55 protein-coding genes (2 of these 55 running past the window's edge) are annotated in these 55,180 nt (G+C 71.1%); 27 read left to right on the top strand and 28 right to left on the bottom strand.

Annotated elements, in window-relative coordinates:
* Positions 1-42, bottom strand: the 5' end (the start) of a protein-coding gene (locus ACGFU7_RS06000) for a citrate synthase 2 (protein ID WP_393692693.1). It extends 1,068 nt beyond the left edge of the window; the window shows 42 of its 1,110 coding nt (coding positions 1-42); the start codon lies at positions 40-42; the stop codon falls past the left edge of the window.
* 227 nt (positions 43-269) lie between these two features.
* On the opposite strand from ACGFU7_RS06000, the gene pdxH reads away from it, so the two are divergent.
* Positions 270-896, top strand: coding sequence for a pyridoxamine 5'-phosphate oxidase (gene pdxH, locus ACGFU7_RS05995; RefSeq protein ID WP_393692900.1), 627 nt, complete (start codon positions 270-272; stop codon positions 894-896).
* A 262-nt stretch (positions 897-1,158) separates the two neighbouring features.
* Here pdxH and iscB read toward each other — a convergent pair whose 3' ends face one another.
* The gene (iscB, locus tag ACGFU7_RS05990; RefSeq protein WP_393692898.1) at positions 1,159-2,490 is read right to left on the bottom strand and encodes an RNA-guided endonuclease IscB; all 1,332 of its coding nucleotides are present in this window, start codon (positions 2,488-2,490) and stop codon (positions 1,159-1,161) included.
* A gap of 619 nt (positions 2,491-3,109) precedes the next feature.
* Here iscB and ACGFU7_RS05985 point away from each other — a divergent pair.
* Complete coding sequence (locus tag ACGFU7_RS05985; protein WP_393692691.1) at positions 3,110-4,465, top strand: PAS domain-containing protein; 1,356 nt, start codon at positions 3,110-3,112, stop codon at positions 4,463-4,465.
* Between the two features lie 73 nt (positions 4,466-4,538).
* Here the strand turns inward: ACGFU7_RS05985 and ACGFU7_RS05980 are convergent, their stop codons facing one another.
* Genes ACGFU7_RS05980 through ACGFU7_RS05965 form a run of 4 tightly spaced genes read right to left on the bottom strand, consistent with a single transcriptional unit; the run spans position 4,539 to position 8,141 of the window.
* The gene (locus ACGFU7_RS05980; RefSeq protein WP_393692689.1) at positions 4,539-5,774 is read right to left on the bottom strand and encodes an ABC transporter permease; all 1,236 of its coding nucleotides are present in this window, start codon (positions 5,772-5,774) and stop codon (positions 4,539-4,541) included.
* Positions 5,771-6,553 (bottom strand): ABC transporter ATP-binding protein, encoded by a 783-nt coding sequence (locus ACGFU7_RS05975; protein ID WP_393692687.1) that lies wholly within the window; start codon positions 6,551-6,553, stop codon positions 5,771-5,773. Before ACGFU7_RS05975 ends, ACGFU7_RS05980 begins: the two co-directional genes overlap by 4 nt.
* Positions 6,550-7,626: an efflux RND transporter periplasmic adaptor subunit gene (locus ACGFU7_RS05970; RefSeq protein ID WP_393692685.1), complete on the bottom strand. Its 1,077-nt coding sequence runs from the start codon at positions 7,624-7,626 to the stop codon at positions 6,550-6,552. Before ACGFU7_RS05970 ends, ACGFU7_RS05975 begins: the two co-directional genes overlap by 4 nt.
* Positions 7,605-8,141, bottom strand: a complete 537-nt coding sequence (locus ACGFU7_RS05965) for a hypothetical protein (protein WP_393692684.1) — start codon at positions 8,139-8,141, stop codon at positions 7,605-7,607. The genes ACGFU7_RS05970 and ACGFU7_RS05965 overlap by 22 nt, the downstream gene beginning before the upstream one ends.
* Before the next feature lie 127 nt (positions 8,142-8,268).
* Here ACGFU7_RS05965 and ACGFU7_RS05960 point away from each other — a divergent pair, with 127 nt between their 5' ends.
* Both ACGFU7_RS05960 and ACGFU7_RS05955 read left to right on the top strand, forming a co-directional pair.
* Entirely contained in the window at positions 8,269-9,057 is a 789-nt protein-coding gene (locus ACGFU7_RS05960) for a response regulator transcription factor (RefSeq protein ID WP_393692682.1), read from the top strand.
* On the top strand, positions 9,054-10,238 hold the full coding sequence (locus tag ACGFU7_RS05955) for a sensor histidine kinase (RefSeq protein WP_393692680.1): 1,185 nt from the start codon (positions 9,054-9,056) through the stop codon (positions 10,236-10,238). The genes ACGFU7_RS05960 and ACGFU7_RS05955 overlap by 4 nt, the downstream gene beginning before the upstream one ends.
* A gap of 25 nt (positions 10,239-10,263) precedes the next feature.
* Here the strand turns inward: ACGFU7_RS05955 and ACGFU7_RS05950 are convergent, their stop codons facing one another.
* Complete coding sequence (locus ACGFU7_RS05950; RefSeq protein WP_393692678.1) at positions 10,264-11,019, bottom strand: SIS domain-containing protein; 756 nt, start codon at positions 11,017-11,019, stop codon at positions 10,264-10,266.
* Positions 11,020-11,228: 209 nt separating this feature from the next.
* On the opposite strand from ACGFU7_RS05950, the gene ACGFU7_RS05945 reads away from it, so the two are divergent.
* Positions 11,229-11,921: a metal-dependent transcriptional regulator gene (locus tag ACGFU7_RS05945; RefSeq protein ID WP_093899867.1), complete on the top strand. Its 693-nt coding sequence runs from the start codon at positions 11,229-11,231 to the stop codon at positions 11,919-11,921.
* A 685-nt stretch (positions 11,922-12,606) separates the two neighbouring features.
* A complete protein-coding gene (locus ACGFU7_RS05940) occupies positions 12,607-13,500 on the top strand; it encodes an alpha/beta fold hydrolase (protein ID WP_393692676.1) in 894 nt (297 codons plus the stop codon).
* 71 nt (positions 13,501-13,571) lie between these two features.
* On the opposite strand, the gene ACGFU7_RS05935 is transcribed toward ACGFU7_RS05940, so the two are convergent.
* The 3 genes from ACGFU7_RS05935 to ACGFU7_RS05925 are packed head-to-tail and all read right to left on the bottom strand — an operon-like array spanning position 13,572 to position 16,764.
* Positions 13,572-15,224: a transporter gene (locus ACGFU7_RS05935; RefSeq protein ID WP_393692674.1), complete on the bottom strand. Its 1,653-nt coding sequence runs from the start codon at positions 15,222-15,224 to the stop codon at positions 13,572-13,574.
* Positions 15,221-16,051 (bottom strand): ABC transporter ATP-binding protein, encoded by an 831-nt coding sequence (locus ACGFU7_RS05930; protein ID WP_393692672.1) that lies wholly within the window; start codon positions 16,049-16,051, stop codon positions 15,221-15,223. The genes ACGFU7_RS05935 and ACGFU7_RS05930 overlap by 4 nt, the downstream gene beginning before the upstream one ends.
* Positions 16,052-16,107: 56 nt before the next feature.
* The gene (locus ACGFU7_RS05925; protein ID WP_393692897.1) at positions 16,108-16,764 is read right to left on the bottom strand and encodes a bifunctional DNA primase/polymerase; all 657 of its coding nucleotides are present in this window, start codon (positions 16,762-16,764) and stop codon (positions 16,108-16,110) included.
* Between the two features lie 331 nt (positions 16,765-17,095).
* On the opposite strand from ACGFU7_RS05925, the gene ACGFU7_RS05920 reads away from it, so the two are divergent.
* Positions 17,096-18,478, top strand: coding sequence for a transcriptional regulator (locus tag ACGFU7_RS05920; protein ID WP_393692670.1), 1,383 nt, complete (start codon positions 17,096-17,098; stop codon positions 18,476-18,478).
* Positions 18,479-18,652: 174 nt separating this feature from the next.
* A complete protein-coding gene (locus ACGFU7_RS05915) occupies positions 18,653-20,113 on the top strand; it encodes a hypothetical protein (RefSeq protein ID WP_393692668.1) in 1,461 nt (486 codons plus the stop codon).
* Between the two features lie 202 nt (positions 20,114-20,315).
* Here the strand turns inward: ACGFU7_RS05915 and ACGFU7_RS05910 are convergent, their stop codons facing one another.
* Complete coding sequence (locus ACGFU7_RS05910; protein ID WP_393692666.1) at positions 20,316-21,605, bottom strand: ABC transporter substrate-binding protein; 1,290 nt, start codon at positions 21,603-21,605, stop codon at positions 20,316-20,318.
* A 174-nt stretch (positions 21,606-21,779) separates the two neighbouring features.
* Here ACGFU7_RS05910 and ACGFU7_RS05905 point away from each other — a divergent pair, with 174 nt between their 5' ends.
* Together ACGFU7_RS05905 and purU are read left to right on the top strand one after the other, a co-directional pair.
* The gene (locus ACGFU7_RS05905; RefSeq protein WP_393692895.1) at positions 21,780-22,226 is read left to right on the top strand and encodes a hypothetical protein; all 447 of its coding nucleotides are present in this window, start codon (positions 21,780-21,782) and stop codon (positions 22,224-22,226) included.
* 28 nt (positions 22,227-22,254) lie between these two features.
* Positions 22,255-23,133, top strand: coding sequence for a formyltetrahydrofolate deformylase (gene purU / locus ACGFU7_RS05900; RefSeq protein WP_393692664.1), 879 nt, complete (start codon positions 22,255-22,257; stop codon positions 23,131-23,133).
* A 57-nt stretch (positions 23,134-23,190) separates the two neighbouring features.
* On the opposite strand, the gene ACGFU7_RS05895 is transcribed toward purU, so the two are convergent.
* Both ACGFU7_RS05895 and ACGFU7_RS05890 read right to left on the bottom strand, forming a co-directional pair.
* Complete coding sequence (locus ACGFU7_RS05895; RefSeq protein ID WP_393692662.1) at positions 23,191-24,558, bottom strand: zf-HC2 domain-containing protein; 1,368 nt, start codon at positions 24,556-24,558, stop codon at positions 23,191-23,193.
* Complete coding sequence (locus ACGFU7_RS05890; RefSeq protein ID WP_393692660.1) at positions 24,555-25,148, bottom strand: RNA polymerase sigma factor; 594 nt, start codon at positions 25,146-25,148, stop codon at positions 24,555-24,557. Before ACGFU7_RS05890 ends, ACGFU7_RS05895 begins: the two co-directional genes overlap by 4 nt.
* A 334-nt stretch (positions 25,149-25,482) precedes the next feature.
* Here ACGFU7_RS05890 and ACGFU7_RS05885 point away from each other — a divergent pair, with 334 nt between their 5' ends.
* A complete protein-coding gene (locus ACGFU7_RS05885; RefSeq protein ID WP_393692893.1) occupies positions 25,483-25,851 on the top strand; it encodes an STAS domain-containing protein in 369 nt (122 codons plus the stop codon).
* An 80-nt stretch (positions 25,852-25,931) separates the two neighbouring features.
* Positions 25,932-26,453 carry an EF-hand domain-containing protein gene (locus ACGFU7_RS05880; RefSeq protein WP_393692658.1) on the top strand — a complete coding sequence of 174 codons (522 nt, stop codon included), beginning with the start codon at positions 25,932-25,934 and terminating at the stop codon, positions 26,451-26,453.
* Positions 26,454-26,514: 61 nt separating this feature from the next.
* On the opposite strand, the gene ACGFU7_RS05875 is transcribed toward ACGFU7_RS05880, so the two are convergent.
* On the bottom strand, positions 26,515-28,098 hold the full coding sequence (locus tag ACGFU7_RS05875) for a class I adenylate-forming enzyme family protein (RefSeq protein WP_393692656.1): 1,584 nt from the start codon (positions 28,096-28,098) through the stop codon (positions 26,515-26,517).
* Positions 28,099-28,242: 144 nt separating this feature from the next.
* Between ACGFU7_RS05875 and ACGFU7_RS05870 the strand changes: the two genes are divergently transcribed.
* The 4 genes from ACGFU7_RS05870 to ACGFU7_RS05855 all read left to right on the top strand — a co-directional run bounded on the left by ACGFU7_RS05870 (position 28,243) and on the right by ACGFU7_RS05855 (position 32,616).
* Positions 28,243-29,436 carry an amidohydrolase family protein gene (locus tag ACGFU7_RS05870; protein WP_393692654.1) on the top strand — a complete coding sequence of 398 codons (1,194 nt, stop codon included), beginning with the start codon at positions 28,243-28,245 and terminating at the stop codon, positions 29,434-29,436.
* A gap of 7 nt (positions 29,437-29,443) precedes the next feature.
* A complete protein-coding gene (locus ACGFU7_RS05865; RefSeq protein WP_393692652.1) occupies positions 29,444-30,598 on the top strand; it encodes an acyl-CoA dehydrogenase in 1,155 nt (384 codons plus the stop codon).
* Positions 30,599-30,605: 7 nt separating this feature from the next.
* Positions 30,606-31,553, top strand: coding sequence for an acyl-CoA dehydrogenase family protein (locus ACGFU7_RS05860; protein WP_393692650.1), 948 nt, complete (start codon positions 30,606-30,608; stop codon positions 31,551-31,553).
* A 517-nt stretch (positions 31,554-32,070) separates the two neighbouring features.
* Positions 32,071-32,616, top strand: coding sequence for an ATP-binding protein (locus ACGFU7_RS05855; RefSeq protein ID WP_393692648.1), 546 nt, complete (start codon positions 32,071-32,073; stop codon positions 32,614-32,616).
* A gap of 85 nt (positions 32,617-32,701) precedes the next feature.
* On the opposite strand, the gene ACGFU7_RS05850 is transcribed toward ACGFU7_RS05855, so the two are convergent.
* Positions 32,702-33,628 carry a cyclase family protein gene (locus tag ACGFU7_RS05850; protein ID WP_393692646.1) on the bottom strand — a complete coding sequence of 309 codons (927 nt, stop codon included), beginning with the start codon at positions 33,626-33,628 and terminating at the stop codon, positions 32,702-32,704.
* 83 nt (positions 33,629-33,711) lie between these two features.
* On the opposite strand from ACGFU7_RS05850, the gene ACGFU7_RS05845 reads away from it, so the two are divergent.
* The 3 genes from ACGFU7_RS05845 to ACGFU7_RS05835 all read left to right on the top strand — a co-directional run bounded on the left by ACGFU7_RS05845 (position 33,712) and on the right by ACGFU7_RS05835 (position 37,040).
* Positions 33,712-34,626: an SDR family oxidoreductase gene (locus ACGFU7_RS05845; RefSeq protein WP_393692644.1), complete on the top strand. Its 915-nt coding sequence runs from the start codon at positions 33,712-33,714 to the stop codon at positions 34,624-34,626.
* Positions 34,627-34,797: 171 nt separating this feature from the next.
* Positions 34,798-35,994: an acyl-CoA dehydrogenase family protein gene (locus tag ACGFU7_RS05840; RefSeq protein WP_393692642.1), complete on the top strand. Its 1,197-nt coding sequence runs from the start codon at positions 34,798-34,800 to the stop codon at positions 35,992-35,994.
* Entirely contained in the window at positions 35,991-37,040 is a 1,050-nt protein-coding gene (locus ACGFU7_RS05835) for a Zn-dependent alcohol dehydrogenase (protein ID WP_393692640.1), read from the top strand. The genes ACGFU7_RS05840 and ACGFU7_RS05835 overlap by 4 nt, the downstream gene beginning before the upstream one ends.
* A gap of 11 nt (positions 37,041-37,051) precedes the next feature.
* On the opposite strand, the gene ACGFU7_RS05830 is transcribed toward ACGFU7_RS05835, so the two are convergent.
* Entirely contained in the window at positions 37,052-38,035 is a 984-nt protein-coding gene (locus tag ACGFU7_RS05830; protein ID WP_393692638.1) for a GlxA family transcriptional regulator, read from the bottom strand.
* Between the two features lie 118 nt (positions 38,036-38,153).
* Between ACGFU7_RS05830 and ACGFU7_RS05825 the strand changes: the two genes are divergently transcribed.
* Positions 38,154-38,591, top strand: a complete 438-nt coding sequence (locus ACGFU7_RS05825; RefSeq protein WP_393692891.1) for a DUF2809 domain-containing protein — start codon at positions 38,154-38,156, stop codon at positions 38,589-38,591.
* Here the strand turns inward: ACGFU7_RS05825 and ACGFU7_RS05820 are convergent.
* Complete coding sequence (locus ACGFU7_RS05820) at positions 38,539-38,877, bottom strand: hypothetical protein (RefSeq protein ID WP_393692636.1); 339 nt, start codon at positions 38,875-38,877, stop codon at positions 38,539-38,541. The genes ACGFU7_RS05825 and ACGFU7_RS05820 overlap by 53 nt on opposite strands.
* A 189-nt stretch (positions 38,878-39,066) precedes the next feature.
* Here ACGFU7_RS05820 and ACGFU7_RS05815 point away from each other — a divergent pair, with 189 nt between their 5' ends.
* Positions 39,067-40,398 (top strand): MFS transporter, encoded by a 1,332-nt coding sequence (locus ACGFU7_RS05815; RefSeq protein ID WP_393692634.1) that lies wholly within the window; start codon positions 39,067-39,069, stop codon positions 40,396-40,398.
* Positions 40,399-40,445: 47 nt separating this feature from the next.
* Here the strand turns inward: ACGFU7_RS05815 and ACGFU7_RS05810 are convergent, their stop codons facing one another.
* Together ACGFU7_RS05810 and ACGFU7_RS05805 are read right to left on the bottom strand one after the other, a co-directional pair.
* Positions 40,446-41,174: a DUF6585 family protein gene (locus tag ACGFU7_RS05810; protein ID WP_393692633.1), complete on the bottom strand. Its 729-nt coding sequence runs from the start codon at positions 41,172-41,174 to the stop codon at positions 40,446-40,448.
* 44 nt (positions 41,175-41,218) lie between these two features.
* Positions 41,219-42,313 carry a M20 family metallopeptidase gene (locus ACGFU7_RS05805; RefSeq protein WP_393692889.1) on the bottom strand — a complete coding sequence of 365 codons (1,095 nt, stop codon included), beginning with the start codon at positions 42,311-42,313 and terminating at the stop codon, positions 41,219-41,221.
* 206 nt (positions 42,314-42,519) lie between these two features.
* On the opposite strand from ACGFU7_RS05805, the gene ACGFU7_RS05800 reads away from it, so the two are divergent.
* Entirely contained in the window at positions 42,520-43,419 is a 900-nt protein-coding gene (locus ACGFU7_RS05800; RefSeq protein WP_393692631.1) for a LysR family transcriptional regulator, read from the top strand.
* Between the two features lie 113 nt (positions 43,420-43,532).
* Here ACGFU7_RS05800 and ACGFU7_RS05795 read toward each other — a convergent pair whose 3' ends face one another.
* Entirely contained in the window at positions 43,533-44,147 is a 615-nt protein-coding gene (locus ACGFU7_RS05795; RefSeq protein ID WP_393692888.1) for a flavin reductase family protein, read from the bottom strand.
* A 91-nt stretch (positions 44,148-44,238) separates the two neighbouring features.
* On the opposite strand from ACGFU7_RS05795, the gene ACGFU7_RS05790 reads away from it, so the two are divergent.
* On the top strand, positions 44,239-44,379 hold the full coding sequence (locus tag ACGFU7_RS05790; protein WP_393692629.1) for a hypothetical protein: 141 nt from the start codon (positions 44,239-44,241) through the stop codon (positions 44,377-44,379).
* Positions 44,380-44,432: 53 nt separating this feature from the next.
* Here the strand turns inward: ACGFU7_RS05790 and ACGFU7_RS05785 are convergent, their stop codons facing one another.
* Complete coding sequence (locus ACGFU7_RS05785; protein ID WP_393692627.1) at positions 44,433-44,642, bottom strand: DUF397 domain-containing protein; 210 nt, start codon at positions 44,640-44,642, stop codon at positions 44,433-44,435.
* Positions 44,639-45,517, bottom strand: a complete 879-nt coding sequence (locus ACGFU7_RS05780) for a helix-turn-helix domain-containing protein (protein WP_393692625.1) — start codon at positions 45,515-45,517, stop codon at positions 44,639-44,641. Before ACGFU7_RS05780 ends, ACGFU7_RS05785 begins: the two co-directional genes overlap by 4 nt.
* Before the next feature lie 155 nt (positions 45,518-45,672).
* Here ACGFU7_RS05780 and ACGFU7_RS05775 point away from each other — a divergent pair, with 155 nt between their 5' ends.
* The 3 genes from ACGFU7_RS05775 to ACGFU7_RS05765 all read left to right on the top strand — a co-directional run bounded on the left by ACGFU7_RS05775 (position 45,673) and on the right by ACGFU7_RS05765 (position 47,435).
* Positions 45,673-46,110, top strand: a complete 438-nt coding sequence (locus ACGFU7_RS05775; protein ID WP_393692623.1) for an ATP-binding protein — start codon at positions 45,673-45,675, stop codon at positions 46,108-46,110.
* 644 nt (positions 46,111-46,754) lie between these two features.
* Positions 46,755-47,102 (top strand): hypothetical protein, encoded by a 348-nt coding sequence (locus tag ACGFU7_RS05770; RefSeq protein WP_393692621.1) that lies wholly within the window; start codon positions 46,755-46,757, stop codon positions 47,100-47,102.
* Between the two features lie 81 nt (positions 47,103-47,183).
* On the top strand, positions 47,184-47,435 hold the full coding sequence (locus tag ACGFU7_RS05765; protein WP_393692619.1) for a hypothetical protein: 252 nt from the start codon (positions 47,184-47,186) through the stop codon (positions 47,433-47,435).
* A 114-nt stretch (positions 47,436-47,549) separates the two neighbouring features.
* Here the strand turns inward: ACGFU7_RS05765 and ACGFU7_RS05760 are convergent, their stop codons facing one another.
* From ACGFU7_RS05760 to ACGFU7_RS05735, 6 genes are all read right to left on the bottom strand, one after another.
* Positions 47,550-48,380, bottom strand: a complete 831-nt coding sequence (locus ACGFU7_RS05760; RefSeq protein ID WP_393692617.1) for an enoyl-CoA hydratase/isomerase family protein — start codon at positions 48,378-48,380, stop codon at positions 47,550-47,552.
* Between the two features lie 70 nt (positions 48,381-48,450).
* Entirely contained in the window at positions 48,451-50,679 is a 2,229-nt protein-coding gene (locus ACGFU7_RS05755; RefSeq protein ID WP_393692615.1) for an acetate--CoA ligase family protein, read from the bottom strand.
* Between the two features lie 178 nt (positions 50,680-50,857).
* Positions 50,858-52,045 carry a flavin-containing monooxygenase gene (locus ACGFU7_RS05750; protein ID WP_393692613.1) on the bottom strand — a complete coding sequence of 396 codons (1,188 nt, stop codon included), beginning with the start codon at positions 52,043-52,045 and terminating at the stop codon, positions 50,858-50,860.
* Positions 52,046-52,305: 260 nt separating this feature from the next.
* Complete coding sequence (locus ACGFU7_RS05745) at positions 52,306-52,800, bottom strand: hypothetical protein (RefSeq protein WP_393692611.1); 495 nt, start codon at positions 52,798-52,800, stop codon at positions 52,306-52,308.
* Positions 52,797-54,317 (bottom strand): ATP-binding protein, encoded by a 1,521-nt coding sequence (locus ACGFU7_RS05740; RefSeq protein WP_393692609.1) that lies wholly within the window; start codon positions 54,315-54,317, stop codon positions 52,797-52,799. The genes ACGFU7_RS05745 and ACGFU7_RS05740 overlap by 4 nt, the downstream gene beginning before the upstream one ends.
* Positions 54,314-55,009, bottom strand: a complete 696-nt coding sequence (locus tag ACGFU7_RS05735) for a response regulator transcription factor (RefSeq protein WP_393692607.1) — start codon at positions 55,007-55,009, stop codon at positions 54,314-54,316. Before ACGFU7_RS05735 ends, ACGFU7_RS05740 begins: the two co-directional genes overlap by 4 nt.
* Positions 55,010-55,143: 134 nt before the next feature.
* Here ACGFU7_RS05735 and ACGFU7_RS05730 point away from each other — a divergent pair, with 134 nt between their 5' ends.
* Positions 55,144-55,180 carry the 5' end (the start) of a hypothetical protein gene (locus tag ACGFU7_RS05730; RefSeq protein ID WP_393692605.1) on the top strand. The gene runs 617 nt beyond the window's last position, so only the first 37 of its 654 coding nucleotides appear in the window; its start codon is at positions 55,144-55,146; the stop codon falls past the right edge of the window.

Below are 55,180 nucleotides of genomic sequence, written 5' to 3'. Positions count from 1 at the left end.
GAACGCGACGACTCCCTCTAGTCCCGGTACGAAGTCGGACATGGCGGCTCCCTCGGTCAGCGGCTCTGGCTCTACGGAGGCCACAGTGGCCTGCCCCAAGATATTGGCGGGTTCCCACGGCGCGGGGAAGCGTGACATCCGGCACAGCTGCCCGAATCGCCGGTTACGGGTTGACGCCCCTCGTTGACGGGCACACTCGGCCACTGCGGCAGGATGGCCCCGTGCCCACCGCAGATTCCCCCTCCGATTCCACCATCGATCCGGCCGCGATGCGCGAGCAGTACCGCTCCGAGGGCTTCACCGAGGACACGCTGGCCGCCGACCCGATGCAGCAGTTCGCCCACTGGTTCCGGCAGGTCGCCGTGGGCGGGGTGCTCCATGAGCCCAACGCCGTGGTGGTCTCCACCGCCACCCCCGAGGGCCGGCCGTCATCGCGCACGGTGCTGCTGAAGAAGTACGACGATCGTGGCTTCGTCTTCTTCACCAACTACGAATCCCGCAAGGGCCGCGAACTGGCCGCCAACCCGTACGTCTCGTTGCTCTTCCCCTGGCACCCCATGTCCCGCCAGGTCATCGTCACCGGCACGGCGGCCCGCGTCGGCCGCGACGAAACGGTCGCCTACTTCCGCTCCCGCCCGCACGGCTCCCAGCTCGGCGCCTGGGCGAGCGCCCAGTCGACGGTGATCGCCTCCCGCGACGAGCTGATCGAACGCTACGAGGAACTGGCGGCCCGCTACCCCGAGGGCGAACGCATCCCCGCGCCCCCGCACTGGGGCGGCTTCCGCGTAGTCCCCGACACGATCGAGTTCTGGCAGGGCCACGAGAACCGGCTGCACGACCGGCTGAGGTACGTACGCGAAGGCGAGAACTGGCGCGTCGAGCGCCTGTGCCCGTAACCCGCCCCATTCCCCTCCGGACATGCAGAAACCCGCAGGCTCTGGTTCCTCCGTGCACGAAGGAGCCGGCCGGACTTACCGGCGAGCCTGCGGGTCGGTGACTGCTTGGGATTGGCCGATGACCGGCCTGCACTACAAAGAGCGCGACAACGGGCGTCAGCCCGCAGTCACCTCACGAGTCCGAGAAGAAATCACTTCCGGAACACCTCCTTTCCTTCGCTGGCAGCAGCCTAAGGAACCCTCGGCGAATGTCTCAACCCATTTATTCGGTGACTTCCTGCCGGTAGCTGTACGCGTATCCGTCGGCACGCTGCAGTAGCCGAAGATTCCTGTGGGACACGGTGCAGCGGCCCACCGGCGTGGGGAGGCTGTGTTTCCCGGAGGCGCGGACGGAGATGCGTCCGGTCCGTACTCCTGCCCACTTGCCCTTGGAAATGGAGGCGCGGACCAGGTCGCCGGTGGCGAACCCGTGATGGCGCTTCTGGCGCGCGCGGGCGAGCCGGGGGAATCCGTACCGGTCGGGGGTGGTGCGGGCGTAGCTTCCGCGCCCCGTTGCCGTGACGACGTGGACCTGCTGGGGCACGCGGACGACCGCAGCCCCCGCCTCGTGGTCGAGCTGCCCGACGCAGAGGGCGTCGAGTGTGTGCGTCTTGGGCAGGCCCATCGCGGTGCGGTTCCACTTCGTACGACCTCCCGACCAGGTCTGCACCGGTTTTCCGAGGGTCGCGAGGGTGTCTGTGAGCAGCTGTCGGGTCGCGTTCATGACGGCGGCGTCGCGGAGTGGTGCCTTGATCTGCGCGCGGATGGCCGCGAGGCGGGCGGGGCGGTGGGCCAGGAATTCTTCGACGCGGGTGGAGCCCTTGGCCTGGTTGCAGCTGATGCAGGCGAGGGTGAGGTTGGAGATGCGGCTGGAGCCGCCGTGGCTGAGGGGCTGGATGTGGTCGATGTTCAGAGGTACGCCGGAGGCTCCGCAGTAGGCGCAGGTGCGTCCCCATGTGGCGAGCAGGTATGCGCGGATCTCGGTTCCCGCGAGGGTGCCGTTGCGGTACTCGGCGGCGGTGAGGTCGCGGCCGGCGGTCATGGCGTGGGTGTCGAAGGCGACCTGTTCGATGTGGATCTCGGTGACCGGTGCGTATCGGGCGAGGCGGTGGGCGGTCGCCAGTGTGGTGTCGACCCGGTGCTGCACCGAGGGCGGTAGCCAGCCTTTCGGGCGGGTGCGGTTGTGTGATCTACGGGCGCGGTAGCGGCAGTTCGCTGAGCGTCGTCGGTGGCGGTATCCGGCTCGTTGTCCCATGGCTCGGTGGATCTGCTGGCCCCGATGTCGTAGTTCGATTGAGACGAGGCCGCGTCGAACGGTCACGGGTGTCCCGGCCGGGGTGGATTCCTGCTTCGTATCGGTGAGCGCGATCCCGGTTCCCTTGGAGCCGGGATCGATGCGCAGTTGTACGCCTTCGACGGCGGATTCGGCGTCTGTGCGGTCTTTGAGGCGGATGGTGAAGGGGGTGTGTCGTGCGACGACGGCACGGCTGTTGGTGAGCAGTTCGCGTGCGCGGGCGGGATGGCAGGGCATGAGCGGCTCTCCGCCCTTTGCCAGGACGAAGACTCTGCCTGCACCTGTTCCGCCGCTGTAGGTGTTGTTCGGTGGGGGGACGTCACCGTCCCTGTTCGCTGCCTTTTCGGCGTGACGCCGACGGGGCCCGGTGCCGCGTCCGTCGGTCTCCCCTCGCCCATGTTCCCTGCCGGTGCCCCGCGCTGGGGCGGGGTGTCCGTGAGCCGTTTCGTCCCTGCTCCCAGGGGTGTCTGCTCTCGCGGATTCCAGTGCGGGCTGCTGAGGAAGCACAGCTCGGTGGGTCTGCTCGCCTGCGGGAAACGTAGTCATCAAGGGCACCTGCCTTTGATCGATGATCGTGATGACTGGGGTGCTCACTCGGCTCGCCCTGTGAGAGGGAGCGGGAGCGAGTGATCTCCTTTCGACGTGTTGGTCAAGGACGCTAGCTGTGCCTGTGTCGGGTGTGGCCCGGCGGACCGGTATCACCGCACATATGCGTGATCTTTTGTCGAAGATCGAATGTGTGATCGTTCGGCGTGTTAGTCGGCCGGATTCTGCACCGGGTGGGGAGCGGATTTCCGAGAAGTCGGTGTGCGCTGGGTCACGTTCGAGTTCAATGGTCTGACGTGCGGCAATGCCGGATACGTCCTGCGGGGGGTACGGGATGAGTGCGTCCACAAGCAGTGGAACGACCGACGCGCTCGAGCCCGAAGAGGGTCCGAAGGCAGGGCCCGGGGCCGAGCTGCTCGCGGCGCTGCTCGACGGGATGGACGCGGCGCTCTGTGCGTTCGACGCGGACGGCACCATCACCCACTGGAACCGTGAGGCCGAGCGGATTCTCGGCTGGTCCGCCGAGGAGGCCGTGGGGCGGCCCGGGTTTGCCGGGTGGGCGGTGCGGCGGGCGGACGCGGGGGAGGTGCAGGGGCGGCTGATGGCGGCCATGGACGGTGCCGGTCGCCGGGTCCATGAGTTCGCGTTGCTGCGCAAGGACGGTGGGCGGGTGCTCGTGCGGACGCAGTCGGCGGGGGTCCGGGGTGCGGACGGGAAGCCGGCCGGGGTGTACTGCGCGTTCGGCGAGGTGCATGCGCAGATCGATCTGGAGCGGTCGATCGCGTTGAGCGAGGCGTTGTTCGAGGACGCGTCGTGGGGTGTGGTGCTCGTCGACGCCGATCTGCGGCCGACGGTCGTCAACGCGCATGCGGCACGGGCGCTGGGCGGCGGTCGTACGACGCTGCTGGGGCGCCCGCTGGGGGAGTTGATCGTGCAGGGCGTCGAGGATCTGGAGGGCGCGCTGCAGCACGTACTCGCCGAGGGCGCACCACCGGCGCCCGCCGAGCTGTGGGTGACGTTGCGGACGGCGGAGGGGGACGGGCGGCGCTGCTGGCGCAGTGGCTTTCTGCGGCTGGCGTCGCCGCTCGCGGAGGAGCCGGTTCCGTTGGGGGTCGGCTGGTTGTTCCAGGACGTGACGGCGGAGAAGCTGGCGGCGCAGGAGGTGGACCGGGTGCGCTTCCGTTCGAACCAGCTGCACCGGGCTTCGCGGTCGGCGTCCGAGTGCGAGGACCCGATGGAGGCGGCGATGTCCTATCTGGACTATGCGCTCGCGGGCTTCGCCGACCATGCGCTGGTCGACCTGGTGGCGGGGGAGCGGCTGGTGCGGGTGGCGGCGACCCCGTCCGGTGAGCCGGGCCCGTGCCTGCCGGTGGCCGGCGGTGGCATTCCGCTGCGGTACGCGGCGGGGCACCCGGCCCTTCAGGCGGTGGATCGTACGGGTTCGGTACGGGCCAGCGCGGGGGCAGTGCCCGGGGCCGGGGTGTGGGCGGCGGAACGGCAGTGGCCGGGGGATTCGGTGCACGCGCTGTGCGCGGTGCTGCGGAGCAGGGGGCGCACGTTGGGCGTGGTGACGTTTCTTCGCTCCGCCCACCGCACGGCCTTCGAACGCCCCGACGCGGCGTACGCGGAGAGCGTGGCGGCCCGGGTCGCGGGGGCGGTCGACCTGGCACAGGTGACGAAGCGGCCGTAGGCGGCGCGGTCCGGCCAGGGGTGTGCCGGGCCCCGTCGCGGAGCCCGGCACCGCCCCCGGCCGGGGCCCGTCCTCACGCCGCGTGCAGCGCCAGCGTCGGTGAGAGACGGGACGCCCGCACCGCCGGGTAGAGGCCCGCGATCGTGCCGATCACCAGCGTCGCGCCGAAGCCGCCGCCGACCGCCCACGGCGGCACCACCCAGGGCAGCCCGCCGGAGTACGCGTACACCCCGGTCGCCGCCGCGCCGAGCGCCACGCCCGCCAGGCCGCCCAGGCCGGAGAGCATCAGCGACTCCGTGACGAACTGGATGCGGATCTGGCCCCGGGTCGCGCCGAGCGAGCGGCGCAGCCCGATCTCGTACCGCCGCTCCAGCACCGAGATGATCATGGTGTTGGCGACCCCGACGCCGCCGACGAGCAGCGCGATGCCGCCCAGGCCCAGCAGCAGGCTGCTGAACGCCCCCTCGGTCGCCGCCTTCGCCCGGAGTGCCGACGACGGGTCGGTGACCTTCACGTTCTGCGGGTTCTGCGGGTCGACCGTCGCCGCCATGACCTTGCGCACGTCCTGCACCGCCGCGTCGGCCGAGCGCTCGTACACCGACGTCGGGTGGCCCTCGAAGCCCAGCAGGCGCTTCGCACCCTCCCAGCCGACCAGTGCGGAGCGTTCGATCTCCGGGGCGAGCGGCAGCGGGGCGAGGATGCCGACCACGGTGAAGTACCGGTCGCCGATCCACACCTGCCGGCCCGGAGCGGTGATGCCGAGGCGCTCCGCGGAGACATGGCCGAGTACGACGGAGGGGTAGCGTCCGGTCGCGTTGTTGAGCCAGCCGCCGCTGCGGACCTCGCCGCGCAGCACCCGCAGCAGGTCGCCGGTGGTCGCCTTGACGGTGATCCCGCCCGTATCGTCCTTGTCGATCTTCTCGTTGCGGCGTGCGGTTGTGTCGAGGTCGGCGGTCGCGCCCACCTCCTGGACGCCCTTGATGCGGCCCACCATCCCGACCGCGTCCTCGGGCAGCTCGACGTCCTGCCCGGCGAACATCGAATCGCCGGGGGAGGCCACGAGCAGGTTGGTGCCCAGCTTGTCGAGCTCCCGGAGCAGCTGGGCCTGGCTGGAGGCGGAGATGCCCACCACCGAGATCATCGTCGCGATACCGATGGCGATGCCCAGGGCGGAGAGCACGACCCGCATCGGCCGGCTGCGCAGCCCCGCCGAGCCGACGTGCAGCACGTCCCGGGGGCCGAGCCGGGCCGCTTTCAGCCGCCCCCGGCCCCGGCCGTCGGCGTCGCGGTCCGCGCGCCGCGCCCTCACTGGTCCGCTCCCGTAGCGGCGGGGGAGCGGCCGTTCCCGGATCCATCGCGCACATCCACAGATGGATCGCGCATGCCCGTGGACGGATCGCGTACGTCCGTGGACGGATTGCGTACGTCCGCGACCACCTGGCCGTCCCGGATGCGCACCTCGCGCGGCAGGTCCCGGGCGATCTCGGTGTCGTGCGTGATGACCGCGATGGTGGCGCCCTCCCGGTTGAGGTCGCGCAGCAGCTTCATCACCGCTTCCCCGGACGCCGAGTCGAGCGCCCCGGTCGGTTCGTCGGCCAGCAGCAGCGCGGGTTCCCCCACGACGGCCCGCGCGATGGCGACCCGCTGTTTCTGTCCGCCGGAGAGCTGGTGCGGCTTGTGGTCGAGGCGGTCGGCGAGCCCCACCCGCTCCAGCGCGTCGGCGGCCCTGCGGCGGCGTACGGCACGGGACAGGCCCGAGTACAGCAGGCCCTCCGCGACGTTGTCGCGGGCGCTGACGCCCGGCACCAGGTGGAACGCCTGGAAGACGAAGCCGACGTGCTGGGCACGCAGCGCGGAGAGCCTGCGGTCGGAGAGCGCCGCCACGTCGTGCCCCGCGATGTGGACGGACCCGGCGGTGGGGCGGTCCAGGGTGCCGATGATGTGCAGCAGCGTGGACTTGCCGGAGCCGGACGGGCCGACGATGCCGAGGAGTTCGCCCTCCTCGACGGTGAGGTCCACCCCGCGCAGGGCGGCGACCGGGCCCGGGTACTCCTTGGTGACGCCCCTGAGGCCGACGACCGTGCTCATATCTTCGGCACCCCGACCTTCATGCCCTCGCGCAGCCCGCCGCCGGACACCTCGACCCGGCCCTCGGCGAACATGCCGAGCTCGACCTTCACGTCGCGGACCGTGCCGTCCTGGACGACCTGGAGGCCGAAGCCGCCGCCGGGCAGCGCGAGCAGCGCGTTCACCGGGACGCTGAGGACATCCTTGCGCAGCTCGCCGGTCAGGTTCACCGTGACCGGCGACTGGTCGAACCCGCCGACCTCGTCCGGCTTGTCGAAGGAGACGGTCAGGGTGACCTTGGGGCTGTTGTCCTGCGGGTCGTCGCCGGGCTTCGCCGTCGGGCCGACCGAGGAGACCGCCCCGGCCGCGCTGCTGCCGTCCGGCAGATCGACGGTGACCTTGGTGCCCGCCTTGGCGAGCTCGCTCTCGGTGACGTCGAGCTCGAACGTCACGATGCGCTCGGAGCCGGTCGTGGTGAGGACCGGAGCGCCGGGCTGGGCCAGTTCGCCGACGGCCGCCTCGACGCTCTTGATCCGGACCTTCCCCGGGGCGAAGGCGATGTCCTGCGGCCCCACCGTTCCGGTCCGCTTGCTGTCGTGGGACTTCTGCCAGCGCTTGACGGCGGCCGCGGTCAGGTCGGTGTACTCGTCGTCCGGGGTGAAGCCGGTGTAGCCGAGCTCCGTGAGATTGCGCTCCAGCTGTTCCACGTCCCGGCCCCGGTCGCCCGGCTTCAGCGTCCGGTACATCGGCCCCGAGCCGTACATCAGCCGCACCGCCCGGCCGTCGACCTCGTACAGCTGCTCGTTCCGCTTGACGGTCGAGCCGGTGCGCGGGGTCCAGGTCATGGTGCCCGCCGCGCCCGCGTTGACCTTGCGCTGCTTGTCGTAGCCGAGCGTCCCGTCCGCCTGGGCGCTGTCGCGCAGGTCGCCGCGCTCGACCGCGGCGGTGGCCGGGGGCAGCCCGGTGTTCTCCGGGCCGCCCGTCTCCTCGGCGGAGCCGAACCGGGTGAGGGCCAGTGACCCGGCCGCCACGGCGAGCACCGCCGCAGCGGCCACCATGGCCCGTCCGCGCCTCACCGCCCGACGCTTTCGCATGCCGCGTTGGCCTTCTCGAACTTCTTCATGTCCTTCGGCTTCATCGCGGGCGCCGCCTGCATCGCCCCGCCGTCGAACTTCGGGTCGGGCATGTCGAAGCCGTTCTTGCGCATGCACCGGGCGAAGGCGACCGCCTTGTCCTTCTCGGCCTGGGTGAGCTCCTTGGGCCCGCCGCCGACCGCCTTGTCCTGGCAGGCCTTGAACGCCTTCTCCATCTCCTTCTTGCTCTTGCCGCCGCCGTTGATGGTTATTCCGTGGCTGTTCTCGCCCGGCTTCGGCTCCGGGATGTCCAGACCCTGCTCCCGCAGGCACTTGCGGTGCTCCAGGGCCTGGTCCTCCTCCGTCTTCCTGTCGTCCGAAGCAGATCCGCCGCTCTTGGTTCCGCTTCCGTTTCCGCCGCCGTCGCCCGAGCAGGCGGTGGCCGACAGGACGACGGCGGTGGCGATCAGGCAGGCGGCGGCGACGCCGCGACTTCGTGCGCGGGAGGTGGTCCGGCGGGAAATGGTCGGGTTCATGAGGGCTCCTCGTCCGTTGCTGACAGGCCGGGTGCGTACGGCCCGAGCGTGTGCGAGGACGCGGTTTCGTTTCTCTCAGCCCGGATGCTTACACCGGCGAAACATCGCTTTCGGTTAAACAGAACCCATGCGTGTGCTGGTGGTGGAGGACGAGGAATTCCTGGCCGGGATGATCGCCGAGGGGCTGCGCCGCGACGCCGTCGCGGTGGACATCGCCCCCGACGGCTTGGCGGCGCTGGACCGGCTTCGGTTCGGCGCGTACGACGTGATGATCCTCGACCGCGATCTGCCGGGGCTGCACGGCGACGAGGTGTGCCGGCGGGTCGTCGGCATGCGCCTGCTGACCCGGATCCTGATGCTCACCGCGTCCGGGACGGTACGGGACCGGGTGGCCGGCCTCGGGCTCGGCGCCGACGACTACCTGACCAAGCCGTTCGCGTACGACGAACTCCTCGCCCGGGTCCTGGCGCTCGGCCGCCGTGCCCGCCCCGCTCTCCCGCCGGTCCTGGAACGGGCCGGGCTGACGCTGGACACCGCCCGCCGCCAGGTCTGCCGCGACGGCCGCTACCTCTCGCTCTCCCGCAAGGAGTTCGCCGTGCTGGAGACCCTGCTGCGGGCCGAGGGCGCGGTCGTCAGCGGCGACGATCTGATCGAGGAGGTGTGGGAGGAGGACACCAGCTACCGCACCAACGCGGTCCGGGTCACCCTGTCCAAGCTCCGCGCCAAACTGGGCGCGCCCCCGGTGATCGAGACGGTCCCGGGGGCCGGCTACCGCATCGGGGACGGCCTCGCGGACAGGCCGGGGGACCACGGCCCCGCGAGCGGACCGGTGGGCGGCGACGCGACCGGACCGGTCCACGGGCCGGCGGACCAGCCGGACGACGGCCCCGCGGACCGGCCGGGGGAGGGCCGGTGAGCAGCGAGCGCGCCCGGCTCACCGCGCTGTACGGCGGACTGCTGGTGCTGGCCGGCGCACTGCTGGTGGGGCTGGTCTACCTGCTGGTCAGCGAGGGCCTCTACGCCAGTGTGCTGACCGCGGTGGCCCCGGCGGTCCCCGCAGGGGCCACCGATGTCGCCGTCCGGTCGGGCGCGACCCTCGCGCCCGCGCTGCCGTCGTCGGACTGGGCGCAGACCGCGGTCGCCCAACCCGGGCAGTACGCGGTGGCGCAGCGGGTCAGCACCGCCGCCGGGGACGCCGCGCTCAGCCAGCTGCTGACGGTCTCCGGGGTCTCCCTCGCCGTCTACTCGGCGCTCTCCGTCGCGCTTGCCTGGTGGATGGCGGGCCGGGTGCTGCGGCCGGTCGGCGTCATCACCGCCCGCGCCCGCCGGCTCTCCGGCAGCAACCTGCACGAACGCCTCGCGCTGAAGGCCCCGCCCGGCGAGCTCAAGGAACTGGCCGACACCTTCGACGGGATGCTCGACCGGATCGAGGAGCTGGTCGCCGCCCGGCAGCGGTTCGCCGCCAACGCCGCTCACGAGCTGCGCACCCCGCTCGCTGTGCAGCGGGCCGCAGCCGAGATCGGCCTCGCCGACGACCCGCCGCCCGAGAAGGTCGCCTGGATCCGGGACAAGCTCATCGACACCGCCGCCGACAGCGAGCAGCTCATCGAGGGACTGCTGCTCCTCGCGGTCTCCGACGAGGGCCTGCGGCGGCGCGAACGGGTCGACCTGGACGCGACCGCGGCCACGGTGACCGAGGCGCTGGAGGCGGAGGCGAAGCAACGGTCCATCACCGTCGAGGCGGAGGCCCGGCCGGTGTCGGTCGAGGGCGACCCGGTCCTGCTGGACCACCTCGTGCACAACCTGGTCGCCAACGCGCTGCGCCACAACCACCCCGGCGGGACGGTACGGGTCCGGGTGGGGCCGGGCGTTCTGGAGGTCGTCAACACCGGGCCGGTGGTGGACCCGGCGACCGTGCCGCTGCTGTTCGAGCCGTTCCGCCGGGCGCAGGCCCGCCGTCACGCTCCCGGTGAGGGGGCCGGTCTGGGGCTCTCCATCGTGGCGTCGATCGCGAGGGCGCACGGCGGCAAGGCGAGTGCGACGGCGAACCCGGGCGGCGGACTGACGGTCCGGGTCGTGCTGCCGACGTGCCCGTAGCGGGGCGGCCGGCGGCCCGGCGCGATCAGTGGCGGTAGAAGATCCGGTCCCGGTACTCCCTCATGATGCGCCCGTTCCACTCGTGACCGCCGTCGACGTTCCCCGACCGCAGCATCGGCGGTTCGACCCCCCGCTCCACGAGTTGCTCCACCGCGGCGGCCATCATCGCCTGCATCACCGCACTGGTGACGACCGTCGACGCGGGTGCGAACGGCGCCTCGACCCCCTCGGTGGTCAGCTCCGCGTCGCCGATGGAGATCTTGCTGTCGAGCACGATGTCGCAGTGGTCCCGCAGGAAGCCGCCCGAGCTGTGCCGGGACCGGGTGCCGTCCGCGTACGCCACCGAGGTGACGCCGATGACCTTCAGGCCGAGTGCCTGTGCGTTCATCGCCATCTCTACCGGAAGCGAGTTGCGCCCGGAGAGCGAGATGATCACGAGGACGTCGCCCGCCTTCGCGGGGCTGGAGTCGAGCACCGCGCCCGCAAGCCCGTCGACCCGCTCCAGTGCCGAGCCGAGGGTCGCCGGCATGACGTCGACGCCGACGCTCCCGGGCACGGCCAGCAGGTTCATCAGGGCGAGTCCGCCCGCCCGGTAGACGACGTCCTGCGCGGCGAGCGAGGAGTGCCCGGCGCCGAAGGCGAAGAGCCTGCCGCCCGCGGCGACCGTGTCGGCGATCGCGGCACCGGCGGCCGCGATGTTGCCGGACTCCTCGTCGCGTACCCGCTCCAGCAGGCCGATCGCTGCATCGAAGAACTGACCGGCCAGTTTGCTGTCGCTCATCGAGGAGGCCCTTTCCGGCGGGGGTGAGTGTCCAAGGGGTGTCCGTGCCGCGATCACGTTGCGGTCTGGACCAGTGACATGTCAATACCGCCCACGCCGCTCCGCTGCACGGTGTTCGGTCGGCACGGCACGGTTGTCGGCGGTATGCGTCAGAATTGGGTCAGGGCCAGCGCACGACGTTTTTCATGTCACAGCATCGAGGGGCACGAATGTCCGGACTGATCGACACCACGGAGATGTATCTCCGCACCATCCTCGAACTCGAAGAGGAAGGCGTGGTCCCCATGCGCGCCCGGATTGCGGAACGGCTGGACCAGAGCGGTCCGACGGTCAGCCAGACGGTGGCGCGCATGGAGCGCGACGGCCTGGTACAGGTCGCGGGCGACCGCCACCTGGAGCTGACCGACGAGGGGCGCCGCCTCGCGACCCGCGTCATGCGCAAGCACCGGCTCGCCGAGTGCCTGCTCGTCGACGTGATCGGCCTGGAGTGGGAGCAGGTCCATGCCGAGGCATGTCGCTGGGAGCATGTGATGAGTGAGGCCGTGGAGCGGCGGGTGCTGGAGCTGCTGCGCCACCCGACGGAGTCCCCGTACGGGAATCCGATCCCGGGCCTGGAGGAGCTGGGCGAGAAGGCCGAGGCCGACCCGTTCCTCGACGAGGGCATGGTGAGTCTGTCGGAGCTCGACCCGGGCGCCGAGGGCAAGACGGTGGTGGTGCGCCGGATCGGTGAGCCGATCCAGACGGACGCCCAGCTGATGTACACGCTGCGGCGGGCGGGTGTGCAGCCCGGCTCCGTGGTCAGCGTGACCCAGTCGCCCGGCGGGGTGCTGGTCGGCAGCAGTGGCGAGGCGGCGGAGCTGGACGCCGAGATCGCCTCGCATGTGTTCGTGGCCAAGCGCTGACGGGCGCCGTTGACAGACGTCGCTGACAGGCGCCGTCGGCCGAGTGCCGGCGGGGCGCTGAAGCGCAACGTCCGCTTTCCGTTTTTCCGCCCGGAATTGCAGCGCCCGGGCGGATCGCATGCCAGGCTGTGGCTGAGGCATACCTGAGAGTGTCGACCACCTGGTCGTGCGGTCGGGGAGGGAGCAGGCGCATGCGCCCGTCGTACTGGCATGTCCGGCATGTCTGGCACGCACATCGAAAGGTCGCTGCAGCGGTCCCGGCGGTCCCGGCCGCCCGCGATCCGCGCCCGGCCGCCCATGAAGCCCATGCTGCCGCCCACGTATCACGTGCCGCCGCCCGCGAAGGCGTTCCGGCGGCGACCGCTCCCCGAACGACCGCTCCCCGAACGGCAGAGGGCCCCGGCGCCTTGCGGCGCCGGGGCCTGTCCTCCCCTGTTTCGACCTGGAGCCCCGAGCTCTCAAGGTCGATCCCCACGGGCCCTCATCCCCGAGTGGCCCGCCTCCTGGAGAAGATCTCCCCTCCGCGGCCGCCGTCAATCCTTGGAGCCGGTCACTCGAACGAGGGGTGTTGGATGCCGGAACCCGGTATTCGAATAAAGGTTCGATAGTCTGGCGTGACGCGACCACACGGTGATCGAGCGGTGATCAAGCGGTGATCGAGGACCAGAAGGGGGTGCCAGAACATATGGTGCGACGCATCGATGTGGCCGGGACCGACGGCGTACGCCTCGCGGCCTGGGAGTTCGCCGACCCGCCCAAAGGGCGCACGGAGGGCGAACGCGCCCCCGGGGTCTTATTGCTCCACGGTTTGATGGGCCGGGCCTCGCACTGGGCCTCGACCACCCGCTGGCTCGCCGAGCGGCACCGCGCCGTCGGCCTCGACCAGCGCGGGCACGGCCGCAGTGAGAAGCCGGCCGAAGGCCCGTACACCCGTGAGGCGTACGTCGCCGACGCCGAGGCGGCGATCGAACAGCTCGGCCTCGCCCCCGTCACCCTCGTCGGGCATTCGATGGGAGCGCTCACCGCCTGGCAGCTCGCCGCGAAGCGCCCCGATCTCGTCCGGGCGCTGGTCATCTGCGACATGCGCGCCTCCGCGCTCGGCGCGGCCTCGCAGCGGGAGTGGGAGGACTGGTTCAAGTCCTGGCCGGTGCCGTTCGCGACGCTCTCCGACGTACGGAAGTGGTTCGGCGAGGACGACCCCTGGGTGGAGCGGCCCAACCCCGCCCGCGGCGAGTTCTTCGCCGAGGTGATGGCCGAGCGGGCCGACGGCTGGCGCCCCGTCTTCTCCCGCCGCCAGATGCTTCAGTCCCGCGCGACCTGGGTGTTCGACGCGCACTGGGAGGAGCTGGCACAGGTCCGGTGCCCGACCCTGGTGCTCCGCGGCCTCGACGGCGAGCTGGGCCGGGCGGAGGCCCAGGAGATGGTCCGCGTACTGCCGCGCGGGCAGTACGCGGAGGTGGCCGACGCCGGCCATCTCGTCCACTACGACCAGCCGGAGGGCTGGCGCGCGGCGGTCGAACCCTTCCTGGAGCAGTTCGCCGAGGACCACCGGGACGACCGCGAGCCCGTATCCCCGTAGGAAGAGGGCCTGTCTCCCCGCGAGAGAGACAGGCCCTGCAGAAGAGACAGGCCCTGAAGAGGCGACGGCTCTCAGCCCTTGCTGACCGCCGCCAGGATCTCCGGGAGCCGGTTCGCCGTGCGGGGAGCGGCGAGCCGTAGCCCCGCCCAGGCGATCAGCGCCCCGTACACGGCCCCCGCGGGCAGCAGCAGCCACAGCCGCTGCTCCATGTCGGCGACATGCAGCCAGATCGTCACCGCGATCACAGGTGCGCAGAGCAGCGCCGCCGAGATCATGCCGCCGAAGATCGAGATCCAGGCGAGCCCGGCCTGCCCCGGCACCACGTTCTTGAACGCCCCGTCCTGCGGGATCGAGTAGGGGAAGCTCGCCGACGCCACCGCACCCGTCGCCAGCATCGCGCCCAGCAGGGCGAACGAAAGACCCATGACCCCCGGCAGTGCACCCCAGTCGCCGAGCACCGCAGCTGTCACCACCGTCACCAGAATCGTGTACGGCAGTGTGATCAGCAGCAACGCCATTGCCCGCGCCCGCAGTTCGAGGTACGCGTCCCGGGTGGAGGAGATCGTCAGCGCCACCATCCAGAACGCGGAGGTGTCCTGCCCGAACTGGTTGTACATCTGCATGCCGAGCATCCCGGCGGCGAAGCACGCGAAGTAGAGCGAGCCGGTGCCCTGCACCGCGTTGAGCAGCGGCACGATCAGGCCGATCGCAAGCGCCGAAACCCAGGCGGCCTTGGTCTTCGGGTCACGTGCGACGTACCGCAGACCGCGCTCCATCACCGGGCCCGTGCGTCCCTGGGGCAGCAGCGCGGAGAGCCGGGAGCCGTCCCTGCGGGCCTTCTTGCGGGTCGGCTCGGCGGCGGCCAGGGTGGAACCGTCCGGGGCCGTCATCAGCTTCACCAGGCTCCGCTGCCACAGCCACAACAGCGCGAACAGCGCCACCACGGACAGCAGCAGCTGTACGGCGGCCTGCCCGTACGAGCCCTGCGACGCCGAGTCCACCGCTCCGACCGCCGAGGCGGGCGGCAGCCAGCGCACCACGTCCGCGACCGGGTCGAGCGCGGAGAGCCCGCCCGCCCGGCCGAGCCGCTGAGCGCCGAAGTTGACGAACTGGAAGCCCACTGCGATCACGAGTCCGCTGAGCACCGCGAGATCGCGGCCCTTGCGTGAGGTCAGCAGCCGGGTGTTGGCCGTGGCCACGGCCCGCGTCAGCGCCACGCACACCAGCAGCGTGAGCGGTACGGCCACCACGGCGAACACCGCACCGGCCACCCCCTGCGCCACCGCGAACACCGAGCCGGCTGCCAGACAGAGCGTGAACAGCGGACCGATCCCGACCAGTGACGCCATCAGCAGCGCGGCGATCAGCGGGCGCGGCCGCAACGGCAGCATCACCAGACGGCTCGGGTCGAGGGTTTCGTCACCGCTGGGGAAGAGCAGCGGCATCACGGTCCAGCCGACCGCCAGCACCCCGGCCAGCAGGACGACGAAGGAGCCGGCGTGGGCGTGCCCGCGCAGCGCGATCAGACCGATCAGCTGGCCCGCGGCGATCAGGAGGGTGAAGACGATGGAGGTGATGTACGCGGCCCGCCGGCCGGCCGACTGCCGCAGCCCGTTGCGCAGCAGGGTCAGCTTGAGCCGTACGAAGACGGGGACGAGCCCCTCGCGCCCGCTCGTGCTGTCCCGGCCGGGGGCGGCCCCCACGGGGGTGCCGAGCACGCTCATCGGTCGCCGCCCAGCCAGTCCAGGGACTCGCCGGTGGTCCGGGAGCCCGCGCCGACGAGTTCGAGGAAGGCGTTCTGCAGCGAGGTCGCATCGCCGCGCACCTGGGCAAGGGTGCCCTGGGCCCGGATCGTGCCGGCGGCCATGACGGCCACCCAGTCGCACAGGGACTCCACGAGCTCCATCACATGGCTGGAGAAGACAACGGTCGCCCCCGAGCGGGTGTACCGCTCCAGGACCTCGCGGATGGTCTGCGCCGAGACCGGGTCGACGCCCTCGAACGGCTCGTCCAGGAAGAGCACTTCGGGGTTGTGCAGCAGCGCGGCCGCGAGCCCGATCTTCTTCCGCATGCCGGTCGAGTAGTCGACGACCAGCTTGTGCTGGGAGCCCGCCAGATCGAGCACATCGAGGAGCTGGGTGGCCCGCTTGTCGACCTCGGCGCCCGGCAGCCCGCGCAATCTGCCGGTGTACGCGAGGAGTTCGCGCCCCGAGAGGCGTTCGAAGAGCCGCAGCCCCTCCGGGAGCACACCGATCCTGGACTTCACCTCGACCGGGTCGTGCCACACGTCATGGCCGCCGACCTCGATCAGCCCGTGGTCGGGGCGGAGCAGTCCGGTGATCATCGACAGCGTGGTGGTCTTGCCCGCGCCGTTGGGCCCCACCAGGCCGACGAACTTGCCTGCGGGCAGCTCCAGATCGATCCCGGCGACCGCGGTCTGCTCCCCGAACCGCTTCCACAGCCCCTGAACGCGAACGGCGGGCGGCGCTCCGCCCGCCTCTCCCGTTTCCCCCGCCCGTACTGCTCTGTCGGTCTCTGTCCGGTCCTGCATGATGTGTACTGCCTTTCGGTGTCCCCGTGTATGGGGACCACCCTATGAAAGGGCTCCTACGAAAGGCGTTCTCGTGCGTCGGCTGCTTCCCTTGCGCAGGCGTAGGCGAGCGGGCTGATGAGCTCCTCCGCGTCCGGCAGCCACCGGTTGGCGGGGGTGGGGCGGCGGGCCCACTGCACCGCCCCGCGTCCGCCGACCCGGGTCGGCGGCCCGGTCACGTAGTGGCCGTCGCCGCGGCCGACGAGGTCGATCGCGGCGGCCACCCAGTCCAACTTCCGTACCAGCTCGTCCACTTTGGCCGCCGCGCCCGGCAGGACGAAGAAGAACATCCGCCGGTCGGGGGTGCGGGTGACGGGCCCGAGCGGTACGTCCAGCCGCTCGATCCGGGCCAGCGCCAGGAAGCCGGCGGACTCCGGTACGTCGATCGCGTCGAAGGTGCGGCCGGTGGGCAACAGGATCGACGCCCTGGGGTGTTCGGACCACATCCGGTGGGCCGTGGCACCGCTGCCGCTCGCCTGGCCCGCCCAGTCGGGTCCGGTGGGGTGGGCGCCGGGGGAGGCGCATCCGGCGTCACCGCACGAGCACCGCTCGGCCCCCTCCGCCGCCTCCAGCCAGGTGCCGGGGCATACGTCCCAGTGCCGCTCCTCCGCGTACCGCACCGCGGCGTCGAGCAGTTGCTCGCCCCGCTGTCGGGGGATCTTCGCGGCTTCCATGACTCCGATGGGCTCTTCGGCTCCGATGGGCTCTTCCACGAACAGCACAACTACCGCCACCACCCGGGGTTACGGGCGTGGCGGGCGTGGTCACGGCTCGTCGATCCGGCATGCGGGGCGCATGGATGCATGGGTGGGGGCGCGCGTGAGGCGGTGCCCGATCGGGCGGGTAGCCATATACGGGCAACCCCGGAACGGTCGGCCTCTGTCATATGCCGACATGAATGGCAAGGAACACGACGGACGTGACGAACACGATGTATGTGTGCATTTTCCGTGTATTTGCCGGGCAGTGATCCGCTCATCGATCACTGCGGCCTCAGGGGGAAACATGGCAGCCAGGCCTCTCGTCGCCCGCCAGCCGAACGAACGGCTCCAGGCGCTCATTCAGGAAGCCGGATGCTCCAACGCCGGCCTCGCCCGCCGCGTCAACATGGTCGGCGTGGAGCGCGGGCTCGATCTGCGTTACGACAAGACCTCCGTGGCCCGTTGGCTGCGTGGACAGCAACCACGCGGCAGGGCACCGGGAATCATCGCCGAGGCGCTCGGCCGCAAGCTCGGCCGTACGGTCACGATCGACGAGATCGGCATGGCCAACGGCAAGAATCTGGCGTCCGGTGTGGGCCTGCAGTTCGCCCCGACCGTGATCGGGGCGATCGAGCAGGTCTGTGAGCTGTGGCGCAGCGATGTCGGCCGCCGCGACTTCCTGTCCGGTTCGTCGATCGCATCGTCGGCGCTGGTCGAGCCCAGCCGCGACTGGCTGATCACCGGCGCCGACCCGCAGGTGGCCCGGGCCGCCGGAGCGCGCGTCGGGATGTCGGACGTGGCGGCGGTACGGGCGATGACGGCCGCGCTCGTCGACCTCGACCACCGGTTCGGCAGCGGACATGTGCGACCGGTCCTGGTGCACTACCTGAACAGCGTGGTCTCCGGGCTGCTCTCGGGGGCGTACCGCGAATCGGTCGGGCGGCAGCTGTTCGCGGCGGTCGCGCGGCTCACCGAACTCGCCGGGTACATGGCGATCGACACGGGCCAGCCGGGGCTCGCCCAGCGCTACTACATCCAGGCGTTACGCCTGGCGCAGGCGGCGGGCGACCGGGCGTACGGGGGTTACGTACTGGCCGCGTCGATGAGCCATCTCGCCGCGCAGCTCGGCAATCCGCGGGAGATCGCCCAACTGGCACGGGCCGCGCAGGAGGGCGCGCGCGGGCGGGTCACCCCGAGGGCGGAGGCGATGTTCTACGCGGCGGAGGCGCGCGGACACGCCCTGCTCGGCGACGCCCGTACCTGTCAGGCGGTGACGAGCCGGGCACTGACGGCCATGGAACACGCCGAACCGGGCACCGGGGACGACCCCGACTGGATCGCCCACTTCGACCACGCCTATCTCGCCGACGAGCTGGCGCACTGCCACCGCGACCTCGGCCAGGCGGAGGCGGCCGCACGCCGGGCGAAGGAGTCCCTGGACGGCCACCCGGAGTCCCGGACCCGCCGCCGCGGCATCGGCCTGGTGCTCCTCGCCACGGCCCAGGTCCAGCTGCGCGAGGTGGAGAAGGCCTGCCACACAGGCACGCGGGCGATGGAGCTGCTGGGGTCGGTGCGCTCCAGCCGGGGAGCGGAGTATCTGGACGATCTGCAGCAGCGGCTGATGCCGTACGGGGACGAGCCGGCGGTGCGGGAGTTCGGGGCGCGGCTGGAGCTCCAGGCGGCGTGAGCGGAGGCCCGATCGGCGGAGTGTGTCCGAGCGGCCCCTTAACTGCGTCTTAAGAGCGCTGGGTGTTACAGCGCTTGTGAAGGGGTGGTGAGTGGCAACACGCGCTTGGCGAACGGCGGCAACCACCCGATAGCGTGGGCCGACGATTCCGTAGGTTTACACGTAGGAGTCCCGGTGACGCAGAGCGGACAGGGTGACGAGCAGCAGCTCCCTGCTGTACGGCCCGCGCACGAAGGTGTCGTGCTGCCCGCGGGTGGCGGCGAGCCCTGGATACCAGGGGGGCCGGCGGATCAGGGCGCCCCGGCGGGCGGCCAGCCGTGGGGGCAGCCCTGGGGGCCGCAGGCGGCGCACCAGGACGCCCTGCCGCAGCCACAGGCACATGCTCAGGGGCAGGGGCAGGGGCCGTACGGGCAGGGTCAGTACGAGCAGGGTCAGTACGGTCAAGGGCAGTACGGTCAGGCCCAGCCGGTGCAGGCGTACGGACAGCCGCAGGCCCAGCCGCTGCCTCCCGTACAGCCTCAGCAGCCCCAGCAGTCGTACGCGCAGCCGTTGCCGCCCGAGGCCGTGCCCGGCATGGGCATGGGCGGGGACGCGGATGCCACGCAGTACATCGCGCCGGTGCCCGCCGGGCCCTCGCCGGGAGGGCTGCCGCCGGAGAGCCCCGCGGAGGCCACCCAGTTCCTCGGCCACGGAGCGCCGCAGCCGCAGGCGTACCAGCAGCCCCAGGCGCCCGCGCACGGCGGCGACGCCGAAGCGACCCAGTTCATCCCGCCGGTCCCCGGTGGTGCCCCGTACGGCATCAGGCCCGGGACCCCCGGCGACCGGCAGCCGCCCGCCGAGTTCGACAACCTGTTCCGCAACGACGGGCCCGCGGGCGCCACCCAGCAGATGCCCAGGTTCGACCCCGCACAGCAGCGCCAGGGTGCCTATCAGCCCCCGCAGGCCCCGCAGCCCCAGTACGAGCCCGTGGACGAGGGACCGCAGGGGCAGACCGGGCCGCGCAAGAAGCGGGCGCACGTCACGCTCATCGCGGCGGTCGTCGTCGGCTGTGCCGTCGTCGGCCTCGGCGCGGGTGCGCTGATGAGCGGCGGCGACGACAAGGGCGCGGACAACAAGCAGCCGGTGGCCGCCGCGAGTTCACCCGCCGGGCAGCCCTCCACGCAGGCCGCGGCCGATCCGGCGAAGCCGCAGGCCGAGGCGCTCGACAAGCTGCTGGCGGACAGCAACAACAGCCGTGCCGCAGTCATCGGGGCCGTCGAGAAGACCAAGAACTGCACGGATCTGGACCAGGCCGTGACCGATCTGAAGGGCGCCGCCCAGCAGCGCCGCGATCTGGTGACCCGGCTCAAGGGGCTGACCGTCGACAAGCTGCCGAACCATGCCCAGCTGACGACCTCCCTCACCAAGGCATGGCAGGCGTCCGCCGCCGCCGACGAGCACTACGCCGCGTGGGCGGGCCAGGCCAAGGACGGCAAGAAGGTCTGCAAGCACGGCAAGGCCCGTACGACCTCCGAGACGCAGCAGGCCACCGTGCAGAGCGGTGAGGCGAGCAAGGCGAAGCGGCAGGCGTCGGGGCTGTGGAACTCGATCGCGTCGAAGTACGGGCTGACCCGGCGAACGGCGACCGAGCTCTGAGATCAAGCCCCTCCGGCGGGCGTTCCCGGGGGCACTGCCCCCGGATTCCCGCTCCTCAACCGGAGGGGCTTGATTGGGCCGGGTGAGGCGTGAATTTCAGCCTCGCCGGCGTTTGAGGCGCGGGGGCGGGGGCCGAGCCCCGGTTCGGGAAGGGGCGGGCAGGGGAACAAGCACGCCGCAGGCCCCCCGTCCCCCGGCCCCCTCACCCCTTCGCGCTCGCATCCGACAGTGTCTGCGTGACGTCCACGAACCCCTTCTTGTCCGCGATGAGCCGACCGTCACGCACCACCTGAAACGTCACCCTGGTGTTCACGATGCGGGGATACGCGGACGAGCCGAGCATGTCCTTGAAGCGCCAGCGCAGCACCGGCGTGAGGCCGCCGGTGTCGACGGGGGTGCCGTGGTTGAGGGCGGAGACGAGTTTCCCGGCGGTGATCTGCGGGGCGTCGATCGACTTCACGATTTCGTTCAGCGCGGTGTACGCGATCCACGTGGTCTGCACGCCCGTGTCGTCCGGGTCGATCCGGTTGTCGCCGAAGGCATGCTTACGGATCACCTCCCGCATCCGGTCCCAGCGGGTGTCGCCCGAGTCCGGGTACCAGCCGGTGATGTAGGCCCCCTCGAACGGGCTGTTCCGGCCGCCGGTGCTGTCGATCAGCGGCTGCCCGACACTGCCGAGGACGGACGAGATCCGTACGTTCCCGTACGACGGTTCGAGCCGGCGGAAGGAGTCGAAGAACGTCGCCGTACGGTCCCCGAGCACGGCCGTCACGCAGCCGCCGCTCGTTCCCGCCGCCCGGAGCGCCCGCCCGGCGTCCTCGTCGTACGAAGTGGCCGACTCCGCCGCCCGGATGTCGGCGGGCTCGGGCCGACGGGCCTCGGTGAGGCCGGTTCTGAGGAGCCAGGCCTGGCCGTCGCCGCCCAGAGTGTCGGGCCGCACCACGGACACCCGCTCGCAACTGCGGGCGAGCTGCCGGGCGTTGCCTGCGAGCAACGCCGGCTGGCCGCCATTGATGGGGTAGGAGTTGTAGCTGTTGAACTCCTCGTCGGAGGCCCCGTAACCGCCGATGTAGGGGATTCCGGCGGTCTCCAGCGGCGCCATGAACGACGACCCGTGCCGGCTGTACGAGCCGACGACCGCCACCGCCTTCTCCTTGACGGCCAGCCGGGCGCAGTTTGCCGCGCCGATCGAGGTGTCCGACTCGTCGCAGGTGACGACGCGCAGCTTGTGTCCGTCGAGCCCGCCGTTGTTGTTGGCCCAGCGGGCGTACGTGCGCGCCATGGCGGTCATGCCCGCCATGTTCACCGTGTCCACCTTGTCCGGTCCCGCGGCTCCGCCGGGGGCCCACGTCACGACGGTGAGGGGCTCCCTGGAGTCCCCCGAGGCCCCAGGGAGCACACCGCAGCCGGTGACCAGCAACGCCCCGACCGCCGCCGTACTTGTGAGGAGCTTGTAGGGGCGGGGGGAGGTGGGGCGTCGCCGTCCGGTCATGGGCATGAACATTTCCGCCTGCGGGGTAACGCCGCAGTGTGCTCCGCACAACGCTCGGTGACATCCGGGTGAATTACGGGGGCCTGTGCGGGGAGCCGGAAAGGGAACGTACGATCGACAACCGTGCAGCAAGGTTCGGAGAACTCTTCCCGTCGCGGCCGTCGCTCCTCCACCATGGGCGGCATGCCGCTGAATGACATGCCTTGGTGGCGCTGGCGCAGCAACGTGCGCTCGGCGCTGCATATGCTCTCCGACCCCGTCTTCCATCACGAGTGCTGGCTGGCCGGCCGGGAAGGGTACGGCGACGTCACCGACGCCGTGTACCGCCTGGTCGAGGACACCTGGCTGGACAACTGGTCCGCCGAGAAATACGTCGGGACGATCTTCCGCGACTCCGGCGAGTCCGCCCTCGTCGACGTCGCCGTGCTCCGGGTGCTGCGCATCATGCACCAGGTCGGCGCGGACGCCCCCGTGTCGGCGTATCTGGAGCACCACGGCTGGCCGGAGGCCGTACGGGCCGCCCGCGAGGCCCATGTGCTGCTTGCCGCCAATGACGGCGACGACCCGGACACTCCGCCGCGCTCCCTGGATGTGCTCCGCATCATGACCAGGACGGCCTGATACCGGTCCGGTGTGGCACGCTACGGGGATGACCGCGCCGCAGCCCGCTGAGACCACTCCCGAGCAGTACGTCCTCACACTCTCCTGCCCGGACAAACAGGGCATCGTGCATGCCGTGTCGAGCTATCTGTTCATGACCGGCTGCAATATCGAGGACAGTCAGCAGTTCGGCGACCACGACACGGGTCTGTTCTTCATGCGTGTCCACTTCTCGGCGCACAGCCCGGTGACCGTGGAGAAGCTGCGGGCCAGTTTCGCCGCGATCGGCGACTCCTTCCGGATGGACTGGCAGATCCACCGCTCCTCGGAGCGGATGCGGGTCGTGCTGATGGTCAGCAAGTTCGGGCACTGCCTCAATGATCTGCTGTTCCGCTCCCGGATCGGGGCGCTGCCGGTCGAGATCGCCGCCGTCGTCTCCAACCACACGGAATTCGCCGAGCTCGTCGCCTCGTACGACGTTCCCTTCCGGCACATCCCGGTGAACAAGGAGAACAAGGCCGCCGCGGAGGCGGAGCTGCTGGAGCTGGTCCGCGAGGAGAACGTCGAGCTGGTCGTCCTCGCCCGCTACATGCAGGTCCTCTCGGACGATCTGTGCAAGCAGCTGAGCGGCCGGATCATCAACATTCACCACTCCTTCCTGCCGAGCTTCAAGGGCGCGAAGCCGTACCACCAGGCGCACGCCCGCGGTGTGAAACTGATCGGTGCGACGGCGCACTATGTGACGGCCGACCTCGACGAGGGGCCGATCATCGAGCAGGAGGTCGAGCGGGTGGGCCACGGCGTCACGCCGGACCAACTGGTCGCCATCGGGCGCGATGTGGAGTGCCAGGCGCTGGCGCGGGCGGTGAAGTGGCACGCGGAGCGCCGCATTCTGCTCAACGGCCGCCGTACGGTGATCTTCTCGTAGGGAACCGGACCCTGCTGTTACGGCCGGCTCAGCGACTGGAGACGGCCCAGCGACTAGCTAGAGCCGGCTCAGCGAAGCCGCCGCGAACAGCACGTCGCGGATCGCCTCGCGGTCGCCCTCCTGACCGGCCGCAGCCTCCACCGGCGATACATGCCCGGCCACCAGCTGGCAGAACTCGACGCCGTCCAGCGCGACCTGCGCCACCGCGTGCGCGGACGAGCCGACCGCGGCCGGGGAGTCCAGTGGGATGTACCAGTCGCCGCCGCCCGAGCCCTCGACCTCCAGATGCAGCGAACGGCCCGGTGAACCGGCCGTCACCAGATGGCGGGCGGGTCCGGCCAGCCCCGACCTGCGGCGCTCGGCAAGAGCCGCCGGGAGGAGCCGGGCCGCAAGGTCGATCATCCGGTTGAGATGGGCGGCCGACGGAGCCTCGTACGGATAGTCCACCGCATTCGCGATGTCGCCGCCGTGCACCCAGCATTCGAAGGCCCGGTCCAGCAGCGCGTCGTGCATCGGAAGGGCGAAATCCCCGTACGAGACAGAGAGTTCGGCGACTCCGCGACCGGCGAAGGACACCGTACGGATGAGGGCGTGGCTCTGCTCGCGCCACGGCTCACGGATCGCACGGGTGGGCGGCCGCCGGGCTGCCGACCAGTACTTCTCCGTGCGTGCGGTGGGGGAGAGCGGCCAGCCGGTGCCCCGGCCCATGGCGCCGTCGCCGAGCGGGACATCGATGCCGAGAGCGGTGCCGACCAGCCCGTCGACGGTCATGAGATGGCCGATGACGCCCGCGACCGTCGTCCTGCGACTGACCTCCTGCTCGCCCTCGAACCACTTCAGCCGCACCGGGGCGTGCCACTCCGAGCGGCCGATGTCACGCAGCAGCGCGTCGAGCCGCGCGGTCTCCGCGTCGTACGGGGCGGCCCAGTCCGGCACCGGGATGCCGGCCGGACGGCGGCTCAGACAGGTGTCGATCACCCGGGAGCGCAGCGCCGGATCGAGATCCAGGCTGCGGTCGGTCTGCAGCAGGCCGACCGCGTCGCGCAGCCGCAGGGCCTCGTCCGCACAGGCGGCGCACTCGGTCAGGTGCGCCTCGACGGCCTCGGTCTCCTCCGCCGAGCAGGCGGCCAGGGCCCAGGCACCGAGGAGGGCCTTGAGGACACGGTGGGGCAGCACCAGCGCCGGTGCGGCGGGCGGGTCCGACGGGTCCGGTGGTGCCACGGCAGATTCCGGTTCCGGTGTCGTCGGTTGCGGGGCCGGCCGCGGCTCCTGGGGCGGGGTCGCGGGCACGGGCGGCGGCAGGGGTACGGCATCGAGGTCGAAGTCGTCCGCGGCGGCCCGCGGTCCCGGTATGCGCCGCGCACCCCGCCTCTCGTCGTCGCGTCCGTCGCCCTCGCGTCCGTTCGCGTCGTCGTCACCGGTCACAGCGGCCGTCCGTATCCGGGCGGCGACGCCCCCTCCAGCGGGCGGGTGTGCGCGGTGGAGAGCAGCTGCAGCCCGAGCCGCAGCCGGCGGCGGGCCTCGTCCTCGGTGACCCCGAGGTCGGCCGCCGTCTGCCGGTAGTCCCGGCGCTGGATGTACGCGAGCTCCAGCGCGGCCCGCAGCGGGGCGGGCATGGACGCCACGATGTAGTCGGCGCGGGCCGCGGCCGTGGCCCGGCGCACCCGCTCCTCCAGATCCGCCGGGGCGGCGGCCCCGGTCTCCTCGTCCGTACCGTCCCGGAAACTGTCCGCCTCCGCGCGCAGCCGCCGCACGGACTGGCGGTGCGTGAGCCGGGTCACCCAGGACCGCATCGAGCCCTGCTTCGGGTCGTACGCGTCCGGGTTCTCCCACACGTAACCGAAGACCTCGCGGGTCACCAGATCGGCGGCGGTCTCGTCGTCGAGCATCCGGTGGGCCTGGCTGTGCACGAGCGAGGCGAACCGGTCGTAGAGCTCGCCCAGAGCAGCCGCCTCACCGCGCTCCAGCCGCTGCTGCATCTTGCGGTCCCAGCGAGGTGGTGCGTTCTTCGCCATGCGACCCCCAGCCCTGTTCCCCTCGTCACATCGAATGTAGTCGGCGGCACCGACGATGCACGCCCTTTGCGGCAAGTACGCCCCTGATGAGGCCCGGGATGGTAGAGAATGCGCCGTCCGACGACGACGGTCCCGGTTGTGTCCTGCCGGGCGGCTCGGTGTTTCATGGGTCTGCGGCCGGGGCAGCCGCGAGAAGGAACGGAAACTTCCGGATCGTCGGAATCCCCGGAACGAGAGGCCCAGTCGCGTGAGGAATCCTTGCCCTCGTGGAAGCCACCCACCGGCTGCAACCACCCATGCCCCCCGGCTCACCCAGGAACGTTCCCGGACGCCACTGAACGTGGCCGAGACCGTGCAGGGCGACTGGACGGTGCTGCGCATACGGGGCGAACTGGATCTGGTGACGTCGCCGGCCGTGCGCCAGTCCGTCCATGACGCGGTTGCTGTCGGCCGCCATGATGTGGTGCTCGACCTCTCCGAGGTCCTGTTCTGCGATTCCAGCGGCGTCGGCGTACTGATCGCGGCCCGCCGTCTGATGCGCTCCTGCGGGGGCCGGCTGCGGCTGATCCTGCCGGCCCGCGGTGCGGAAGAGGGCTCCCACGTCAACCGGGTGCTCGCCGCCCTCGGCGTACGCCGGCTCTTCGACGTCTACCCCGACCGGTACGCGGCCGTCGACGACGAGGCCCGGCCGCTCTCGGCGTGAAGCCGGTCCATGACCAGGTTGTAACACCGGTGGCGCGCGTAAGTGACACGTGGCGCCTGTCGGCGTCGTACGCTCCCCGCATGGACAGCGCAGAGTATGAGCGCAAGATCGCCTTCCGCTTCGCCGCCTTCGACCAGGACGGCAATGGATACATCGATCGCGCGGATTTCAGTGCCGCCGCGGCCCGTCTGCTCACCGAATTCGGTACGACGGCCCGCTGCGACAAGGGCCAGGCGCTCTACACCGGGGCCGAGGCCTTCTGGCAGGGCATGGCGGGCATCGCCGACGTCGACGGGGACCAGCGCGTCACCCGTGAGGAGTTCGTGGGCGGGGCCGTGAAACGGCTGCGCGACAACCCGGAGCGCTTCGCGGAGATCGCCCGCCCCTTCCTGCGCGCCGCGATCGCCGTGGCGGACCAGGATGACGAGGGCGTGGCCTCCGTACCCGCCGTGGAGCGGGCACTGAAGGTGCTGGGCGCGAGCAGGGAGACGGCGGCCTTCGCGGCGCAGAGCCTGGACGCGGACCAGGACGGCAAGGTCGCCGAGAACGAGGCGGTGGCGGCGTTCGCCGCGTACTTCACGGTGATCGCGCCGGACGTGTAGGCCCTCCTGTCGGGCGGCGGCCGGACGGAGGTGCCAGGTGCGTCCGGCTGTCGTTTCGCCCTCAATCGCCGGGCGGGCCGGGTGGTGCGGGCCGGCCGGGGGTGGAGAACCGCTCCCGCAGCCGGTACTTCAGTACCTTCCGCAGCGCCTCGTTGCGCGGCAGCGCCGCCACCACCTCCAGCTGTTCGGGCAGTTTGTGCACGGAGAGGCCCTCCGCCCGCAGGTAGCCGGTGATTTCCGGCAGGGTCAGGGGGGCGGCGCCCGCCGGCTGTTCCACGACCGCGCAGACGCGTTCGCCGCGCTCCGGGTCCGGAAGCCCGATCACCGCCACGTCCCCGACGCCCGGGTGCCGGTGCAGCAGGTCCTCTATTTCCTTGGCGGAGATGTTCTCGCCCTTGCGGATGATGATGTCCTTCAGCCGCCCGGTGAGCACCAGATGCCCGCTCGCCTCGACATGGCCGACATCGCCGGTGATCAGGAACCCTTCCGCGTCGAAGACCGCCGCTGACGCCTGCGGGTTGAGATAGCCCTTGCAGACGGCCTCCCCGCGGAGCCGTACCTCGCCGTCCGTGCCGTACGGCAGTGGTTTGCCGTCCTCGTCGGTGATCCGTATCTCCATCCCCTCGGGCGGGCGACCCTCCGTCTCGGCGAGGTGTTCCGTCGTGTCGTCGGGGGCGCCCATCGTGATCATGGGGACCTCGGTCATGCCGTACCCGTGGGTGAGCTGGATGCCCATCTCCCGTACCACCGCGTGGTAGATCTCCGGCGGTTTCGGCGCCCCGCCGCCCGCCAGCAGCCGCAGGGTGGGGATCAGCTTCCGGTCCGGGGCCCTGCGCTGTTCGGTCAGGAACATCGAGTAGAACGCCGTGGACCCGCCCGCGACCGTCACCCCGTGGCGCCGGTAGCCCTCCAGCGCGTCCGGCATCGCGAAGTGCTCGAAGAGAACTGCCGGGAAGCCGTACAGCAGCAGCATCACCGCATAGTCCGGACCGCCGACATGGGCGAACGGGAACGCCACCGAACCGATGTCGTCGGCCGACAGACGCAGCGCGTGGGCCAGGCAGGAGCCGCCCGCGATCAGGCTGCGGTCGGTGTGCAGGACCCCCTTCGGGTCGGAGGTGGTGCCCGAGGTCCAGTAGATCCAGCGCACCGCCGTCCCGTCGGCGGGCGGGGGCGGCAGCACGGACGGATCGCCGTCCGGCAGCGACTCGTACGTCTCGAAGACCAGCGGCGGGTGCTCCGCCTCCGCGGCCAGCCGGTGCGCCATCGCCGTGTGGTCGAAGCCGCGCCAGACACCGGGCACGGCGAAGAAGCCGGCCTTCGACTCGCGCAGCGCGAACCCCGTCTCGCGGTCCCGGTAGAACGGGATGACGGGCGTCTGTACGGCCCCGATCCGGGTGAGGGCGAAGGAGAACAGCACTGTCTCGAGCCGGGTCGGCAGCTGCCAGGCGACGACGCTGCCGGGGCGCACACCCATCCCCCACAGCCCGGCCGCGACCCGCTCGCAGCGGCTGCGCAGCTCGCCGAAGGTGAGGGTGCGGTCGTCCTGGATCAGGACGGGGCGGTCCGGGGTCAGTGCGCCCCGGCGCTCGATGAGCTCCCAGAAGGTGCCCGATGCGCCCAGGGCGTGTGCGGTCTCGTTCACGGCGAACCCCTCACAGCTGACGGGTAGTCAGATCGTGCGGAGAGCGTAGAGCGCTGCGCCTTGTCGGTCCAGAGGCGCGGAGCTAGCCTGAGGGCGACGTCAATCTGACGGGTCATCAGAAAAGCGCGCGCCGAAGGGGACACCATGACGGAACTGCCTCGGATCGTCAGCGTCGACGACCATGTGATCGAGCCGCCGCACCTCTTCTCGGCCTGGCTGCCCGCCAAATACCGCGAGCGCGGCCCGCAGCCGCTCACCGCGGGCATCGGCGAGCTGGCGTACACGGGGGGCAAGTACGTCATCACGATGGACCCGGACGGGCCGCCCACCGACTGGTGGATCTACGAGGACCTGAAGTTCCCGTACAAGCGGAACATCGCCGCCGTCGGCTTCGACCGCGACGACATGACGCTGGAGGGGATCACCCGGGCCGAGATGCGGCCCGGCTGCTGGGACCCGGCCGAGCGCCTCAAGGACATGGACCTCAACCATGTCGAGGCGAGCCTCTGCTTCCCCACCTTCCCGCGGTTCTGCGGGCAGACCTTCGCCGAGGCGCATGACAAGGAGGTCGCGCTCGCCTGCGTCCGCGCCTACAACGACTGGATGGTCGAGGAGTGGTGCGGCGACAGCGGCGGCCGGCTGATCCCGCTCTGCATCATCCCGCTCTGGGACATCGGCCTGGCGGTCGCGGAGATCAAGCGGAACGCGGCGCGGGGGGTGCGGGCGGTGACCTTCTCCGAGATCCCCACCCACCTCGGACTGCCGTCGATCCACACCGGCTACTGGGACCCGTTCTTCGCGGTCTGCCAGGAGACCGGCACGGTCGTCAACATGCACATCGGGTCCAGCTCGCAGATGCCCGCCGCCTCGCCCGACGCCCCGCCCGCCGTACAGGCCAGCCTCTCCTTCAACAACGCCATGGCCTCGATGATGGACTTCCTGTTCAGCGGGGTGCTGGTGAAGTTCCCACGGCTGAAGCTCGCCTACAGCGAGGGCCAGATGGGCTGGATCCCGTACGCGCTGGAGCGCGCCGACGACGTCTGGGAGGAGCACCGGGCCTGGGGCGGGGTGCGCGATCTGATCCCCGAGCCGCCGTCCACGTACTACTACCGGCAGATGTTCTGCTGCTTCTTCCGCGACAAGCACGGCGTCGCGTCGCTCGATGTCGTCGGACGGGACAACGCCACGTTCGAGACCGACTACCCGCACGTCGACTCGACCTTCCCGCACACCAAGGAGGTCGCCCTCGACCACGTCAAGGGACTGGACGACGAGACCGTCTACAAACTGATGCGCGGAAACGCGATCCGGATGCTCGATCTGGACCTCGACAAGTAGGCGCGCGGTGGATCTCGCGTACACGGAGGAAGAGGAAGCGTTCCGGACGCGGCTGCGCGCGTGGCTGGCCGCTGTGCTCCCCGGGCTGCCCGCGAAGCCCGGCCCCGACGACTGGCCGGGGCGCCGGGCGTACGACACCGCCTGGCAGCGGATGCTGCACGACGCGGGGTACGCGGGCCTGCACTGGCCCGTCGACGCGGGCGGGCAGGGCGCCACCCCGACCCAGCACCTGATCTTCCTGGAGGAGACGGAGAAGGCCGGAGCCCCGTACGTCGGCGCGAACTTCGTCGGGCTGCTCCACGCCGGGCCGACGATCGCCGCCGAGGGCACGGCCGGGCAGCGGGCGCGCTGGCTGCCGCCGGTGCTGCGCGGCGACGAGATCTGGTGCCAGGGGTTCAGCGAGCCGGAAGCGGGCTCCGACCTGGCCTCGCTGCGGACCCGGGCGGTGCGGGACGGCGACCACTATGTGGTGAGCGGGCAGAAGATCTGGACCTCGCACGCGGAGGTCGCCGACTGGTGCGAGCTGCTGGTGCGTACGGACCCGGCGGCGCCCAAGCACCGCGGGATCAGCTGGCTCGCGATGAGGATGGACGCTGCCGGCGTCACCGTCCGCCCGCTGCGCACCCTCGCCGGGTCCACCGAGTTCGCCGAGATGTTCCTCGACGAGGTGCGGGTGCCGGTCTCCCACCGCATCGGCGCGGAGAACGACGGCTGGCGGGTCACCATGGTCACCCTCTCCTTCGAGCGCGGCACGGCGTTCGTCGGCGAGGTCGTCGCCTGCCGCCGCACCTTGGACGCCCTGGCCGCCGAGGCGCGGGCGAACGGCCGCTGGGACGACCCGGTCCTGCGCCGCAGACTGGGCAGGCTGAACGCGGAATTCCGGGCGCTGTGGCGGCTCACCCAGTGGAACGTCAGCGACGCGCAGGGCAGCGGCGGCGTGCCCGGCACCGGCGGCTCGGTCTTCAAGCTGCGCTACTCGCAGGCCCGCCAGGAGCTGTACGACGCGGCCGCGGAGGTGCTCGGCGCGGACGCGGCCGATCTGGACCGGGAGTGGGTCCTGGACCGGCTCTCCTCGCTCTCGTACACGATCGCCGCGGGCACCTCGCAGATCCAGCGGAACATCGTCGCCGAGCGGATCCTCGGCCTGCCGAAGGGGCGGTGAGCGGACTGTGGACTTCCAGCTCTCGGACGACCAGCGGGCCCTGCGGGCGGGGGTACGGGAACTCCTCGCCGGGCGCTTCGGCAGGGACCGGATGCGGGCGGCTCTCGACGGCGGTACGGGCATCGACCGGGCCCTGTGGCGGGAGCTCGGCGAGGCCGGGTTCTTCGCGCTGCGGCTGCCGGAGGCGGAGGGCGGTGTCGGGCTCGGGCTGCCCGAATCGGTCCTCCTCTTCGAGGAGGCGGGGCGGTCGCTGCTGCCCGGACCGCTGATCGCCACCCACCTCGCCGCCGGTGCGGTGAAGGGGGCGGCGGAGGGCGAGGCGGTGGTCGCCGTGCTGGACGGGGGGCAGCCGGTGGGGCACCTGGGCGATGCGGACGGCCTGCTCGTACTCGGGCCGGGGGAGGCGCGGGCCGTGGCCGGCGGGGCGCTGCGGGAAGTCGTACGGGAGGCGGCCGGACCCGTGCGGTCGCTCGACCCGTTCACGCCCCTGTGGCGGGTCACGGGCCCCGTCGGGCCCGGCGAGCTCCTGCCCGGCGGGGCGCGGCTGCGTGACGAGGGTGCCCTGCTCGCCGCCGCCGAACAGCTCGGCAGCGCCGCCCGGACGACCGAGATGGCCGTCCAACACGCCGGTGAACGTGAACAGTTCGGTTCGCCGATCGGGTCCTTCCAGGCGGTCAAACACCTGTGCGCCGGGATGCTGGTCCGCGCCGAGCTCGCCCGCAGCGCCGTCTACGCGGCGGCCGTGACAGCGGACCCGGTCGAGATCGCGGGCGCCAAACTGCTCGCCGACGACGCGTCCGTCCGCAATGCGCGCGACTGCCTCCAGGTGCACGGCGGAATGGGCTTCACCTGGGAGGCAGACGTTCATCTGCACCTCAAACGGGCGTGGCTGCGGTCCGGGCAGTGGCTGACGGCGGCGGCGGCCGAGGAGGCCCTTGCGGCCGACCTGTGCTGATCGCGCACGGGTTCCGTGGAGGCTCTGGTCGCGCGACGGTGGGTGGATGCGGACTGCACACATGTGACAGGCAGGCCGCTGAGCCTCACGCTGCGGAGTTACGCAGCGCAGTCGGCAGGTTCCGATGCCGGCTTGTGTCCTTTGCGTAATTCGTCACGGGGTGGAGTCGGCGCCGGGCTCGGGTACGCTCCGTTGGATGCGAGAGGTTCTGGAACCGGATGATCCGGATGTTGCCCGTGCGGCGACTCCGGACCGGAAGAGGTGCCCTGCTCGCATTCCATACAGAAGCGCCGGGCCTGCCCGGGAGACGACTCCCGCAGCCTCGATGCGCCTCTGTTCGACTCCCCGCAGCGCGCGTCGCACAGTATGCACCACGCGTACTCCTTCGCGCTGGAATATGCCCGAAGCGCTTGTTGCGGTGACTGTACGTCAACCATGCTGTCTCGTAAGGGAATCACGTTCCGTGACCCTGAGGAGGCGCGAGGCGATGTGTCCGCCGGTTCGGATGGTGTGAGCGGTGCAGGTGCTTCAGGTTCAGCTGGAGGTCGGGCCGGATCCCGCGGAGGTCGGGAGGGCCCGTAGATGGGCGCGATCGAGACTGGTCGGGTCCGGAATAAGAGACGACGAGCCGCTGGCCGAGACGCTCATCCTGCTGATCTCGGAGCTGGTCACCAATGCGGTGGTCCACACCGGGTGTCCGGCCGTCCTGCGCATGCTGTTCGGCTCGACGGGCGCGGCCGGTGCGGCCGGGACCGTACGGGTCGAGGTGGCCGACACCAGCTGTCGCCCACCGCAGCAGCGCCACGCGGAGGGCGAGGACACCGGCGGCCGGGGCCTGGAGCTCGTCGACGGCCTCGCGGACCGCTGGGGCTGGCAGCCGGAGGGTGCAGGCAAGCGCATCTGGTGCGAGGTCGACCGGGGCGTCCCGCTGATCCAGGTGGTGCCGGTGCACCCCGGTGTACAGGGTGCACAGGGTGTTCATGGCGCACGGAGCGCGCCGGGCACGGCGGATGCGGACCGCGAGGTGTACGAGTCGTCACGAGCCGTTACGAATCGCGCATAAAGACTGAACGTGCATAAAGGCTAAAGCTGTCGGCCCGGGTTGTGGTCCGGCGTCGGCCCGATCCCTTCGGTCGGCCCGAGTCCCTTCAGAGGACGGCGACCGGCGCGACCGGGGTGCCGGTCGCGCCGACGAACGGTTCCGGCATCGCGGAGAGCAGGAAGCTGTACCGCCGCTCCTCCGCACAGGCTGTGGACAACTTTTCCAGGTTCCAGTTCTGGCCCTGCAGCATGCCCATCTCGACCAGGTCCAGCGCATGCACCCCCAGCCACAGATCCTCGATCTCGGGCGGGAAGATCTCGAAGGTCAGGGTGTCATTGGCGACCGCCGCGACATCGCGCGCACGGAACCACTCGGGTGTCCGGATCGAGAGACCGGGCGACGGATAGGCGTACGCATGCTTGTCGCCCGCCAGATAGACCTGCACCTGCCCCGTCCGTACGAGCACGATGTCACCGGCCCGGACCCGGATCCCCGCCAGCTCCTCGGCCGCGTCCAGGTCCTCGGGGGTGACGGCATGGTCGCCGGGCAGCCTGTCCGTGCCGTGTGCGCGTGCCACATCGAGCAGCACCCCGCGCGAGACGATGTGCGGCGCCTTGTCGATCCCGCTGAACTGCGCGCCGCCGTGCGCGGTGATCGTGGCGGCCGGGCGGCCGTTGTAGATCTTCCCCGAGTGCGAAGCGTGGGTGAGAGCGTCCCAGTGGGTGGCCGTCTGCAGGCTCAGGACGGCTGTGTCGTCGCTGGTGGCGACGGTGCCGGGGCCGAAGAGCTCCTGGTTGATCTGGACCATGGAGTGCAGCGGATTGATCCGCCCGGGGATGAGCCCGCTCTGGACGCCGTCCTGCTGGAGGGGGAGCGCGAGCGGGATGCGCAGCCCGGTGCGGACGGTGGCGGCCGCCTCCCGTACGACCGCGTCGGTGATCAGGTTGAGCGTGCCGATCTCGTCGTCGGTGCCCCAGCGGCCCCAGTTGTTGACCCGCTTGGCGATGTCGTGGAACTCGGCCGGCAATGACATGGGGCCTCCCGGGGCTTGTGCTCGTGGACCTGATGACCCATAAAATCTAACGGTCCGTCAGAAACCGCGGGAAGGGGCCGGGCATGGGGAACTTCTTGGCAGGCAAAGTGGTGGCCGTGACGGGTGCCGGGCGCGGCATCGGGAGAGCGGTCGCGCTCGCGGCGGCGGCCGAGGGGGCGAGAGTCGTCGTCAACGACTACGGCGTCTCCATCGAGGGCGGCGAGCCGAGCAGCGAGATAGCCGAGTCCGTCGTCAAGGAGATCGAGGCGGCGGGTGGCGAGGCCGTGGCCGTGGCCGACGACATCTCCACGATGGCGGGCGGCCAGCGGATCGTGGACACCGCGCTCGCGCAGTACGGGCGTATCGACGGGGTCGTGTGCGTGGCCGGGATCCTGCGGGAACGGATGCTGTTCAACATGTCCGAGGAGGAGTGGGATCCGGTGGTCGCCACCCACCTCAAGGGCACCTTCACCGTCTTCCGGGCCGCTTCGGCGGTGATGCGGAAGCAGGAGGGCGGCGGCACGCTGATCGGCTTCACCAGCGGCAACCATCAGGGCAGCGTCGCCCAGGCCAACTACAGCGCCGCCAAGGGCGGGATCATCTCGCTGGTACGGAGCGCGGCGCTCGGCCTGCACAAGTACGGCGTCACGGCGAACGCCGTCGCCCCGGTCGCCCGCACCCGGATGTCCGCCAATGTGCCGATGGAGCTCAAGGAGATCGGCGAGCCGGAGGATGTGGCGGCGCTCGTCGTCTACCTGCTCAGCGAACGGGCCCGCAAGGAGAAGATCACCGGCCAGGTGTACACGATCGCAGGCCCGAAGATCGCGGTCTGGGCCCAGCCGAGGGAGTTGCGGGCGGGGTACGCGGAGGGGGCCTGGACCCCGGAACGGATCGCGGACTTCCTGCCGGGGACGGTGGGCACGGACCCGATGCCGATGCTGGCGCAGCTGGAGGAGATGGCCGCGGCGGCTGCGGCGAGGGCACGGCCGAACGCGTGACGGGGGCGGCCCCGGGGCTCTGCCAGATCCAGCCTCTGCGGCGTTTGAGGAGCGGGGGTCCGGGGGCGGAGCCCCCGGTCACGGGAGGGGGCGGGGTGGGGATTCCGCCCCGCGACAAGGGGATTCCGCCCCGCGACAAGGGGATTCCACCCCGTATGGACAGGAGGCAACGTGGACTTCACCTTCGGCCCGGACGACGCCGCGTTCCGCGAGGAAGTCCGCGCCTGGCTGGAAGCGCACCTCGTCGGCGAGTACGCGGCGGCCGTCGGCACCGGCGGCCCGGGCAGCGAGCACGAGGGCGTCGCGATCCGCCGCGCATGGGAGCGCGAACTCGGCCGCGGCGGCTGGATCGGCCTCGGCTGGGACAACCACGGCGCCGGCCACGGCAACCGGCACGCAAGCCTCACCCAGCAGGTCGTCTGGGCCGAGGAGTACGCCCGGGTCAACGCCCCCGCCCGGGTCGGCCACATCGGCGAGAACCTCCTCGCCCCGACCCTGATCGCCTACGGCACGCAGGCGCAGCAGCAGCGTTTCCTGCCCGCCGTCGCACGCGGCGACGAACTGTGGTGCCAGGGATACAGCGAGCCGGGCGCCGGATCGGACCTTGCAGGGGTGCGGACGGCCGCCGTACCCGACAAGGGCCGCGGCGGCCACCGCGTGACCGGGCAGAAGATCTGGACGTCGCTCGCCCAGCACGCCGACTGGTGCTTCGTACTGGCCCGTACGGAGCCCGGCTCCAGCCGCCACCACGGCCTGTCGTTCCTGCTCGTGCCCATGGACCAGCCGGGCAGGATCGAGGTGCGGCCGGTCCGTCAGATGTCGGGCACCAGCGAGTTCAACGAGGTCTTCTTCGACGGGGCGCACGCCGGGGACGTCGTCGGCGGCGAGGGCAACGGGTGGGCGGTCGCCATGGGGCTGCTGGCCCTGGAGCGCGGCGTTTCCACGCTCGTCCAGCAGATCGGGTTCGCCGCCGAACTGGACCGGGTGGTCCGGGCCGCCGTCGACGGCGGCGCCGTCACCGACCCGGTCCTGCGCGAGCGCCTCGTGAGGCAGTGGGCGGAGCTGCAGACCATGCGCTGGAACGCCCTGCGCACCCTGGGCTCCACCGGCGACTCCGGCGCACCGAGCGTGGCGAAACTGCTCTGGGGCGGCTGGCACAAGCGCCTCGGCGAGCTGGCTGTGGAGATCAGGGGCGCGGCGGCTGCCGTCGGCCCGGACGACTGGTCGGCGCAGACACCGTACGAACTCGACGAGGCACAGCGCCTGTTCCTGTTCACCCGGTCCGACACCATCTACGGCGGCTCGGACGAGATCCAGCGGAACATCATCGCCGAGCGGGTGCTCGGCCTACCGAGGGAGCCGAGATGAGAGGCGTCGTCTTCGACGGCAAGCGGACCGAGGTCGTCGACGATCTGGAGATACGTGATCCGGGCCCCGGCGAGGTGCTGGTGGCGGTTGCCGCGGCCGGGCTGTGCCACAGCGATCTGTCGGTGATCGACGGGACGATTCCGTTCCCGTCGCCGGTGGTGCTCGGGCACGAGGGCGCGGGCGTGGTGGAGGCGGTCGGTGCGGGCGTCGTCCATGTGGCGCCCGGTGACCATGTGTCGCTGTCCACGTTGGCCAACTGCGGGGCCTGCGCCCAGTGCGACCGGGGCCGGCCGACGATGTGCCGCAAGGCGATCGGGATGCCGGGGCAGCCGTTCTCGCGGCGCGGCAAGCCGCTGTACCAGTTCGCGTCCAACTCGGCCTTCGCCGAACGGGCCCTGGTCAAGGCCGTGCAGGCGGTGAAGATCCCCGCAGACCTGCCGCTCACCTCGGCGGCCCTGATCGGCTGCGGGGTGCTGACGGGAGTCGGAGCCGTACTCAACCGGGCGAAGGTCGACCGGGGCGACACGGTCGTCGTGATCGGCACGGGCGGCATCGGACTCAATGTGATCCAGGGCGCCCGGATCGCGGGCGCCCTGACGATCGTCGCCGTCGACACCAACCCGGCGAAGGAGGCGGTGGCACGGCAGTTCGGCGCGACGCACTTCCTGACGTCCGCGGAGGGCGTACGGGAGATCCTGCCCAGCGGCGCGGACCACGCCTTCGAGTGCGTGGGCCGTACGGAACTGATCCGTACCGCGATCGACCTGCTGGACCGGCACGGACAGGCGATCCTGCTGGGCGTCCCGGCGGCGACGGCCGAGGCGTCGTTCCTCGTCTCGTCGATGTACCTGGACAAGTCGATCCTGGGCTGCCGGTACGGCTCCTCGCGCCCGCAGCGGGACATCGCGCTCTACGCGGACCTGTACCGGCAGGGCAGGCTGCTCCTGGACGAACTCGTCACCGAGACGTACGCGGTGGAGGACTTCGCCAAGGCGGCGGACGACGCACACCACGGCCGGGTGGCGCGGGGCGTGCTGGTCTTCTGAGCGGACACGGGCTAGGCCCTTCCGGTGCGGAACGTGCGCCGGTACACCGTGGGGGACACCCCCAGCGTCGCCTGCAGATGCTGCCGCAGCGATGTGGGCGTCCCGAACCCCGCGTCCCTCGCCACCTGGTCGATCGACAGGTCCGTCGACTCCAGCAACTGCCGGGCGCGTTCGACCCGCTGCCGGGTCAGCCACTGGACGGGGCTGACGCCGACCTCCTCCCGGAACCGGCGGGTGAACGTCCGTACGCTCATCGACTCCTGCTGCGCCATGTCGCGCAGCAGGATCGGGCGCTCCAGCCGCCCGAGCGCCCAGGTACGCGCGGAGGTGGTGGTCGCGAACTGCGCTTCGGGCACCGGGCGCTGGATGTACTGCGCCTGCCCGCCGTCCCGGTGCGGGGGCACGACCGTGCGGCGGGCGACGTCATTGGCGACGGCCGTGCCGTGGTCGCGGCGCACGATGTGCAGGCAGAGGTCGATTCCGGCGGCGACCCCGGCGGAGGTCAGGACGTCCCCGTCGTCGATGAACAGGACGTCCGGGTCGACCTGGACCTTGGGGAAGAGCTGCTGGAAGTGCTCGGCCGACGACCAATGGGTGGTGGCGGGGCGCCCGTCGAGGTAGCCGGCGGCGGCCAGCACGTAACTGCCCGTGCAGATGGAGACCATCCGCGTGCCCGGCCTGATGTGCGCGAACGCGGCGGCCAGCTCGTCGGTGAGCCTGCCCTCCGTGTAGACGGGGCCGAGTTCGTACGACGTGGGGATCACGACCGTGTCGGCGGTGGCCAGGGTCTCGGGGCCGCGTTCGACGGTGATCGTGAAATCCGCGTCGGTGCGGACCGGGCCCGGGGGGCGTACGGAACAGGTCACGACTTCATAGAGTTTGCGGCCCTTGTTGCGCGGCTCGGAACCGAGCGAACCGCCGAAGATCCTTTGGGGGATGCCCAGTTCGAAGGGGAGCAGCCCGTCGAGGGCCAGGACGACGATCCGATGCGGCATGGGCGGACTCCCTTCATCTTTAGCTGGTATAGACCTTAAGCTGATACATGTCACTGCTGTGAAGGAAAAGTCAGCAGAGCACACGCGCATTCCCGCCGCGGGCCGGGAGGGCGTACCGGTGGTGGTAGGGCCCGGAGCGGTTCGGACGGCCCGGCACGCACGTGCGGTCGCGGCCGGGGCGGCGGCGCTGACCGTCGCCGCCGGGCTCGGGGTCAGGGCGTTCGCGGACGGTGATGTCGCCAAGTACGCCGGGGACGCGCTCTACACCGTGCTGGTCTGCGCCCTGGTTGCCGTGATCGCGCCCCGTGCGCGGCCGGTCGTCAAGGCCGGGACGGCGCTCGCGTTCAGCTGGGTGGTGGAGCTGCTGCAGCTGACCGGGGTGCCCGCGGAGCTCTCCCGGCACAGCGCGGTGGCGCGGCTGGTGCTCGGCTCGACCTTCAACGCACCGGATCTGTTCTGGTACGCGGTGGGGGCGGGGTTCGCCTGGGTGGCGCTGGCCCCGGCTACTTCTGCTGCTTCGCCCGGTCGCGCTCCTCGGACTTCTGCATCTCGATGACCTGGAGGACATGGGCGCTGGTCTGCCTGCGCACACTGCCGCCGACGAGTAGCGCCGCGCCGAGGACGGACAAGGGGGCGGAGATCCCCAGAACGGCCAGCTGCTTCGGCCACTCGGTGACCACCTTGCACTGCATGGAGACCCGGTAGCAGTACGCGTCCTGCTGGTCCACCAGCAGGAAGCCCAGCCAGATCCACAGGGCGCAGGCGACGATCAGCAGCACGGCGCCCCAGGTCTGCATCAGCACGGAGCGGTGGTGGAACTGCTGGCGTGCTGCCCACTGCATGGGATCCCCCGGTTCGGTATGCGACGAAGCCGAAGGGGTGGACGCACCGCCCGCCGACCGACAGGTGATCGTACGCGCATACGAGCCCGTCCGGGCCGGAAAATGTCGGCCCGGCATGGCCCGATTCCTGCGAAGGGTGACCCTCCGGCCACTCGTGAGGGCGTACGTCATGACCCGATGCTGAGTGACGTGACCCAGACAACCGAAAGCGCCGCCCGGGACGACGACCGGCAGGCCACCCCCGCAGCCCCCGACGGGCGCTCCCGCCGGCGCATTCACCGCGCCTGGATCGTCGCCGTCGTCACCTTCGTGACGATCATCGGCGGCGCCGCCTTCAACTCCCTGCCCGGCCTGCTCATCGACCCGCTCCACACGGAGTTCGGCTGGTCGCGCGGGGAGATCGGACTCGCCGTCTCCATCGACATGGCGCTGTACGGGCTCACCGCGCCGTTCGCCGCCGCGCTGATGGACCGCTTCGGCATCCGCCGGGTCGTTGTCGTGGCGCTTTCCACGGTCGCGGCCGGGGCGCTGGCCAGCGTCTGGATGACGGCCTCCTGGCAGCTGATGATCTATTGGGGGCTGCTCGTCGGTCTCGGTACCGGCTCGATGGCGTTGGCCTTCTCGGCAACGGTCACCAACCGCTGGTTCGTCGCCCGGCGCGGCCTGGTCACCGGCATCCTCACCGCGGCGGGCGCCTCCGGCCAGCTGGTCTTCCTGCCGCTGTGCGCCTGGATCGTCGAGGAGCACGGCTGGCGCCCGGCCTCGGTGACCGTCGCACTGGCCGCGCTCGTCGTCGTCCCGTTCGTCTGGCTCCTGATGCGCGACCACCCGGCCGATGTGGGCCTCGCCCCGTACGGCGGCACCTATGTGGAGAAGCCCGCACCCGCACGCGGGGCGGCGAGGCGCACCGTAGGCGTACTGGCCGATGCGGCCCGCACCGGACCGTTCTGGCTGCTGGCCGGTACGTTCGCGATCTGCGGGGCCTCGACCAACGGCCTGATCCGCACGCACTTCGTGCCGTCGGCCCACGACCACGGCATGCCCATCACCGCCGCGGCCTCGCTGCTCGCCGTCATCGGGGTCTTCGACATCATCGGCACGGTCTTCTCCGGCTGGCTCACCGACCGCTTCGACGCCCGTCGGCTCCTCGCCGTCTACTACGCGCTGCGCGGCATCTCGCTGCTCTTCCTGCCGATGCTGATGGCGCCGACGGTGCATCCGCCGATGGTGTTCTTCATCGTCTTCTACGGCCTGGACTGGGTCGCCACCGTCCCGCCGACGCTGGCTCTGTGCCGCGAGCAGTACGGCGAGGACAGCGCCATCGTCTTCGGCTGGGTCCTCGCCTCCCACCAGGTGGGCGCGGCGCTGGTGGCGTTCCTGGGCGGGGTGGCGCGCGATGTGTTCGGCTCGTACGACATGGTCTGGTACGCGTCGGGGGCACTGTGCGCGATGGCGGCGCTGATGGCGTTGGTGATCCGGCGGGTCCGGGAGCCGTCGGGCGCTGCCGCCGGACTCGGCTGACGTTCTCGGACGCAGACGGGCGCCGACGGGCGCACGGTGGCGACCAGTCAGGCGGAGAGGTTCTCGGCGACCGTCAGGAAGACGTGGAGGTTGGCGATGTCGCTGACCGCGACGCTGCACCAGCGGCCGGATTCGCCGGTCCTCATGACGTGCACCCTGCCCGCCCCGACCTGTATCTCCTGGACGTCGGACCAGGGGAGGTGACCGTTCCGGGTGGTGGCCATGCCGGTGCGGGAGAGCGAGAAGTCACCGAAGTTGACCTTCTGGCCTTCCAGGATCGATTCCAGGACCGCCGGGCCCTGGGCGCGGAGGATGGCCCCCTGCATATGAGGTCCCCAGGTTGGGGGGCCTTCATAGAATTCCGTGATCGTTGCGCTGACACGACCCGGGCCGACCGCGGAGTAGACGTATTTGATGGGGGCGGGGACACCGTTGATGATCATCTGGTTGATGTCCTGGTAAAGCCGCACGGAGTCCCAGCGGATGGCGACCATGCCGTCGCCGGACTGCGGGTGGACGATCATTCCGTTCTCGAACAGGTGGAGACGCTTGGCGGCCTGCCTTCTGCTGAAGTCCGGATACCGGCGCAGCCACCAGAAGAACAGCAGTCCGGGTATCACGAAGATCGCCAAGAGGTGGACGATCGCGAAGATGTAGAGGGCGAAGAGCGGCTTGCTCAGGCGCTTGGGGGTGAACGTACCCTCCAGTGCGCCGAGTTGATGACGGGCGGCCAGTTCGGCGGCCTCGGGTGACAGGGGGGTCGGTGCTGTTGCCATGAGTCTCTCCTTCGCGTTCGCGCCGGAATGACCGGGGTGCCGGGTCATCGCCGGGTCCGCGCGATCAGCTGGGCGAGGAGGCGGGTACGGGGGATCATCTGCCCGACCGCGACGTGCTCGGTATCCGCGTGGGCTCCGCTGCCGACCGCACCCAGGCCGTCCAGCGTCGGACAGCCCGTGCCCGCGGTGTAGTTGCCGTCTGAGGCGCCGCCCACGGCGACACCCCGCAGCGGCTCCTGCCCCAGCTCGGAGGCGATCGCGGAGGCGAGGGCGAACAGCTCGGCGGAGGACTCCGGTTCCATCGGGGGCCGTCTCCTGCCGCCCAGTACGCTCAGCCGAGCTCCGGGCGTCCGGGCGGTCAGCCCCTGCATGAGTGCGTCGATCCGGTCCTGCGCCGCCAGGGTCGGCACGCGCACGTCCACCGACACCTTGGCCTGAGCGGGCACCGTGTTGAGGGTGGTGCCGGCCGACAGCAGGGTGGGCGTGACGGTCGGGGCGCCCAGGACTGAACCGGTGGTGCCCATCGAGGCTGCGAGGCCGGCGACGGCCAGGACCTGGTGGGCGGCCTCGATCGCGGCGTTGACCCCCTTCTCCGGTTCCAGACCGGCATGAGCGGCCCTGCCGTGCACCACGACCTCGTACCGCGAGGTGCCCTTGCGGGCGGTCTTGAGGGCGCCCTCCGCATTGGCGGACGGCTCCAGCACATAGGCCGCCGCGCAACCGCGCGCGGATTCCTCGACCAGCGCCCGGGAGGTCGGGGAGCCGACCTCCTCGTCCCCGTTGACCAGCACGCACACGCCGTCGGGGGACGGCAGGGAGGACAGTGCGTGGAACATCTGCACCAGCCCGGCCTTCATGTCGAGGACCCCGGGGCCACGGGCGACCCCGTCGGCCACCGACCAGGGATGCGTCTCCAGCGAACCCATGGGCCACACCGTGTCGTGGTGTCCCACCAGGAGCACACGCGGTGTGCCGAAGGTCCACCGCAGATGAGGCACCCCGTCGATCACGATCGTCTCCGGCACCCGGCCCAACAGCCTTGCGCCCAGGGCGCCGACGACCTCGGCGCTGCGGGCCAGCGCCGCGTGGTCGGCCGAGAAGGATTCGCAGACCACGAGCTCCTTCAGATCGGCCAGCATCGCCGGCAACGCGAGCGCGGCTCGCGCGGTCACCGGCCCCGCCCCGGATCGGCCTTCATCGGTAACGACACGTTTCCTCCTCGGAGTTGATGCCGGCGAAGTCGCGTGGCGGCGGTGCCGTCCGGCCCCGTCCCGCAAGCGCGACCACGTGATTGACGCTAGGGCGGGACAAGGCATTCCACCAGCGACTAGATTGCATGCGAGCCATGCTTGGGGGGAATGTGTTCGAGATCGACGCACTGCGTCTGCTGGTGACGGTGGCCGGGACCGGATCGTTCACGAAGGCCGCGGTTCAGCTCGACTACACGCAGTCCGCGGTGTCCCGGCGCATCGCCTCGTTGGAGAAGCAGGCCGGCGGGCCGTTGTTCGAACGGCTCGCCCGGGGCGTACGGCTGAACCCCGCCGGGCATGCGCTGCGCCGTCACGCCGTGGAGGTGCTCGACCGTCTGTCGAGGGCGGAGCACGAGCTGACCGTGATCCACGCGGGGCACGGCGGGACGCTGCGCGTGGGGGCGTTCGCCACCGCCAACATCTCGTTGGTGCCCGCTGCTCTGCGGGCGTTTCTGCAGGCCAGACCGGATGTCGAGGTCATCGCGGCCGAGGGCCGGAGCAGTACGTCGATTCAGCGTCTCGCGGAGGGAGCGCTCGACCTCGCCGTGGTCAGCGACTACCCGTCCGGTCTGCCGTCGGCCGACGGTGTCACCACGGAGTTTCTGCTGGAGGACGAGCTGCTCGTCGCTCTCCCCCGCGATCACCGTCTGGCCGGATCCGGGACGATCGATCTACGGGAACTGCGCGACGAGGCCTGGCTCCAGGACGCGCCTGCGGACCGGCCCATGATGCTCGCCGAGATCTGCGCACGGGCCGGCTTCAGGCCGAAAAAGACCATCCGAATCGCGGAGTGGACCGGGAAGTTCGGCTATGTGGCCGCCGGGCTGGGGGTCGCGCTGGTCCCCTCGCTGGCTGCCTGGGCGGTCCCGGCGGAACTCGCCCTCTGCCGGCTCGGCGACCTCGCCCCGCGCCGGACCGTATACGTCGCGCTGCCCGCCGCCCCGCTTCCGGCGGCACTGAAACTGCGGGATCTGCTGCACGACGCCGTCGGCTGAACCGCACTCGCCGGGCCGGTACGGGCCGGGGGGCCCGGTGCATGCTCACCCGCCGGGCCGGGGCCGCTTTGGACGGTCACCCGGCGCGCCGGGCCCGGACCGCGGTGCGCCGTTCACCCGCCGAGCGGCCCGAACCGCCCGAACGCCCCCCGGTGGAACAGCAGCGGACCGTCCCCGTCCGCCGCCCCCAGCGCCTCGACCCGGCCGACCACGATCAGATGGTCGCCCCCGGTGTGGACGGCCTGGATGCGGCAATCGATCCAGGCCGGTACGGAGTCCAGCAGCGGCGATCCGGTCGCGGGAGCCGCCTCGTACGCCACCCCCGCGAACTTGTCGGCCCCGCTCACCGCGAAGCTCCGGCACAGCGCGCCCTGGTCCGCGCCCAGGATGTTGACGCAGAAGGCCCCGGCGCGGGCGATGCGCGGCCAGGTCGTCGACGTGCGGGCGACCATGAAGGTGACCAGCGGCGGGTCGAGGGAGAGCGACGCGAACGACTGGCACGCGAAGCCCGCCGGCCCCTCCGCGCCGTCCGGGTCGTGCGCGGTGACGATGGTGACACCGCTCGCGAAGTGACCCAGTACGCGCCGGAATTCGGCCGGGTCGACCGGAAGCCGCTCGTCGTCGGTGACGGCCCGCAGATCCGGGCGCGGCAGTGGATCGACCGGCGCCGGCCCTGCGGTGGTGGCGGCGCCGACGGACCTGAGGTACCGGACGGCGGTGGCGGCCATGCCTGCGTGTCCCATCACGGTATCCATTGAAACTGACGCTCCATCAGATGTGAAGGGTGGCGGCGGTACGAGTACCGGAAGCGTGCCGACCGTGCCCCGGAACCGGAACCGGAACTGCTCCTTCAGCGGTGACTCCGACGGCTGGCGGATCAGCGGCACGCCGGACCGGTCCGAACTCAACCGGGAGTACGGCGATCTGGACTCACCGGACCGGTACACGCTCAGCCGGTGACCGGCCCCTGTACCCGCCCGAGCCGGGACCGGGATCGGGGCGAGTGTTGGCGGTCAGCTCCCGGCGGCGTACGTCACGAAGTCCGCCCATGCGTCGGAAGCCACGGCGAACCGGGGGCCCTGCGCGTTCTTCGAGTCGCGGACGTGGACCGTGCGGGGGGTGGTCGCAACCTCGACGCAGTCGTTGGGGTTGCTGCTGTCGCTGTAGCTGCTCTTGAACCACGCCAGCTCGGAGCCGTCCTCGGCAGAGGGCTTGCGAATCATGTTTCTCCCAGCGCTTGCTCGATGAAGGCCAGCGACTCCCGTGCGCTGAGAGCCTCCGCCCGGATGACGCCATAGCGGAGTTCAAGGATCCGTAGCTGCCTCGGACTGGAGACGGGACGACCGCCGAACTCGTCGTCGGAGCGCCCGACCGCCGCACCGTCCTCGAACTTCAGCATCTGGATCCGACCGCCTGTCCCAGGATGATCCCAACAGGCGGTCGGCATCACCTGAATTTCGACGTTGCGCAACTGCCCCACCTCCAGGAGGTGTTCCAGCTGCCTGCGCAGCACCATCTTGCCTCCAATGGGGCGGCTGAGCGTCGCCTCTTCCTGGACGAAGCTCAATTCGGGGGCCGGAGAGCGGTCGAAGATGGAACGCCTGGCCATGCGGCCTGCCACACCGCGCTCCACTTCATCATCCGACAGCGCAGGACGCCTCGTCCTCAGCAGTGCCCGAGCATGCTCTTCCGTCTGCAGGAGACCATGGAGGTTGTGGCTTCCGTACGACAGCAGCTCGACCGCCTTCGCCTCCATCCGCGCCAGATCCCGAATCTTCTTCGGGTACCGGACCTCCGCCACGTCCTTCTTCATCGCGGCGATCAGCCCACCGGCCCCCAGAACCTCGTCCGCCCTGTCCAGATACTCCGGGCGCGGAATCCGCTTCCCGGCCTCGACCTTGTAGACCTGGTCCTCCCCGTACCCGATTGCCACGCCGAACTCGGCGGCCCGCATCCCGGCCGTTTCCCGGCGCAGCCTCAGCTGTCGCCCCACCGTGGCGACGACCGCCGCGCCCGACTCGTCATCGGGGTCGACCTCCCAACCGGGCTCGTCCGCCTCGCCCTCAAACCGCCCCGTACTGTCCGTATCCACCCGCATCCGCGCCACCTCCGACGTGCCGTCACAACGCGGCACCCCCTACCCGTACTCCCCCTCCGGACAGCCCGGACAGCTCCGGACAAGTGCCGGACAGTCACCGTACGCATCCGACTGATCACTGGTCAGCGTAAGTGTGCCCGGCCACGCTGGGTGATGTGAATCAAGAAATCGGCCTCCCTCAACGCACTGTCCTCAGCCGCACGTTCACCGTGTTGCTGTCTCCCACCCGACGGGGAGCCAGGCTGGCTCGGCTGCTCACCACCGCGCATCTGGGCGAGTGGGGGCTCCCTTCGGGGACGGCCGCGCAGATCGTCGCCGAACTGGCGGCCAACGCCCTGGTCCACGGCTGCGTGCCGGGGCGGGACTTCCGGCTCGGCCTCACGGTCCACAGCGGCGCGCTTCTGCGGATCGAGGTGAGCGACGCCCGTGGCGAATGTCTTCCGCCCGGTCCGGCGGGCTTGGCCAGCCCGGGCGACGACTGCGAATCCGGGCGCGGCCTGCTGATCGTCGAGGCGCTCGCCGACCGTTGGGGTGTCAGCTCCGGGCCCTTCCCCCGCAAGACCGTCTGGGCCGAACTCGACCTCGCACCGTGACCGCCGCCACCGGGTCGTGGATTTCCGCGATCCGGTGATCCGTGACGCGGTGCCGCGCGACATCAAAAGCCTTGAATACCTTGGGCAATGACTCCTCCCAACCCCACCCCCTGCCGTCACCCACAAGAGTGATGCAAGCCAACTGGGCCGGAATTTCGGCTGGTTGGTCGGCATATGCTCGCCGTGACGAACAACCCCAGACATGCGACGGCCCCCGGCCGGGACGGCAATCCCGATCGAGGGCCTGACCACCGAGGAAGAAGAGCCTTCCCGATGGATACTCAGCAGATTAGCGCGCCCGCGCGCGCCTCGTCCGGTGTCGTGCACGACAACTCCCGGCACACCAGCCGCTTCACGGTCGTGGGCAACCACCTCACCCAGCACCGCGAGCTCTCCCTCACCGCGATCGGGCTAGCCGCGCACATCCAGTCCCTGCCCGCCGGGGCCAGGATCGGCATCAAGGACCTCGCCGGCCGCTTCCCGGAGAGTGAGGCCCGGATCGCCGCAGCGTTACGCGAACTCGAAGCCCACGGCTACCTTCGGCGTACCAGGACGCGCCTGGCCAACGGCCGGATCGTCACCCGTACCGTCTCCTGCAACCAGCCCGTCGACCGGCGGGTCACAGAAGCTCTGCCCGGCCGCGCGTGTCCGCCACGTCCGCAGCGTACGGCCCGGCCGCCGGCGCCTGTCCGGCCCTCGTCGAACTCACCGCACAAGGCCTGGGCAACCGCCCGGCCGCACAACAGTGGAGGAACCTGGTGGCCGTGGACCTTTCTTTCTACAAGTCACCGCTCTCGGAAGAAATCCGGGACGAAGGCCGCGTGGAAGGCCTTGCATACGCCATCCTTGCGATTTTCGAACAGCGCGATATCGACGTCCCCGACGAGGTCCGCGAGCGGATTACCGGCTGCGATGACCCTCAGGTCATGCGCCCATGGCTCAGCCGCGCCGTCACCGCCACCACCGCCACCGACGTCTTCACCGAGAAGTAATCCCGGCCTTGCCGAGGCCCAGCGGTCTCCTGCGTGAACCGGTGGGCCTCGGCCGCACAACAGTGGAGGAACCTGGTGGCCGTGGACCTTTCTTTCTACAAGTCACCGCTCTCGGAAGAAATCCGGGACGAAGGCCGCGCAGAGGGCCGCGCAGAGGGCCGTGCAGAAGGTCTCGCGAGGAGCATCCTGCTCCTCCTCGCCCAGGCCGGTATCGACGTACCTGACGAGGCGCGCGAACGCATCACGGGCTGCACCGACCTTGACGCTCTGAGCCGCTGGCTCCTGCGCGCCCCCACTGCCACATCGGTCGAGGACGTCTTCACCGAGAAGTAGGCGGACTGCGGCCGGGACCCCCGATGGTCCGTACGAACCGATGGGTCCCGGCCGCACAGCATTGGAGGAGTCTCTCCGTGGCGGTGGAGGATGACGTGAGCGCCCCCGGAGTCCTCACAGCCCCCGGTACTTCGGTGTACGCCGCTCCACGAAACTCGCCACGCCCTCGTTGGCGTCCTGCGTCGTCATGTTGATCTCCTGGGCCATCGCCTCGGCGGCGAACGCCGACGCCCGGTCGGAGTCCAGGGAGGCGTTCACCAGCTGCTTGGTGAGGGCGATCGTGCGGGTCGGGCCTTCGGCCAGGCGCTGGGCCCACGCGCGGGCAGTCGCCGTCAGTTCCTCGTCCGGGACCACCCGGTTGACCAGACCCAGACGCTCCGCCTCCTGCGCCGGGAGCGAGTCGCCGAAGAACATCAACTCCTTGGTGCGCTGCGGCCCGATCAGGCGCGGCAGCAGATACGCGCCGCCGCCGTCCGGTACGAGGCCGCGGCGCACGAACACCTCGATGAACTTCGCCGAGTCGGCGGCCAGCACCAGATCACAGGCGAACGCGAGGTGGGCGCCGATACCGGCCGCCGTGCCGTTGACGGCCGCGATCACCGGCTTCTCGCAGTCCAGGACCGCGGCGATCAGGCGCTGAGCGCCGAGCCGGATCGTGCGGGCGACATCGCCGGGCACCCGGTCGCCCGTCGCCGTGGCGCCCCGCAGGTCGGCGCCCGCGCAGAAGCCGCGGCCGGTGGCGGTGAGGACGACGGCCCGGACAGCCGGGTCGGCGGAGGCCCCGGCGAGCAGGGCGATGACGCGTTCCCGCTGGTCCCAGGTGACGGCGTTCATCGCTTCGGGGCGGTTGAGCGTGATCCAGGAGACGCCGTTGTCAGTGGTGTGGAGTACCAATGAGTCAAGCGGGTCGGTGGACTCGGTGGTGTCTTCGGGGGAGGACGGCATGAGGCAGCTCCTGGGTAAGTGGTGTGGCCGGTGGCGGCGCGGCGGTCGAGGCGGCCGGCGGGGTGACCGGTCAGCGGCAGACGGCGAGCGCGTCCAGCGCCACCGCGCCCTGCCCCCGCCCCAGCACCATCAGCGGGTTGATGTCCAGCTCGGCGAGGTCGTCGCCCAGTTCCAGGGCCATCCGCTGCACCCGCAGTACGACCTCGACGAGCGCGTCCACATCCACCGGGGGACCGCCGCGTACGCCCTCCAGCAGGGCCCGGCCGCGCAGTTCGCCCAGCATCGACCGCGCCTGGTCCTCGCCGAACGGCGGTACCCGTACCGCCGCATCGTGCAGCACCTCGACCAGTACGCCGCCGAGCCCGACCGTCACCGTCGGCCCGAACAGTGCGTCGTGCGTGACACCGACCATCATTTCGACGCCTCGCTCGATCATCTGGCAGACCAGGACGCCGTCCAGGTCGACGCCTTCGTAGCGGGCGATGTCGGTCAGTTCGCGGTACACGTCCCGCACTTGGCTCGCGGAGGTGAGCCCGACCTTGACCAGACCCAGCTCGGTCTTGTGGGCGAGCCGGGCACCCGACGCCTTCATGACGACCGGGTAGCCGACCAGCCCCGCGGCCCGGACGGCCGCCGCGGCGCTGGTCACCAACTGCTCGCGCGGCACGCGGATTCCGTACGCCCGCAGCAACTGCTTCGCCGCGTGCTCGCTCAGCTGGTGGCCCGGGCGCATCAGTGCCTGCGCCTTGCGGAACGAGGGCGACGGCGTGCGCGGCGCCTCGTCGAAGGGGGAACGGTAGCCGGCGGCGAACCGGTGGTGGTCCAGATAGGCCTTCACGGCGGTGATGCAGTTGCCGAAGGTACGGAAGGTGGCGACGCGGGACGAGCCGAGCAGCGTCGTACGGTACGCGTCCTCCGTACCGACGGGCGAGCCCCACACCACGCACACCAGCTTGTCCGTGGTCTCCGCCGCGTCCACCAGGTCCTGCGCGAGCCTGTCGCTCATCGGGGGGAACGGGCCGGTGATCGGGCAGATCAGCACCCCGACGGCGGGGTCGGCGAGGATCGCGTCGATGATCTTCCGGCCGCGCCAGTCGCCGACCGGATGGCCGCCGTTGTCAATCGGGTTCGCCACGTTCAGATAGCCAGGAATCCACTCGTGGAGCTCGCGCTGCTTCTCCTCGGACAGGGTGGGGAGCTTCAGCCCCGCCCCCGTTGCCAGGTCCGAGAAGTGCGCGCCCGTGCCGCCCGAGATCGAATACACGACGACACCGTCGGCCTGCGGCTTCCGCGCCCGGGCCAGCAGGGCCGCGGTGTCCTGGAGTTCGTCGAGCCCGTCCACCCGGATCACGCCGAACTGCCGCATCGCCGCGTCCACCACCTGGTCGGCGCCGGTCAGCTTGCCGGTGTGTGATGCGGCCGTCCTGGCCCCCGTCTCCGTACGTCCCACCTTGACCGCCACCACCGGAACCCCGGCCCGCGCCGCCCGGTCCGCGGACAGCAGAAAGGAGCGCCCGTCCTTGAGTCCCTCCACGTAGCAGGCGATGGCCCCGACCTCGGGGCGCTGCGAGAAGTACGAGATGAAGTCGGCGGTCTCCAGATCCGCCTCGTTGCCCGTGGGCGCCCAGTGCGAGAGCCGCACGCCCAGCTCCTGAAGGGTGTAGACGGGGCGCCCCTGGTGACCGGACTGGGTGATCAGCGCGATGGCCGGTCCGTCCAGATCCTCCCGGAACTCCTCGAAGGCGTTGAGGTTGGTGTTCGGCCCGAGCAGCCGCAGCCCGGACCGCTCCACCGCCGCAGCCAGCCGCGCCTGGGCGGCGGCGCCCTCCTCGCCGGTCTCGGCGAACCCGGAGGCGAAGGCCACGGCGAACTTCACCTTGGCCTGCGCGAGTTCCTCGATCACCGGGAGCGGATCGCCGACCAGCAGCACGGCCAGATCGACCTGCTCCGGAAGGCCCGCGACGGAAGGGGAACAGGCCCGCCCGAACACGGACTCCCGGCTGGGATGTACGGGATACAGCCGCGCCCCGACCCGCTCGGCCCAGCCGATCAGCTGTCGCGTGATCCCGGTATTGGGACGCCCTTCGGTATCGGACGCGCCGATGACGGCCACGGACTCGGGCCGGAAGAACCGGTCCAGATCCGGCACGGGCGCGTGGAGCGGACGGCCGCTGACATCGAGATCGCCCTCCGCAGCGGCGGCCGCCATGCTGTGGACGATGGCATGCGACTCCTCGCCGCAGGCCACCACCCTGGCGCGGAAGTGCGTGGTGAGGGTGCCGTGAGTCGATCCAAGCATCGTTCCGCCCACTCCTGCTCGAGGTCCGTCGGGTGATCGTGCCCGGCCAGCCAGAAGCTGACGCTCTGTCAGGTTACTGAACTGACGGCCCGTCAGGAATGGGTGTGCAGGCAAAGGCTGACCGACGCGCTGCCGCTCTACGCCTGATGCCCGCGCGGAGGCCCCGCCCCGCGCAGTCTCAGCCGGTGCGCGCCAGCCTCTTCGCTATCTTCCGTGCGTCCAGGGCCATTTCGCGGAACATGCCACTGATCGGGTTGGTGAACCCGGTGAAGTACAGGCCGGGGGCCTGCTTGGGCGTGCGGCCGCCGTGCGCCACCGGGCGGCCCCGTGCGTCCAGTACGCCGAGGTGGCCGACCAGTCCCTCCAGGACCCGTCGGTATCCGGTCGCCGCGATCACGGCGTCCGGGGTGATCCGGTCGCCGTCGGCCAGCACGACCGCGTCCTTGTCGAATGATTCGACGGCCGCCACCGGCACCACCCGGCCGCTCTTCACCGCGTCGATCAGCCCCACGTCCTGCACCGGAATGGCGCCGTCCTTCACCCGTGAGTACAGGCCGGTGTCCGGGCGCGGGAGCCCCTGCGCGGTGAGGTCGGGCACGGCAATCCTGGCCATCAGGCGCCCGGCCCGGTCGACCAGCCGGACCGGCAGCCTGCGTACCAGGATGCCGGTCGCCTGCGCGGGCCAGCCCGCCGTCGAGCGGCGCACGATATGGGGCGCGGTGCGCACGGCGATCCGTACCCGGGACGCCCCGCCCTCCACCAGGTCGGCGGCGATCTCCGCGCCCGTGTTGCCGATGCCGACGACGAGGACGTCCCGGCCCGCGTACGGGGCCGGATTGCGGTAGTCGGAGGCGTGCACCAGATCGCCGGTGAAGGTGTCGCGGCCGGACCAGTCGGGGATGCGAGGGGTGTGGTTGTGGCCGGTGGCGACGACGACGGCCCGGCCGGTCAGCACCCGGCCGCCGGTCGCGGTCAGCTGCCAGCTCGTTCCGTCAGAGGCGCGGTCGACCCGGGACACCTCGACGCCCGTCACCACTTCCAGTTCGTGGTGCCCGGCGTACTTCTCCAGATAGCGCACCACATCGTCCCTGGACACCCAGCGTCCGAACCGGCGCGGCATCGCGAGCCCCGGCAGCGCGGACCAGCGCCGGGTCGTGTGGAGGTGCAGCCGGTCGTAGTGGCGGCGCCAGGATGCCCCCACGCTCTCGGACTTCTCCAGCACGACCGCCCGTACCCCCTGCTCGCGCAGGGCCGCCGCGGCGGCGAGACCGCCTGGACCGCCGCCGATGACGTATACGGGCCGGTCCTCGGTGAGGTCGGTGGGGGCCGGTATGGGACCACCGGCGGCAAGTGCACTGTCTGGCATGGTTCGGAGCGTAATCGCGCACCCGGTTGATGGGTCTCGGTCAAGACCGGAATCGATTGCGAATTGATCACGCCTCCCGTCCGCCTCCGTCCGGCCTCGGGGAACATCGGTCCAACCGTTGGCGCCGAGATTGCATCGAGCAGATGGTGGTGCCGGGCGCCCCGCGCGAGGGGACCTGCCCTGCGCCAACGGCAGAAGCTCTCGTCGGCTCTTCCCCGGCCGCCGGCCGGGAAACGCCGCCGCGAACTCACTTGCCCGCCTCACCCGTTGAGGAACTCCGCACACCGGTAGGGGCCCAGCGCGGCGCTTCCGGACGGCCGCAGGGTGACCTCGACGTCGTCGGTCCTGACCTTCGGGTCGAGTACGGACTGGGCGCGCGCCAGGGTGCACACCAGCTGGCCCGTGCCCTGGTCGCGTCCCGACTCCGCATAGGGGCCGTCGAGGCGCACCGTGACGCGGGTGCCCGTTCCGGTCACCGAGTAGCCGCCGAGCTGGACGAGAGAGGTGAGCCCGTCGCGCTGCTCGGCGGGGGGCGGCCCCGCGGCGAGCAGCTTCACCACCGCGTTGAGATCCTTGACCTCCCTGTCGAGCAGGGGCACCCCGCGCAGTCCGCTGTCGGACGCGAAGTACAGCCGCATCCCGCGCGTCGGCCCGGACGCGGGCTCGCCCGCACCTATCACTCCGGTCGGCTGGACGCCGCAGCCCATGAGGGCGATCCCCAGCGCGGCGACCACGACCCCCTGTCGGACCTTCACTCCTTGTCCTCCCCTGTACGTCGCAGGGGCAGCCGCAGTGTGAACACCGCGCCGCGCCGCGGTCCATCGGCCACGTTCGCCACGTCGATCGTGCCGCCGTGCAGCCGTGCGTTCTCCAGTGCGATCGCCATGCCGAGGCCGCTGCCCTGTCCGCTGTCGTCGGCCGCGCCACGCGTGCGGGCCGCGTCCGCCTTGTAGAAGCGGTCGAAGACCCGCTCCCGAGCCCCCGGTGGCAGCCCGGGACCGTGGTCGGCGACCTCCAGCGTCACCCACTCCCCGTCCGCCGCGAGGGCCGTCCCGAGGGTCACGGTGACCGGCGGGGCTCCGTGCCGCAGCGCGTTGCCCACCAGGTTCGCGACGATCACGTCGATGCGGCGCCGGTCGACCACCGCCCGTACACCCTCATCGAGGTGCGTCTGCACCCGGTCCGTCCAGCCGCGCAGCGCCAGCGACGCCCGTACGGTGTCGGCGAGGTCCGTCTCGGCTGCGTTCAGCCGTACCGCCTTGGCGTCGAAGCGGGAGATCTCCATCAGGTCCTCGACCAGCCGGGACAGCCGTGCCGTCTCCGCGCCGACGGTACGGGCCGCCCGCGCCGCGTCCGGCGGCAGCTGGTCGGCGTCCTCCTCCAGGACGGTCGCCACCATCGTCATCGCCGCGAGGGGCGTGCGCAGCTCGTGCGACACGTCCGCCACGAAGCGGCGTGCCTTCGCCTCCTGCTCGCGCAGTTCCGCGTCGGAAGCCTGGAGCGCGTCGGCGGTCTCGTTGAACGTCGTCGCCAGGTCGGCGAGTTCGTCGTGCCCGGTGACGGCGACCCGGCTGCCGAGGTCTCCGGCCGCGAGCTCACGGGTGGCCCGGCCCAGCTTCCGTACCGGACGAAGGACCGTCCCCGCGGCCAGCAGCGCCAGGACGGCGGCCAGCACCACCACCGGCACGATGCCCGCCCGTACGGAGTCCAGCAGGGCGGCGGTGTCGTCGCGCTCGGCCCGCAGATCGGCGATCGCGTAGACCTCCAGGTCGGAGGTGCGGCGGTCCCCGTCGGCGTACGTGACAGGCGTGCCGACGACCAGATAGGGCTCGCCTCGCCACTGCACGCGCTGGAACACGGCGTCGTCGCCGGTCATGACGGCGGTGCGCAGCTCGACGGTGATCCGGCCCTCCGTCTCGGCGAGCGAGTCGGAGACCGCGGTGAGGTCCTGGTAGCGGGCGACCACGATCTTCCCGCCGATGCCGTCCGAGACCTTCGCCGCGAACCGGGACAGCGACTGCTGGTCGGGCGGTACGTCGAAGTCGGCGGCGACCACGCCGACCTGCTCCCGGAGGTCGTTCACGGCGGCGTTCTGGGTGCGCTGGAGGACGGCGGTGCGGGCGTCCCGGTAGGCGAGGGCGGTGGCGGTCACCGCGCTGATGAGGGCTACGACGACGAAGGTGACGACGAGCCGGGTGCGCAGCCCGCCGACGAGCCGTCGGGAGCGCCTCTTCGGGGCGGCGCCGCGCCTGCCTCTGTCCGTACGGTTCACAGCGGCCCGAAGCGGTAGCCGAAGCCCCGCACCGTCTGTACGTACCGCGGCTTCGCCGGTACGTCCTCAAGCTTGGCCCGCAACCGTCCGACCGCCGCGTCCACCAGCCGGGAGTCGCCCAGAAAGGTGTGGTCCCAGATGGATTCGAGGAGCTGCTCACGGCTGAAGACGCGGCCGGGGGAGGCCGACAGCTCCAGCAGCAGCCGCAGTTCGGTGGGCGGCAGCGGGACCGGTGTGCCGTTCTTGGTGACGGTCAGGCCGGCGCGGTCGATCACCAGCCCGGCGAGGTCGGCGTCCGTCCCCTGCGCCTGCCCGGACGGTTCCGCGCGCCGCAGCGCGGCCCGGATACGGGCCTCCAGCACGGGTGCGGTGACCGGCTTGACCACGTAGTCGTCGGCGCCCGCCTCCAGGCCCGTCACGATGTCCTGGTCGTCGCCGCGCGCGGTCAGCATGATGACCGGCAGGGCGGTGGTCCTGGCGCGGATGCGGCGGCACACCTCGAAGCCGTCCATGCCGGGCAGCATCAGGTCCAGCACGGCCAGCTCGACCTTCCCGCCGCCCGGGCCGTCCAGCAGGGCGAGGGCCTCCTCGCCGGTGGCCGCCGTGTCGACGTCGTACCCGTGCCGGCGCAGCACGAGCTCCATTCCGTCCCGTACGGACGCGTCGTCCTCGATGAGCAGTACATGCGGCATGGGGCCGATTATGAGCACGCCGGGACCGCTTCCGCCTACTCCGCACGGGGTGGACGCGCAGGTCGGGGGCATTGTTACGTTCTCATCATGTGGCCATGGAGGGGCCATCATCTGCGGCGGCGAACGTGAAGCGCATGAGCTTCCTCAGGACGAACCCCCGCGCCACCGCCC

It is taken from the genome of Streptomyces sp. NPDC048473 (assembly GCF_043200155.1).
GTDB lineage: Bacteria > Actinomycetota > Actinomycetes > Streptomycetales > Streptomycetaceae > Streptomyces.
Note: the sequence above shows the minus strand (reverse complement) of the source record. Positions and strands in the feature narration are given on the sequence as shown.

Bases quoted from the DNA above. Each gene is read 5' to 3' on its own strand.
- ACGFU7_RS05835 (WP_393692640.1), top strand. From the start codon at position 35,991: ATGAGAGGCGTCGTCTTCGACGGCAAGCGGACCGAGGTCGTCGACGAT.
- ACGFU7_RS05910 (WP_393692666.1), bottom strand. From the start codon at position 21,605: ATGACCGGACGGCGACGCCCCACCTCCCCCCGCCCCTACAAGCTCCTC.
- ACGFU7_RS05965 (WP_393692684.1), bottom strand. From the start codon at position 8,141: ATGAACCCGACCATTTCCCGCCGGACCACCTCCCGCGCACGAAGTCGC.
- ACGFU7_RS05920 (WP_393692670.1), top strand. From the start codon at position 17,096: ATGGCAGCCAGGCCTCTCGTCGCCCGCCAGCCGAACGAACGGCTCCAG.
- ACGFU7_RS05820 (WP_393692636.1), bottom strand. From the start codon at position 38,877: ATGCAGTGGGCAGCACGCCAGCAGTTCCACCACCGCTCCGTGCTGATG.
- ACGFU7_RS05930 (WP_393692672.1), bottom strand. From the start codon at position 16,051: ATGCAGGACCGGACAGAGACCGACAGAGCAGTACGGGCGGGGGAAACG.
- ACGFU7_RS05880 (WP_393692658.1), top strand. From the start codon at position 25,932: ATGGACAGCGCAGAGTATGAGCGCAAGATCGCCTTCCGCTTCGCCGCC.
- ACGFU7_RS05970 (WP_393692685.1), bottom strand. From the start codon at position 7,626: ATGCGAAAGCGTCGGGCGGTGAGGCGCGGACGGGCCATGGTGGCCGCT.
- ACGFU7_RS05935 (WP_393692674.1), bottom strand. From the start codon at position 15,224: ATGAGCGTGCTCGGCACCCCCGTGGGGGCCGCCCCCGGCCGGGACAGC.
- ACGFU7_RS05795 (WP_393692888.1), bottom strand. From the start codon at position 44,147: ATGGCCGCCACCGCCGTCCGGTACCTCAGGTCCGTCGGCGCCGCCACC.
- ACGFU7_RS05830 (WP_393692638.1), bottom strand. From the start codon at position 38,035: ATGCCGCATCGGATCGTCGTCCTGGCCCTCGACGGGCTGCTCCCCTTC.
- ACGFU7_RS05945 (WP_093899867.1), top strand. From the start codon at position 11,229: ATGTCCGGACTGATCGACACCACGGAGATGTATCTCCGCACCATCCTC.
- ACGFU7_RS05800 (WP_393692631.1), top strand. From the start codon at position 42,520: ATGCTTGGGGGGAATGTGTTCGAGATCGACGCACTGCGTCTGCTGGTG.
- ACGFU7_RS05850 (WP_393692646.1), bottom strand. From the start codon at position 33,628: ATGTCATTGCCGGCCGAGTTCCACGACATCGCCAAGCGGGTCAACAAC.
- ACGFU7_RS05905 (WP_393692895.1), top strand. From the start codon at position 21,780: ATGGGCGGCATGCCGCTGAATGACATGCCTTGGTGGCGCTGGCGCAGC.
- purU (WP_393692664.1), top strand. From the start codon at position 22,255: ATGACCGCGCCGCAGCCCGCTGAGACCACTCCCGAGCAGTACGTCCTC.
- ACGFU7_RS05925 (WP_393692897.1), bottom strand. From the start codon at position 16,764: ATGGAAGCCGCGAAGATCCCCCGACAGCGGGGCGAGCAACTGCTCGAC.
- ACGFU7_RS05950 (WP_393692678.1), bottom strand. From the start codon at position 11,019: ATGAGCGACAGCAAACTGGCCGGTCAGTTCTTCGATGCAGCGATCGGC.
- ACGFU7_RS05750 (WP_393692613.1), bottom strand. From the start codon at position 52,045: ATGCCAGACAGTGCACTTGCCGCCGGTGGTCCCATACCGGCCCCCACC.
- ACGFU7_RS05985 (WP_393692691.1), top strand. From the start codon at position 3,110: ATGAGTGCGTCCACAAGCAGTGGAACGACCGACGCGCTCGAGCCCGAA.
- ACGFU7_RS05755 (WP_393692615.1), bottom strand. From the start codon at position 50,679: ATGCTTGGATCGACTCACGGCACCCTCACCACGCACTTCCGCGCCAGG.
- ACGFU7_RS05805 (WP_393692889.1), bottom strand. From the start codon at position 42,313: ATGCTGGCCGATCTGAAGGAGCTCGTGGTCTGCGAATCCTTCTCGGCC.
- ACGFU7_RS05975 (WP_393692687.1), bottom strand. From the start codon at position 6,553: ATGAGCACGGTCGTCGGCCTCAGGGGCGTCACCAAGGAGTACCCGGGC.
- ACGFU7_RS05785 (WP_393692627.1), bottom strand. From the start codon at position 44,642: ATGATTCGCAAGCCCTCTGCCGAGGACGGCTCCGAGCTGGCGTGGTTC.
- ACGFU7_RS05810 (WP_393692633.1), bottom strand. From the start codon at position 41,174: ATGGCAACAGCACCGACCCCCCTGTCACCCGAGGCCGCCGAACTGGCC.
- ACGFU7_RS05870 (WP_393692654.1), top strand. From the start codon at position 28,243: ATGACGGAACTGCCTCGGATCGTCAGCGTCGACGACCATGTGATCGAG.
- ACGFU7_RS05780 (WP_393692625.1), bottom strand. From the start codon at position 45,517: ATGCGGGTGGATACGGACAGTACGGGGCGGTTTGAGGGCGAGGCGGAC.
- ACGFU7_RS05940 (WP_393692676.1), top strand. From the start codon at position 12,607: ATGGTGCGACGCATCGATGTGGCCGGGACCGACGGCGTACGCCTCGCG.
- pdxH (WP_393692900.1), top strand. From the start codon at position 270: ATGCGCGAGCAGTACCGCTCCGAGGGCTTCACCGAGGACACGCTGGCC.
- ACGFU7_RS05760 (WP_393692617.1), bottom strand. From the start codon at position 48,380: ATGCCGTCCTCCCCCGAAGACACCACCGAGTCCACCGACCCGCTTGAC.
- ACGFU7_RS05735 (WP_393692607.1), bottom strand. From the start codon at position 55,009: ATGCCGCATGTACTGCTCATCGAGGACGACGCGTCCGTACGGGACGGA.
- ACGFU7_RS05845 (WP_393692644.1), top strand. From the start codon at position 33,712: ATGGGGAACTTCTTGGCAGGCAAAGTGGTGGCCGTGACGGGTGCCGGG.
- ACGFU7_RS05890 (WP_393692660.1), bottom strand. From the start codon at position 25,148: ATGGCGAAGAACGCACCACCTCGCTGGGACCGCAAGATGCAGCAGCGG.
- ACGFU7_RS05960 (WP_393692682.1), top strand. From the start codon at position 8,269: ATGCGTGTGCTGGTGGTGGAGGACGAGGAATTCCTGGCCGGGATGATC.